Annotated in this window: 53 protein-coding genes (2 of these 53 cut by a window edge); 19 read left to right on the top strand and 34 right to left on the bottom strand. The window is 71.8% G+C overall.

Annotation, left to right across the window (positions count from 1 at the left end; all coding sequences use genetic code 11):
- The 6 genes from B0I28_RS01315 to B0I28_RS01290 all read left to right on the top strand — a co-directional run.
- Positions 1–883, top strand: the 3' portion of a protein-coding gene (locus tag B0I28_RS01315; RefSeq protein WP_106362010.1) for a DUF885 domain-containing protein. The gene continues 794 nt to the left of window position 1, outside the view; only the last 883 of its 1,677 coding nucleotides appear in the window; its start codon lies beyond the left edge, outside the window; it ends in the stop codon at positions 881–883.
- 344 nt (positions 884–1,227) lie between these two features.
- Positions 1,228–2,718: a pyridoxal phosphate-dependent decarboxylase family protein gene (locus B0I28_RS01310; protein ID WP_106362592.1), complete on the top strand. Its 1,491-nt coding sequence runs from the start codon at positions 1,228–1,230 to the stop codon at positions 2,716–2,718.
- On the top strand, positions 2,715–3,989 hold the full coding sequence (locus B0I28_RS01305) for a lysine N(6)-hydroxylase/L-ornithine N(5)-oxygenase family protein (RefSeq protein WP_106362009.1): 1,275 nt from the start codon (positions 2,715–2,717) through the stop codon (positions 3,987–3,989). The genes B0I28_RS01310 and B0I28_RS01305 overlap by 4 nt, the downstream gene beginning before the upstream one ends.
- The gene (locus B0I28_RS01300; RefSeq protein WP_106362008.1) at positions 3,986–4,573 is read left to right on the top strand and encodes a GNAT family N-acetyltransferase; all 588 of its coding nucleotides are present in this window, start codon (positions 3,986–3,988) and stop codon (positions 4,571–4,573) included. The genes B0I28_RS01305 and B0I28_RS01300 overlap by 4 nt, the downstream gene beginning before the upstream one ends.
- Positions 4,570–6,330, top strand: a complete 1,761-nt coding sequence (locus B0I28_RS01295) for an IucA/IucC family protein (RefSeq protein WP_219926490.1) — start codon at positions 4,570–4,572, stop codon at positions 6,328–6,330. The genes B0I28_RS01300 and B0I28_RS01295 overlap by 4 nt, the downstream gene beginning before the upstream one ends.
- 82 nt (positions 6,331–6,412) lie before the next feature.
- On the top strand, positions 6,413–7,180 hold the full coding sequence (locus B0I28_RS01290; protein WP_181245590.1) for an SDR family NAD(P)-dependent oxidoreductase: 768 nt from the start codon (positions 6,413–6,415) through the stop codon (positions 7,178–7,180).
- Between the two features lie 33 nt (positions 7,181–7,213).
- Here B0I28_RS01290 and B0I28_RS01285 read toward each other — a convergent pair whose 3' ends face one another.
- Both B0I28_RS01285 and B0I28_RS01280 read right to left on the bottom strand, forming a co-directional pair.
- A complete protein-coding gene (locus B0I28_RS01285; protein WP_106362006.1) occupies positions 7,214–8,620 on the bottom strand; it encodes an MFS transporter in 1,407 nt (468 codons plus the stop codon).
- Positions 8,589–9,899 carry an aminotransferase class I/II-fold pyridoxal phosphate-dependent enzyme gene (locus B0I28_RS01280; RefSeq protein ID WP_106362005.1) on the bottom strand — a complete coding sequence of 437 codons (1,311 nt, stop codon included), beginning with the start codon at positions 9,897–9,899 and terminating at the stop codon, positions 8,589–8,591. The genes B0I28_RS01285 and B0I28_RS01280 overlap by 32 nt, the downstream gene beginning before the upstream one ends.
- A 48-nt stretch (positions 9,900–9,947) precedes the next feature.
- On the opposite strand from B0I28_RS01280, the gene B0I28_RS01275 reads away from it, so the two are divergent.
- Positions 9,948–10,565: a pyridoxamine 5'-phosphate oxidase family protein gene (locus B0I28_RS01275; RefSeq protein WP_181245589.1), complete on the top strand. Its 618-nt coding sequence runs from the start codon at positions 9,948–9,950 to the stop codon at positions 10,563–10,565.
- Positions 10,566–10,744: 179 nt separating this feature from the next.
- Here B0I28_RS01275 and B0I28_RS01270 read toward each other — a convergent pair whose 3' ends face one another.
- From B0I28_RS01270 to B0I28_RS01250, 5 genes are all read right to left on the bottom strand, one after another.
- The gene (locus B0I28_RS01270; protein WP_106362003.1) at positions 10,745–11,620 is read right to left on the bottom strand and encodes a ThuA domain-containing protein; all 876 of its coding nucleotides are present in this window, start codon (positions 11,618–11,620) and stop codon (positions 10,745–10,747) included.
- A 1,716-nt stretch (positions 11,621–13,336) separates the two neighbouring features.
- Complete coding sequence (locus B0I28_RS01265) at positions 13,337–14,227, bottom strand: M23 family metallopeptidase (RefSeq protein WP_106362002.1); 891 nt, start codon at positions 14,225–14,227, stop codon at positions 13,337–13,339.
- A 117-nt stretch (positions 14,228–14,344) separates the two neighbouring features.
- Entirely contained in the window at positions 14,345–15,142 is a 798-nt protein-coding gene (locus B0I28_RS01260; protein ID WP_245888842.1) for an ABC transporter permease, read from the bottom strand.
- Positions 15,143–15,151: 9 nt separating this feature from the next.
- Positions 15,152–15,976, bottom strand: coding sequence for an ABC transporter permease (locus tag B0I28_RS01255; protein WP_106362001.1), 825 nt, complete (start codon positions 15,974–15,976; stop codon positions 15,152–15,154).
- Complete coding sequence (locus tag B0I28_RS01250) at positions 15,973–16,926, bottom strand: ABC transporter ATP-binding protein (protein WP_106362000.1); 954 nt, start codon at positions 16,924–16,926, stop codon at positions 15,973–15,975. Before B0I28_RS01250 ends, B0I28_RS01255 begins: the two co-directional genes overlap by 4 nt.
- A 228-nt stretch (positions 16,927–17,154) precedes the next feature.
- Here B0I28_RS01250 and B0I28_RS01245 point away from each other — a divergent pair, with 228 nt between their 5' ends.
- Positions 17,155–18,204 (top strand): fatty acid desaturase family protein, encoded by a 1,050-nt coding sequence (locus B0I28_RS01245; protein ID WP_106361999.1) that lies wholly within the window; start codon positions 17,155–17,157, stop codon positions 18,202–18,204.
- Positions 18,205–18,256: 52 nt separating this feature from the next.
- Here the strand turns inward: B0I28_RS01245 and B0I28_RS01240 are convergent, their stop codons facing one another.
- Complete coding sequence (locus B0I28_RS01240) at positions 18,257–18,496, bottom strand: hypothetical protein (protein ID WP_106361998.1); 240 nt, start codon at positions 18,494–18,496, stop codon at positions 18,257–18,259.
- The gene (dnaG, locus tag B0I28_RS01235; protein ID WP_106361997.1) at positions 18,496–20,361 is read right to left on the bottom strand and encodes a DNA primase; all 1,866 of its coding nucleotides are present in this window, start codon (positions 20,359–20,361) and stop codon (positions 18,496–18,498) included. Before dnaG ends, B0I28_RS01240 begins: the two co-directional genes overlap by 1 nt.
- A gap of 415 nt (positions 20,362–20,776) precedes the next feature.
- Between dnaG and B0I28_RS01230 the strand changes: the two genes are divergently transcribed.
- Both B0I28_RS01230 and dusB read left to right on the top strand, forming a co-directional pair.
- Entirely contained in the window at positions 20,777–23,395 is a 2,619-nt protein-coding gene (locus B0I28_RS01230; RefSeq protein WP_106361996.1) for a hypothetical protein, read from the top strand.
- An 84-nt stretch (positions 23,396–23,479) separates the two neighbouring features.
- Positions 23,480–24,643 (top strand): tRNA dihydrouridine synthase DusB, encoded by a 1,164-nt coding sequence (gene dusB / locus B0I28_RS01225; RefSeq protein ID WP_106361995.1) that lies wholly within the window; start codon positions 23,480–23,482, stop codon positions 24,641–24,643.
- A 97-nt stretch (positions 24,644–24,740) separates the two neighbouring features.
- On the opposite strand, the gene B0I28_RS01220 is transcribed toward dusB, so the two are convergent.
- Together B0I28_RS01220 and B0I28_RS01215 are read right to left on the bottom strand one after the other, a co-directional pair.
- Positions 24,741–24,992 (bottom strand): type B 50S ribosomal protein L31, encoded by a 252-nt coding sequence (locus B0I28_RS01220; protein WP_106361994.1) that lies wholly within the window; start codon positions 24,990–24,992, stop codon positions 24,741–24,743.
- Positions 24,989–26,245, bottom strand: coding sequence for a CobW family GTP-binding protein (locus tag B0I28_RS01215; RefSeq protein ID WP_219926489.1), 1,257 nt, complete (start codon positions 26,243–26,245; stop codon positions 24,989–24,991). The genes B0I28_RS01220 and B0I28_RS01215 overlap by 4 nt, the downstream gene beginning before the upstream one ends.
- Positions 26,246–26,309: 64 nt before the next feature.
- On the opposite strand from B0I28_RS01215, the gene rpmB reads away from it, so the two are divergent.
- From rpmB to B0I28_RS01195, 4 genes are all read left to right on the top strand, one after another.
- A complete protein-coding gene (rpmB, locus tag B0I28_RS01210; protein WP_106362589.1) occupies positions 26,310–26,546 on the top strand; it encodes a 50S ribosomal protein L28 in 237 nt (78 codons plus the stop codon).
- A 1-nt stretch (position 26,547) separates the two neighbouring features.
- On the top strand, positions 26,548–26,718 hold the full coding sequence (gene rpmG, locus B0I28_RS01205) for a 50S ribosomal protein L33 (protein ID WP_106361992.1): 171 nt from the start codon (positions 26,548–26,550) through the stop codon (positions 26,716–26,718).
- Positions 26,718–27,023 (top strand): 30S ribosomal protein S14, encoded by a 306-nt coding sequence (gene rpsN, locus B0I28_RS01200; protein WP_106361991.1) that lies wholly within the window; start codon positions 26,718–26,720, stop codon positions 27,021–27,023. The genes rpmG and rpsN overlap by 1 nt, the downstream gene beginning before the upstream one ends.
- Positions 27,024–27,212: 189 nt before the next feature.
- Positions 27,213–27,419, top strand: coding sequence for a hypothetical protein (locus B0I28_RS01195; protein ID WP_146147934.1), 207 nt, complete (start codon positions 27,213–27,215; stop codon positions 27,417–27,419).
- A 51-nt stretch (positions 27,420–27,470) separates the two neighbouring features.
- Here the strand turns inward: B0I28_RS01195 and B0I28_RS01190 are convergent, their stop codons facing one another.
- On the bottom strand, positions 27,471–28,637 hold the full coding sequence (locus tag B0I28_RS01190; protein ID WP_106361989.1) for a hypothetical protein: 1,167 nt from the start codon (positions 28,635–28,637) through the stop codon (positions 27,471–27,473).
- 60 nt (positions 28,638–28,697) lie between these two features.
- Between B0I28_RS01190 and B0I28_RS01185 the strand changes: the two genes are divergently transcribed.
- On the top strand, positions 28,698–29,597 hold the full coding sequence (locus B0I28_RS01185; RefSeq protein ID WP_106361988.1) for a 2OG-Fe(II) oxygenase family protein: 900 nt from the start codon (positions 28,698–28,700) through the stop codon (positions 29,595–29,597).
- A gap of 7 nt (positions 29,598–29,604) precedes the next feature.
- Here B0I28_RS01185 and B0I28_RS01180 read toward each other — a convergent pair whose 3' ends face one another.
- From B0I28_RS01180 to B0I28_RS01170, 3 genes are all read right to left on the bottom strand, one after another.
- A complete protein-coding gene (locus tag B0I28_RS01180) occupies positions 29,605–30,981 on the bottom strand; it encodes a glycine--tRNA ligase (RefSeq protein WP_106361987.1) in 1,377 nt (458 codons plus the stop codon).
- A 217-nt stretch (positions 30,982–31,198) separates the two neighbouring features.
- A complete protein-coding gene (locus tag B0I28_RS01175) occupies positions 31,199–34,105 on the bottom strand; it encodes a tetratricopeptide repeat protein (RefSeq protein ID WP_106361986.1) in 2,907 nt (968 codons plus the stop codon).
- Between the two features lie 32 nt (positions 34,106–34,137).
- The gene (locus tag B0I28_RS01170) at positions 34,138–35,949 is read right to left on the bottom strand and encodes an HSP90 family protein (protein ID WP_219926488.1); all 1,812 of its coding nucleotides are present in this window, start codon (positions 35,947–35,949) and stop codon (positions 34,138–34,140) included.
- 174 nt (positions 35,950–36,123) lie between these two features.
- Between B0I28_RS01170 and B0I28_RS01165 the strand changes: the two genes are divergently transcribed.
- Entirely contained in the window at positions 36,124–37,359 is a 1,236-nt protein-coding gene (locus tag B0I28_RS01165) for a hypothetical protein (RefSeq protein WP_146147933.1), read from the top strand.
- On the opposite strand, the gene B0I28_RS01160 is transcribed toward B0I28_RS01165, so the two are convergent.
- The 9 genes from B0I28_RS01160 to B0I28_RS01120 form a co-directional block, all read right to left on the bottom strand.
- Positions 37,360–38,271: a hypothetical protein gene (locus B0I28_RS01160; protein ID WP_106361984.1), complete on the bottom strand. Its 912-nt coding sequence runs from the start codon at positions 38,269–38,271 to the stop codon at positions 37,360–37,362. It abuts the gene before it with no gap.
- A complete protein-coding gene (locus B0I28_RS01155) occupies positions 38,268–38,639 on the bottom strand; it encodes an antibiotic biosynthesis monooxygenase (RefSeq protein ID WP_181245588.1) in 372 nt (123 codons plus the stop codon). The genes B0I28_RS01160 and B0I28_RS01155 overlap by 4 nt, the downstream gene beginning before the upstream one ends.
- Positions 38,640–38,649: 10 nt before the next feature.
- Positions 38,650–39,048, bottom strand: coding sequence for a Fur family transcriptional regulator (locus B0I28_RS01150; protein ID WP_106362587.1), 399 nt, complete (start codon positions 39,046–39,048; stop codon positions 38,650–38,652).
- A gap of 26 nt (positions 39,049–39,074) precedes the next feature.
- Positions 39,075–39,392, bottom strand: coding sequence for an ArsR/SmtB family transcription factor (locus tag B0I28_RS01145; protein ID WP_219926487.1), 318 nt, complete (start codon positions 39,390–39,392; stop codon positions 39,075–39,077).
- Between the two features lie 53 nt (positions 39,393–39,445).
- Positions 39,446–40,300 (bottom strand): metal ABC transporter permease, encoded by an 855-nt coding sequence (locus B0I28_RS01140; protein WP_106362586.1) that lies wholly within the window; start codon positions 40,298–40,300, stop codon positions 39,446–39,448.
- A 26-nt stretch (positions 40,301–40,326) separates the two neighbouring features.
- Positions 40,327–41,091 carry a metal ABC transporter ATP-binding protein gene (locus B0I28_RS01135; protein ID WP_106361982.1) on the bottom strand — a complete coding sequence of 255 codons (765 nt, stop codon included), beginning with the start codon at positions 41,089–41,091 and terminating at the stop codon, positions 40,327–40,329.
- A gap of 15 nt (positions 41,092–41,106) precedes the next feature.
- Positions 41,107–42,102 carry a metal ABC transporter solute-binding protein, Zn/Mn family gene (locus B0I28_RS01130; protein WP_219926486.1) on the bottom strand — a complete coding sequence of 332 codons (996 nt, stop codon included), beginning with the start codon at positions 42,100–42,102 and terminating at the stop codon, positions 41,107–41,109.
- Positions 42,103–42,253: 151 nt separating this feature from the next.
- A complete protein-coding gene (locus B0I28_RS01125; protein WP_106361980.1) occupies positions 42,254–42,976 on the bottom strand; it encodes a TIGR03943 family putative permease subunit in 723 nt (240 codons plus the stop codon).
- Positions 42,973–43,998: a permease gene (locus tag B0I28_RS01120; RefSeq protein WP_106361979.1), complete on the bottom strand. Its 1,026-nt coding sequence runs from the start codon at positions 43,996–43,998 to the stop codon at positions 42,973–42,975. The genes B0I28_RS01125 and B0I28_RS01120 overlap by 4 nt, the downstream gene beginning before the upstream one ends.
- A gap of 74 nt (positions 43,999–44,072) precedes the next feature.
- Here B0I28_RS01120 and B0I28_RS01115 point away from each other — a divergent pair, with 74 nt between their 5' ends.
- Positions 44,073–44,924: an ion transporter gene (locus tag B0I28_RS01115; protein ID WP_146147932.1), complete on the top strand. Its 852-nt coding sequence runs from the start codon at positions 44,073–44,075 to the stop codon at positions 44,922–44,924.
- A gap of 28 nt (positions 44,925–44,952) precedes the next feature.
- Here B0I28_RS01115 and B0I28_RS01110 read toward each other — a convergent pair whose 3' ends face one another.
- Both B0I28_RS01110 and recO read right to left on the bottom strand, forming a co-directional pair.
- Positions 44,953–45,738 (bottom strand): isoprenyl transferase, encoded by a 786-nt coding sequence (locus B0I28_RS01110; protein WP_106361977.1) that lies wholly within the window; start codon positions 45,736–45,738, stop codon positions 44,953–44,955.
- Positions 45,739–45,937: 199 nt separating this feature from the next.
- On the bottom strand, positions 45,938–46,693 hold the full coding sequence (gene recO, locus B0I28_RS01105; RefSeq protein ID WP_219926484.1) for a DNA repair protein RecO: 756 nt from the start codon (positions 46,691–46,693) through the stop codon (positions 45,938–45,940).
- A gap of 82 nt (positions 46,694–46,775) precedes the next feature.
- Between recO and B0I28_RS01100 the strand changes: the two genes are divergently transcribed.
- Complete coding sequence (locus B0I28_RS01100; RefSeq protein ID WP_106361975.1) at positions 46,776–47,417, top strand: MOSC domain-containing protein; 642 nt, start codon at positions 46,776–46,778, stop codon at positions 47,415–47,417.
- Here B0I28_RS01100 and B0I28_RS01095 read toward each other — a convergent pair.
- The 3 genes from B0I28_RS01095 to B0I28_RS01085 form a co-directional block, all read right to left on the bottom strand.
- On the bottom strand, positions 47,414–47,866 hold the full coding sequence (locus tag B0I28_RS01095; protein WP_106361974.1) for a hypothetical protein: 453 nt from the start codon (positions 47,864–47,866) through the stop codon (positions 47,414–47,416). The two genes, B0I28_RS01100 and B0I28_RS01095, sit on opposite strands and share 4 nt — an antisense overlap.
- A gap of 72 nt (positions 47,867–47,938) precedes the next feature.
- A complete protein-coding gene (locus B0I28_RS01090) occupies positions 47,939–48,592 on the bottom strand; it encodes an endonuclease V (protein WP_219926483.1) in 654 nt (217 codons plus the stop codon).
- Positions 48,593–48,734: 142 nt separating this feature from the next.
- The gene (locus tag B0I28_RS01085; protein WP_106361972.1) at positions 48,735–49,082 is read right to left on the bottom strand and encodes a hypothetical protein; all 348 of its coding nucleotides are present in this window, start codon (positions 49,080–49,082) and stop codon (positions 48,735–48,737) included.
- 201 nt (positions 49,083–49,283) lie between these two features.
- On the opposite strand from B0I28_RS01085, the gene B0I28_RS01080 reads away from it, so the two are divergent.
- Complete coding sequence (locus tag B0I28_RS01080) at positions 49,284–50,366, top strand: NAD-dependent epimerase/dehydratase family protein (RefSeq protein WP_106362585.1); 1,083 nt, start codon at positions 49,284–49,286, stop codon at positions 50,364–50,366.
- Between the two features lie 71 nt (positions 50,367–50,437).
- On the opposite strand, the gene B0I28_RS01075 is transcribed toward B0I28_RS01080, so the two are convergent.
- The 5 genes from B0I28_RS01075 to B0I28_RS01055 all read right to left on the bottom strand — a co-directional run.
- Positions 50,438–51,172 (bottom strand): hypothetical protein, encoded by a 735-nt coding sequence (locus tag B0I28_RS01075; protein WP_106361971.1) that lies wholly within the window; start codon positions 51,170–51,172, stop codon positions 50,438–50,440.
- Between the two features lie 78 nt (positions 51,173–51,250).
- Positions 51,251–52,399 (bottom strand): uroporphyrinogen-III synthase, encoded by a 1,149-nt coding sequence (locus B0I28_RS01070; protein WP_106361970.1) that lies wholly within the window; start codon positions 52,397–52,399, stop codon positions 51,251–51,253.
- Positions 52,399–52,740, bottom strand: a complete 342-nt coding sequence (gene nirD / locus B0I28_RS01065) for a nitrite reductase small subunit NirD (protein ID WP_245888840.1) — start codon at positions 52,738–52,740, stop codon at positions 52,399–52,401. The genes B0I28_RS01070 and nirD overlap by 1 nt, the downstream gene beginning before the upstream one ends.
- Positions 52,741–52,745: 5 nt before the next feature.
- Entirely contained in the window at positions 52,746–55,229 is a 2,484-nt protein-coding gene (gene nirB / locus B0I28_RS01060; RefSeq protein WP_106361968.1) for a nitrite reductase large subunit NirB, read from the bottom strand.
- On the bottom strand, positions 55,226–56,619 hold the 3' portion of the coding sequence (locus B0I28_RS01055) for an FAD-dependent oxidoreductase (protein WP_106361967.1). The gene runs 28 nt beyond the window's last position; the window shows 1,394 of its 1,422 coding nt (coding positions 29–1,422); the start codon falls outside the window, past its right edge; the stop codon is at positions 55,226–55,228. The genes nirB and B0I28_RS01055 overlap by 4 nt, the downstream gene beginning before the upstream one ends.

The raw sequence follows: 56,619 nt of genomic DNA, 5'->3' as shown, positions 1-56,619 counted from the left end.
AGAGGTCGAGCGGAACCGGGCCGAGTTCGCCGAGATCGGGGCCAGGGAGCTGGGGACCGGGGACGTCGCCGAGGTCGTGGAGCGGCTGCGCGGCGACACCTCGCTGCGGTACGAGACCGCCGAGCAGATCGTGGCCGACGTGACCGCGGCGCTGCGGCGGGCCGAGGACGCGCTCCCCGCGGCGTTCCTGGAGTACGACTTCGCCCCGTGCTCGGTCGAGGTGATCCCCGAGCACGCGGCCAAGGGCTCGACCCTCGCGTACTACACCGTCCCGGCCTCCGACGGCTCGCGGCCCGGCACGCACTGGGTGAACACCTATGCGCCGCAGACGCGCTCGCGCTACGAGTACGAGGCGCTCGCGTTCCACGAGAGCGTCCCCGGGCACCACCTCCAGTTCGCGCTGGGCCAGACCCTGAAGGACCTGCCGCAGTTCCGGCAGTTCGGGTACGTGACGGCGTTCGGCGAGGGCTGGGGCCTGTACACCGAGCGGCTGTGCGACGAGATCGGGCTCTACAGCGGCGATCTGGCGCGGCTCGGGATGGTCTCGTTCGACGCGTGGCGGGCCTGCCGGCTCGTGGTCGACACCGGGATGCACGCGTTCGGGTGGTCGCGGGAGCGGGCCGTGCAGTTCATGCGCGACAACACCGCCCTGTCCGAAGTGAACATCGCCAACGAGGTCGACCGGTACATCGCCTGGCCCGGCCAGGCCCTCGCGTACATGATCGGCCGCAGGCACATCCAGGGCCTGCGCTCCAGAGCCGAGCGGGAGCTGGGGGCCGCGTTCGACCTGCGGCACTTCCACGACCGCATCCTCAGCAGCGGCTCGATCCCGCTGGAGACGATGACCGGCGTCGTGGACGCCTGGATCGCCGAGTCCAGGTAGTCCCCCGACCGGTGTCGGATCGCCGACAGACAGCGACCGAGCGGTCCGAGATGATGTGAACGCGGCGGCGACTCCCCCCGGGCGCCGCCGCGACATTCTTTCCAGCCGCCCCAGGAGCGGCGGACCGGCTGAGCCGCAGCGCACCCCGTCGCTCCACAATGGAGTATGAGGCTCGCCGTCATTTCACACAAAAGCCGATTAGCGGTCGTTCGCACAGAGAACCGTGGAGAACATCACCATTCGGGATGAGGCCTTTCGCCCGACACGGGCTTAGGTTAGCCTAACCTACACGCTCCCCGGGTTCCCCATCCGCGCAGTCCCTCCGAGAAAGGTGACACTCCGTGCTGACAAGCGCCGACCTCCGTCCGGCCCCCGCGCCGCTCGACCGCACCGCACCCCCGGCCCTCCTCGGCCGCGACTCGGCGGCCGCCTACCGCGGCCTCGTCGCCGACGTCGCCGCCCGCCTGGCCGAGCGGTTCGCGGCGGTCGATCAGCCGTGGACCGGCGCCGCACCGGCGGCCCTCGCGCCCGCCGTCGCGGCCGTCGACCTCGACCGGCCCCTGGAGTCCTTCGAGGCCGCGTTCGACGAGGTCGGCGGGCTCTACCTCGACGACGCGGTCTGGTTCCACCACCCGCGCTACCTCGCCCACCTCAACTGCCCCGTGGCACTCCCGGCCGTCGCCGCCGAGACCGTCCTCGCGGCCGTGAACACCTCCTTGGACACCTGGGACCAGAGCGCGGGCGGGACCCTCATCGAGCAGCGGCTCATCGACTGGACGGCGCAGCGCGTCGGCCTCGGCCCGGACGCCGACGGGGTGTTCACCTCCGGTGGGACGCAGTCGAACCTGCACGCGCTCCTCCTCGCCCGAGACGAGGCCGTGGAGGCCGTGCTCCTCAAGCACCGCGTCGAGGCCGGGACGCCGCCGCGGAGCGTCGAGGTCCTTCCCCGCCTGCGGTTCTTCGCCTCCCCGCACTCGCACTTCTCGGTCGTCAAGGCCGCCAGGATCCTCGGCCTCGGCGAGGACGCCGTAGTGACGGTGCCCGCCGACGACTGGTTCCGCCTGAACCCCGCGGCCCTCGACGCCGCCATCGAGACCTGCCGCGAGCAGGGGAACGTGCCCGCCGCGGTCGTCGCCACCGCCGGGACCACCGACTTCGGGTCCGTCGACCCGCTCGGGCCGATCGCCGAAATCGCTGCGGCGCACGGGGTCTGGCTCCACGTCGACGCCGCGTACGGGTGCGGGCTGCTCGTGTCGCTGGAGCACCGCGGGCTCCTCGACGGTATCGGGCAGGCCGACTCGGTCACCGTCGACTACCACAAGTCGTTCTTCCAGCCCGTGAGCTCCTCCGCGCTGCTCGTCAAGGACCGGGCCGCGCTGCGGCACGTCACGCACCACGCCGACTACCTCAACCCCGTCGAGGGCGCGCTGCCGAACCAGGTCGACAAGAGCCTCCAGACCACGCGCCGCTTCGACGCGCTGAAGCTGTGGATGACGCTGCGCACCTTGGGACCCGACGCCCTCGGCGCCATGTTCGACCGCGTCTGCGCGCTCGCCGACCAGACCTGGGACTGGCTCGCCTCCGACCCGCGCTTCGAGGTCGCCGCGCCGCCCTCGCAGCTCTCGACCGTGCTGTTCCGCCTGGCGGGCGCCGACGACGAGGTGCACCGCACCGCGCGCGAGGCCCTCGCGGCCTCCGGCGAGGGCATGGTCGCCGCGACCCGCGTCGAGGGCCGCATCGCCCTCAAGCTCACCCTGCTCAACCCCGAGACGTCCCTTGAGGACGTCGTCCCGGTGCTGGAGGCGCTCGCGCGCCACGGCAAGGAGGCCAAGTGACCGTCCGCGACTTCATCGGCATCGGCCTGGGGCCGTTCAACCTCGGCCTGGCCGCGCTCACCGCCCCGCTCGACCTCGACGGTCTGTTCCTGGAGCGCAAGCCGGACGTCGACTGGCACCCCGGGATGCTCATCGAGGGCACCACCATGCAGGTGCCGTTCATGGCCGACCTCGTGACGCTCGCCGACCCGACCTCGACGTACTCGTTCCTCAACTACCTCAAGGACACCGGGCGGATCTACCCGTTCTACATCCGCGAGTCGTTCTTCCAGCTGCGCGCCGAGTTCCAGGACTACCTGCGGTGGGCCGCGAGGAGGATGGCGAACTTGGAGTTCGAGCGGGAGGTCACCGCCGTGGCCTGGGAGGACGGCGCCTACGCCGTCACCTCCGAAGGGCCCGGCGGGACGCGCACCGACCGCGCGAAGCGCCTGGTGCTCGGCACCGGCACGCCGCCGTGGGTGCCGCCCGCGTGCCGGGAGCTGGAGTCCGAGACCGTCTGCCACGCCTCGTCCTACCTTGAGAATCGCGACAAGCTCAAGGGCTGCAGGTCGATCACCGTGGTCGGCTCGGGCCAGAGCGCCGCCGAGATCTACCGGGACCTATTGGGGGGCATCGAGGAAGGCGGGTACGAGCTGAACTGGGTGACGCGTTCGCCGCGGTTCTTCCCGCTCGAATACACCAAGCTGACCCTGGAGATGACCAGCCCGGAGTACGTGGACTACTTCCACGCGCTTCCGGCGGCGAAGCGCGACGAGCTCAACCAGGCCCACAAGGGACTGTACAAGGGCATCAACGCGGAGCTGATCAACGACATCTTCGACGTGCTGTACGAGAAGCAGTTCACCATGGGGTCGGTGCCGACGCGCCTGTTCACGAACTGCACCGTGGAGAAGGCCGCCGGATGCGGCAGCGTGCGACTCGGCGTGCGCCAGCACGAGCAGGACCGGAGCTTCGAGCTGGTCACCGAGGGCCTCGTGCTCGCCACCGGCTACAGTTACCGCGTCCCCGCCTTCCTCGACCAGGTCCGGGACCGGCTGCGCTTCGACGCGACCGGCCGCCTGGAGCCCCGCCGCGACTACAGCGTCGACAAAGCGGGCGAGGGCGAGGTCTTCGTCCAGAACGCCGAACTCGCGACCCACGGCTTCACCGCCCCCGACCTGGGCATGGCCGCCCACCGCAACTCCTGGATCATCCGGTCGATGACCGGCCGGGAGGTCTACCCCATCGAGCAGCGAATCGGCTTCCAGGAGTTCGGAGCACCGACACCATGACCTTTGCGACCGCCCCCGCGACCTTCTACCACCTGCATCCGAACCTGGGCGACTTCGGGCTGCGCCCGGTCGACCCGCCGACCGACTCGCCGCTGATCCACGAGTGGGTCACGCACCCGAAGGCGCGCTACTGGATGATGCAGGACGCCGCCGTGGCCGACGTGCTCGCCGAGCACGAGTCCATTCAGGATGATCCGTACCACTTCGCGTACATGGGGCTCTACCACTACCGGGCCCGGTTCCTCGTCGAGGTCTACGACCCGGCGCACTCCGAGCTGGCGTCGGTGTACGACCCGCAGGAGGGGGACGTGGGCATGCACGTGCTCACGGCCCCGACCGAAAAGCCGATCCCCGGGTTCACGCGCGGCGTCATGACCGCGGTGATGCACCTGCTGTTCGAGGGCTTCCGCGCCGAGCGGGTCGTGGTCGAGCCCGACTCCGGCAACGAGGCCATCCACCGGCTCAACGAGTTCGCCGGCTTCCATCCGGAGAGGACGGTGGCGCTCAAGGACAAGGAGGCGCTGCTGAGCTTCTGCACCCGCATGGACTTCGAGCGGTCCGAAGCGAGAGGAGTGAACGCGTGAGCGCGATCGACCACCTGACCCCGTCCCTGTGGCAGCGGGCCACCAGGAACCTGCTGGCCAAGGCCATCGGCGAGTTCGCCCACGAGCGGCTGCTCGTGCCCGTCAAGGACGGCGCATCGTATGTGCTGCAAGCGGACGGTGAGCAGTACCGGTTCAGCGCGCGGCGGTTCAAGCTCGACCACTGGGTGGTCGACCCGGACTCGGTCGAGCGCACCGGCCCCGACGGGGCGGCGCTGGAGGCCGACGCGGCCGCGTTCTTCCTGGCGTTCAAGGGCGAACTGGGCCTGAGCGACGCGGTGCTGCCGGTCTACCTCGAAGAGGTCGCGGCCACCGTCAACCGCGGGGCGTTCCAGCTCGCGGAGGACCAGCCGACCTCGGCAGCGCTCGTCGGCGCGGGCTTCCAGGCGATCGAGGCGGCCATGACCGGCGGGCACCCGTGCTTCGTGGCCGGGTCGGGGCGCCTCGGGTTCACCGCCGAGGACTACCGGGCCTACGCGCCCGAAGCCGGTGCGGGCGTGCGGCTCATGTGGCTCGCCGCGCCGCGCGAGCACGCGATGTTCGCCTCCTCGCCGGAGCTGGACTTCCAGTGGCTCCTGGACACTCAGGTCGACGCCGACTCGCGCGAGTACTTCGCGTCGGTCCTCACCGACCGGGGACTGACCTATGAGGACGTCTACCTGATTCCGGTGCACCCGTGGCAGTGGCGCAACAAGATCTCCGTGACGTTCGCGCCCGAGATCGCCGCCGGGCGGCTCATCCCGCTCGGCGAGGGCCACGACGAGTTCCAGGCGCAGCAGTCGATCCGCACGTTCTTCGACCGCACCGACCCCGGCCGCGACTACGTCAAGACCGCGCTGTCGGTGCTGAACATGGGGTTCATGCGAGGCCTGTCGACCGAGTACATGGAGGTCACGCCCGCGATCTGCGACTGGGTGGCGGACCTCGTGCACGGCGACCCGACCCTGAAGCGCCACGGCACGACCGTGCTCCGCGAGCGCGCGGCCGTGGGCTACCGGCACCCGGCCTACACGGCCGGGGCGCCGAAGGGGTCCCCCTACCGGAAGATGCTCGCGGCCCTGTGGCGCGAGAGCCCGGTCCCCAAGCTGGGCAAGGGGGAGCGCGCCGCCACGATGGCGTCGCTGCTGCACGTCGACCGGGACGGGAAGCCGTTCGCGTCGGCGCTCATCCGCCGCTCGGGCCTGCGCCCGGCCGACTGGCTGCGCGGGTACCTCGACGCGTACCTGGTGCCGCTCGTGCACTGCCTGTACCGGTACGGGCTGGTCTTCATGCCGCACGGCGAGAACATCATCCTGGTGCTCAAGGACGGCGCCGTGGAGCGGGTGTTCCTCAAGGACATCGGCGAGGAGTGCGCGGTCCTGGAGCCGACCACCGAGGTGCCCGAGGCGATCGGGCGGATCAGGGCCGACGTGCCCGACGGGGTGCGGGCGCTGTCGATCCTCACCGACGTCGCCGACTGCTTCCTGCGGTTCCTCGCCGGGACCCTGCACGTCGACGGCGTGCTCAGCGAGGACGAGTTCTGGCGGGTCGCCGCCGAGGCGCTCAAGGACTATGAGAAGGACCACCCCGAGCTGGCCGAGGCGTTCGCGCGGTTCCCGCTGTTCGAGGACGCGTTCCCACTCTCGTGCCTGAACCGCTTGCAGCTCAAGAACAACCAGCAGATGGTGGACATCGAGAACCAGGAGGAGAGCCTGATCTACGCGGGCAGGCTCGATAACCCTCTGTCCGCTTGGCGCTGACGGCGAACCGTCCGGCCGGCGGGGCTCACCCCCGCCGGTCGGACGTGGACCGGACGAGACACGTCAGGTCAAAATGAACGGCATGCAACTCAACAGCCCAGTCCTCATCACCGGAGCGAGCCACGGCCTCGGCCAGGCCACGGCCGAACTCCTGGCCTCCCAGAGCGTCCCGCTGGCCCTGTGCGCGCGGAACCCCGCGCCGCTGCACGAGTTCGCGGCGAAGCTGCGCGCCGAGTACGACGTGCAGGTCGCCTCGCGCGCGCTCGACGTGAACGACGGGGAGCTGCTCGTCGACTTCGTGCACGAGGCGGGCCGGCGGCTCGGCGACCTCGGCGGGGTCGTGGCGAACGTCGGCGGCGCCCGCGGCCGCAGCCTCACCGACACCGAGCCGGACGACTGGGCCTACACGCTCAACGTCAACGTGGTGAACGCGATGACGGCCCTCAAGGCGGCCCTGCCGCAGCTGCGGCGCCGCGGCGGCGCGGCCGTGCTGGTCTCCTCCATCTCCGGGTCGAAGCCCTCCCCCGGGCTCGCGTACGGCGCCACGAAGGCCGCGCTCAACCACGCCGCGACGATCCTCGGCCGCGAGCTGGGCCCCACGGGCGTGCGCGTCAACGCGGTCGCGCCCGGGTCGATGCTCATCCCCGACCGCAACTGGGACCGGATGCGCGTGGCCGACCCCGGCCGCTACGAGGCGTTCCTGGAGGAGTTCCCCGCGAAGGAGCTGGTGGACCCCAAGGACGTGGCGGAGGTCATCGCGTTCCTCCTGTCGGACAAGGCGAGAGCGGTGAACGGCGCCGTCGTGCCGGTCGACGGCGGCCAGAACGCGCCCAGCGCCTACGGCTACTGAAATCCTATATCCTATAGGAAATAGGATATAGGGTTACGCGGATTCCTCGGCGGGCTTCGGGCCAGCGAAGCCGCCCAAGAGGAACGGCACGACGCACAGCGCCACGACGGCGCAGAAGACGCACAGCATCCCGTAGCCCCAGTACTCCACGATCGGGCCCGAGGCGATGCCTGCGCCCATGGCCGCCAGGCCCATCACGAGGTCCGAGAAGCCCTGCGTCGACGGGCGCTGCGCGGGGGTGACCGCGCCCGTGACGAGCGCGGCCGAGCCGACGGTCATCGCGGACCAGCCGAGGCCGAGCAGGATCAGCCCGATCGTGATGCGCACGTGGTCGTCCGAGGGCGCCGAGCCCGCGACCGCGCACGCGGCGACGAGGATCGCGGTGCCGCCCACCAGGACCGGGCGCGAGCCGCGGCGGTCCACGAGGCGGCCGACGACCGGCGCGAGGGCGTACATGCCGCCGATGTGCAGGCCGAGGATGACGCCGACGACGGTGAGGGCCTGGTCGGGGTCGGCCATGCCGTGCTTGATGTGCAGGGCCGTCATCGCCATGACGCCGACCATGACGAAGTGCCCGAGGGCCGCGGCGACGACGCCGGTGCGCACGGCCGGATTGGCCTTGGCGGTGCGGAACCCGTCGGCGATGGAGCGGCGCGGCGCGTCGGTCTCGCCGCTGATCTGGCGGGCGGTGAGCAGCGGGTCGGGGCGCAGGAACACGCCGATGACGGCGGCGGTGAGCACGCACAGGATCCCGATCGCGGCCATCGAGCCGACGTACTCGGGGCCGCCGAACCAGGCCGCCCACGCGCGCTCGGCGAGCCCGGCGACCGAGGGGCCGACGACGGAGCCGAGCGTGGTCGCCCACACGACGATCGCGAGGTGGGAGCCGCGGCGCGCCTCGGGGGCGAGATCCGCTGCGGCGTACCGGGACTGGAGTCCGGCGAAGGAGGCCGAGCCGAGCAGGAAGTAGCCGAGGACGGCGACGGGGGCGTTGTCGAGGTGGATCGCCGCGATGATGACCAGCGTGCCGGCGACGGCGCACGCGTAGCCGAAGGCGAGGCCGCCGCGGCGGCCGAAGCGCTCGGTGATGCGCACGGCCGGGACGACGACGAGCGCGGAGCCGCCGACGAAGAGGCTCTGCGCGAGGCCCGCGTAGGTCGACGAGCCCGTCATGTCCTCCACGAGGAGGGCGCCGACGGCGATGCCGATGCCCACGGCTAGGCCGCCGAGGACCTGCGTGGCGAACAGGGTGCGCAGGACCCGCTTCTGGATTCGAGTCGTGTCCGTTGGAGTGCGAGGTACAGCGTTTACTCCGGTCCGGGTGGTGGGGGGAGACGGGTGGGACGCGGTCACGGGGTGTCCTTTCTGGAGTTGTAGACCGGGCCGCTGAGGTCGGCCCGGGTCCCGGTCAGATCGGCGGCGTCGCCGGACCGGAGGCATAGGCGATCGCGTCGGCGACCGCGGGGGCGGCTTCGGGGTCGAGCCGGGAGGTGCTGATCCGGATGCCCTGGTCGCCGTGGAAGGAGAAGCCGCGGCCGGGGGCGACGGCGTACCCGGCGTCGCGCAGCGCGACGACCGCGGCCGTCTCGTCGGCGACGGGCACCCACAGGTTCAGGCCGGAGGTCCCCCACGTCGCGATGCCGCGGGCGGCGAGGGCCTCCCGCAGGGCCGTCTGGCGCTCGACGTAGACGCGGCCGGCGCGGCGGATCGTCTCCGCGACGCCGTCGTCGGTCCACGCGGCGATGACGAAGTGCTGGAGCAGCCGGGAGACCCAGCCGTGGCCGAGGGCCATGCGGCCCTGGATGCGGGCCTTGGTGTCGGCGTCGGCGGCGACGAGGGCGGTGCGCAGGTCGGGCCCGTAGGGCTTGGAGACCGAGCGCACGAACATCCACAGGTCGGCGGCGTCGGCGACGAAGTGCAGCGGCGTCTGCGACAGCTCGGCCCAGTGGTCGTCCTCGATGACGAAGACGCCCGGATGGCGGGCGATCACCTCGCGGAGCCGCCGCGCGCGTTCGGCGGAGACCGTTGCGCCCGTGGGGTTCTGGCCCCTCGACGTGAGGATGAACGCGCGGGCGCCGGAGGCGAGCGCCGCGTCGAGCTGATCCGGCAGCGGGCCCTCGCCGTCGATGGCGATCGGCGCGACCTGGTATCCGGCCGCCAGGAGCAGGTCGCGGCCGCTGGCCCAGGTGGGCTCCTCGATCGCGATCGTGTCGCCGGGTTCGAGCCGGGCGGCGAGGCCGCGCTCGAACGCGTCGAGGGCGCCGGAGGTGACGGTGAGCTCGCCGCGGACGCCGTCGGCGGCGAAGCGCTCGCGGGCGAGGTCGAGCAGGTCGGGGCAGGGGCCGCCGTCGCGGTAGTTGCCGCCGCTGATCTCGACCTTGTCCCGCAGAAGGCTCAGGTCGGGCAGGAGCGCGGGGTCGGGCTCGCCGGAGACGAGGTCGCGGACACCGGCGGGCACGGTGAGCGTGCCGACGGGCGTGAACGCGGACCGCTGGCGCACGAAGGTGCCCGCGCGGCCGCCGGTCTCGACCACGCCGCGCTCGCGCAGCCGCCGGTAGGCGGACGCGACGGTGCCGGGCGCGACGCCGAGGTCGGCGGCGAGCTTGCGGACGGGGGGCAGGGTGCGGCCGGGCGCGAGCTCGCCGGAGCGCACGCCGGCCTCGACGCTGGCGGCGATCTCGGTTGCCGCGGCACCGGTGATCTGATACTGTACCGACATAACTTCAGTATTGTATCAGTACATATGTTACGATGGGAGCCCCCCTCGATGTCCACCCTCGAATGCCCCTCCAGCGGCCGGTTCGAGCAGACCGAGCGGACGACGCCGAAGCGCTCGCGCGAGCGGGTCACCTACGAGAAGGCCGAGTCCTACCGGGTCCTCGACGAGGCGCTGTTCTGCGACCTCGCGTTCGTCGGCCCCGACGGTGCGCCCCGCATCCTGCCGACGTTCCATGTGCGCGTTGGCGACACGCTGTACGTCCACGGCTCCACCGGCGGGAGCATGGGACTGGGCGCGCGCGGGCCGTTCCCGGTCACGGTGAGCGCCACCGTGGTCGACGGGCTCGTCTTCTCCAAGAGCTGGTTCCACCACTCGATGAACTACCGGAGCGTCGTGGTGCACGCCGAGGCCCGGCTGGTGGAGGACGAGGACGTGCGCTGGAGCACGTTCAAGGCCCTGATCGACCGGTTCGCGGAGGGCCGCTCCGAGCGGTCCCGCGAGGCCAGCGAGAAGGAGAACGCGATGTCGGCGCTGCTCGCGATCCCGCTCGAAGAGGTCTCGATCAAGCAGCGCTCGGGCGGGCCCGTAGAGGAGCCCGAGGACGAGGACCTGCCCTTCGAGAACGGCGTCGCGAATGTGCGGACCCTTGTGACCGGGCGGTTGTAGACTCCGATCCGCGCGGTGCCGGGCGCGGCTCGGCCACCTGGGCCGTATGGGCGCTCCGGGGGTGTGAGCGGGTCGTGGGAACTTCTTGCTCCGAGCGGTCCGGCACCGTCGTGCAAAAGCACAGTCGCGGGGACGAGAAAAGGGCGGACCGAGAGGTCCGCCCTTTTTGCTTGCAGTGCTTAGATGCCCGCGCCCACGCTCTTGTCCGCCTCGGCTTCGGCCTCGCGCCGCGTCTCGTCCTTGTCGAGGCGCCACACGGCGATCGAGCCGCCGCCGGCGACCGCGATGACGAAGAACGCGAACGTCCACGTGTAGGGCCATTCGGGGGCCGCGTCGTCGGAGTTCTGGAGCAGCACGCCCTCCTCGCCCGCGGCCCACCAGATGGCCTGGCGGATCAGCTGGAGGAAGTCGCGGTCGCCCCAGGTCTTGCCCTCGCCGCCCGGGGAGGCGTAGAAGGCGTGGTGCGACTCGGAGCTCCAGGCGACCGGGTCGCCGGAGCCGAGCTGCGCGAGGATCGTCGACTCCGGTTGCACCGGTTCGGGATCGAAGAAGTACCAGCGCTCGTTGAGCGTCAGCTCCTCGTCGAGGCCGTCGGTGATCGGGGAGCCGGAGTTGAACGAGACGTCCTGCTCGGTGGGCGGGTCCTGCGGCGGCGCGAGCGCGGTGGCGCCGATCATCTCGCCGTAGAAGTTCCAGTCCGGCTCGCTGAGCGCGGCCGAGTTCGTGGCGACGAACCCGCCCCCGCGCGTGACGAACGACTGGAGCGACGCCTCCTGCGCCTGGTCGAGGATGTCGACCCCGGTGTTGACGAAGACGACCACGTCGACGTCGCCGAGGTCTTCCAGGTCGGCGGGCCCGCCCTCGGTGAGGGTGAAGTTCCAGCGGCGGGCCTCCATCTGGAGGCGCTCGACCGCGTAGTCCGCCACGTCCTCGGCCTCGGCCCCGGTCGTCAAGACGAGCACCTGCGGCCCCCCGGCGGCGAAAGCGGCCGAAGGGGCGAAGGCGGGCGCGCAGGCCAACGCGACGACGATGCACAGTCGCAGGAGGGTTCTCACGTCAACTCCAAGATGCCGGTCCGGTTTGCCTCATAGCGAATCACGGGGGCCCGAGGCGTCGGAAGGCAGCTCGGCCCTAAAACGCGCCCCGCCGGTGCGCGACGTGCCCCGCCCGCACATGGCTGAAGCCGCCCAGAGCCGCATGAGTGGTGTCTAGGTGGTGTTGTCCGGGCTAGGGCGGTGATGGGGTTGGGGTTCGGGCAGGCGGCGACGGAGAAGCGCGGGATTGGTCCGGGGGGCGTGGCCGGGCTGGGGCGACGACGGAGTTGAGGTTCGGCCAACCAGCGACGGGGATGGACGGGCTCGATTCGGGGTGCGTCGCCGGGGCGGGGAGGGTTCGGGTGCCGGTGGTGCGTGGGATTGGTTGGGCGTGCGCGGCTGGGTTGAGGCGGCGTTCGGGTCGGGGTTCGGGCGATCAGCGACGGCGGAGCGCGGGGTCGGTTCGGCGTGCGTTGCCGGGGCGGGGCGGGGTCGGCTCCCGGTGGCGCTGGCCTGCTCGCGGGGGCGCGGCGCCGACAGCGGGCGCGGGTGCGGCAGCGGGTGTGGCGTGGTCGTGGTGTGCATGGTGTGTCACCTCCTTCGCAGGTGCGGCCTCCCGGCCTCCTGGCATCCGGCCTCTGTCTGCGGGCGCCAGGCCTCGATGCCGGTGCCGGTGTCGTGCCGGTCCTCGGCGGTGCGGCTTCCGTGGTCTCCCTTGCCCCTCCTGTCCTCCTGTCCTCCTGTCCTTCCCCCCGGCTCCGGTCTCGGTCCCTGTTTCGGGATCGGATCAGTTCTGGGGTCCGGGGCCTCGTCCCCCGGTTCCCGGTCCCGCCATGCTCTCGCCCGGCGGGTGTTCGCTCCCGTGGGCATACTCGATGCCTGGCGGGGTTGGTGCTCCCGTGACGGGCGTGTGCTCTCGCCCGCCGCGGGGTGATGCGTCCCGGTGGGCGTGTTGGCTGCCCGTCGGGAGAGTGCGCCCGTCCGGGCAGGCTTCGCCCGTGTCAGGAGAGTGTGTCCCTGTGGGCAGGCTCGCGCCCGTGTCGGGGTGGTGCGGTGGTGGGCCGTGGCCGCAGTGGTGCGAGTTTGTGCGTGTGGGGGTGGTGTCGCGGTGCCGGGTCCTCGAATGCCCGGCCGGGTGCGACGCGGCCCCTACGCGCATGTCGCGCCTGGTGCGGCGTGTGGTTCGGCCTGTCGGTCGCTTGGTGTTCCGGTCGTGTGCCTCGTAGCGGACACCGCCCGGGGTCGAGGTGATCCCTTCCCCGGGTCCCCCGCCCGATCACCATGCCCCAGTGGGGGGTGGTTGACTGCTGCGGGTCCCGATAGCACTCCGGGGATGAGATCTGCCGTCGGCCCGACACCTTGCGTCGGCGGCGCTGCCTCGGAGATCGTCTGGTCTGCCGGTCGGCCAGAGGCTTGGCTTAGTCTGCTTGCACCGCCCGACACCTGTACGATTTCCCTGTCCCTGTGCGTACCCCAATCATCCCTCGCACCAGGCACCACTGTCATCACCCACACGCGGGGAACATCCTCACGTTCCACCCCCGGACCCCCACGGCCCCAAGGCAACCCGCCCCACCCCGGCCCACCGTCCACCCTCTCGTCGCCGCCCGCACGAACCCCAACCCCCACCCCACCCGCAAGCCGGCAGCGAGCAGTTGGGAAGCGAAAATCCCCTCCCTTTCGGGAGGGGACGATCAAAGCGCCAAACTCAGGGCGGGCGCTTCATGATGCGGCGGGTCAGCCGCAATGGCTCCAGGCGCTCGTCCAGGTGGTCGAGCCGACGGAGCCGCCCCATTTGACGCAGGTGTTGGGGGCGGACTTCTTCACCGGGCCTGCGTAGTAGGCGAAGTTGCCGGAGTCCTTGGTGGTGGTGCCGCCTTCGACCTGGAGGCTGGCGGAGACCGCGGAGGCGGTGCCGACGCTGGTGTACTTCAGGGTCACGACGCAGTTGTAGCCGTTGGAGCTGTTGTACATCAGGAAGACCGCGCCGACCGTGCCGAGAGCGTGCTGGTTGATCTGGGAGTAGCCGGAGCCGCAGACCTGGCCCGGGGTGTACGGGTTGCCGCCGGAGCAGCCGTTGGAGGAGGTGACGGCCTTCTTGGTGCCCAAGGGGACCGAGACGCCCTCGACGACGGGGCTGACGACCGAGCCGCTGGCGTTCCGCTGCTCGTAGTGCAGATGGGGAGCGGTGGATCCGCCGGTGGAGCCGACGGTGCCGATGACGGTGCCCTGCGAGACGGACATGGAGGAGCCGGGGGCCTTCACCTGCGTGGCGAGGTGGGCGTAGCGGGTCTGGGTGCCGTCGGAGTGGACGACCTTGACCCACCGGCCGTAGCTGGTGGAGCCCTCGTTGTAGAAGTAGGCGGTGCCCGCGGCGGTGGCCCGGACGGTCTCGCCGTTGATGGCGTCGGACCCGTAGGTCTGCCAGTCGATGGAGTTGCTCGGGTTGTGCCCGCCCGACCAGTTGTTCGCGTAGAACGTCTTGTTGCAGTTGAACGGGCTCTTGTGGGAGACGGCCTGCGCCGTGAAGTCGTCGGCGTTCGAGACCAGGGTCGGCGCGAAGGAGGCGGCGACCGCGGTGAAGAGCGCCGCGACGAGGAGTGCGATTCGTCGGTTTCGGTGTCTCATAAGGGGAACGTACCGAAGATTTACTCCGTTGTGAAGATCACATATGAAGAAAACTTTCTTACAAACGGGTCAGCCGCGCCCCCGCGGACGGGGACGCGGCCTGCTGCTTGACCACTGCTACTTATACAGAGCCCGTGCAAGTCGGCGCTGCGCGATCCACATGCCGCCCACCGCGAGCGCGAGGAGGTAGGCGATGTGGACGAGCATCATCGGGCCGAGCTGGCCGAGGCTGATGCCGCGGACGAGCTCGATGCCGTGGTACAGCGGCATGACGTAGACGATCGGCTGCGCGAAGGCCGGGTAGGCCTCGACGGGCGTGAAGGTGCCGCCGAACAGGAACATCGCGAAGACGACGGCGTTCATCCAGTCGAAGTCGGTCCAGTCGCGGAACAGCGTGGCGAGGGTGAGGCCGATCCCGGCGAACGCGAGCGCGATGAACACGCACGCGGGGATCGCCAGGAGCGCCCACCAGGAGTCGAGGAGTCCGAAGAGCCCCATGACGACCACGAACGCGCCGATGTAGGTGAAGCCGCGGATGAGGGCCCACCAGACCTCGCCGAGGGCGACGTCCCAGGGGCGCAGCGGGGTGTTGAGGATGCCGTCGTAGACCTTCATCCACTTGAACTTGGCGAACACGTTGATGGAGGTCTCGGCGAGGACGCCCATCATGGCGGCGTTCGCGAGGATCGCGGGCGCCACGTAGGCGGTGTAGGAGACGGTGGTGCCGTTCGGGAGCGTGATGTCCCCGACGAGGGCGCCGACGCCGAATCCGAAGGCGAACAGGAACAGCAGCGATTCGACGGCGCCGGAGAGGATGAGGATCCAGGCGCGGCGCATGGCGACCCAGTTGCGGTTGAGCAGGGCCCCGGAGTTGCGGAGGCCGGCGCGGGCGGCGCCGTAGGCGATGACGGACACGCGGGCTCCCTAGAAGTTCAGGCGTCGCTCGATGACGCGGCGGGCGGCGAACCAGCCCGTCACGGCGAGCAGCGCGAGGTAGGCGATGTGGGCGTAGGGCGGCAGTGCGGGCGCGACGTCGGCGGTGGCGGCCCGGGCGAGCTCGGTGCCGTGCCACAGGGGCGAGATCCACACGAGCGGCTGGAGGAACGCCGGCATCTGGTCGGCGGGGAAGAACACCCCGGAGAACAGGGAGATCGGCATGACGGCGAACCGGAAGATCATGTTCAGGTTCGAGTCGTTCTTGAGCGTCGAGGCCCAGGCGTGCATCCACGGGGCCATCGCGGCGGAGACGAGCGCGGCGGCGATGACGGCGAACGCGGCCCACCAGGAGGTGTAGACGCCGAAGAACGCCATGACGACCGCGACGATCGTGCAGTTCGTGAAGGGGCGGAACAGGACCGCGTAGGCGAGGTGGCCGTTGAGGATGTCCACGGGGCGCAGCGGGGTGGCCCGCTGGGCGAGGTAGCCGCCGCCCCAGTCGGCGTAGCCGCCGAAGACGGGGAAGACCATGTCGTTGCCGAGCATCATGACGGCGACGGAGCAGATGAGGCCGGGGGCGATGAACGCGGCGTAGTCGAGGCCGCCGAGGGAGGCGGGGTCGATGTAGGCGCCGACGCCGATGCCGATCGAGACCATGTAGAGGATCGGCAGGAGCACGGAGGTGAAGACGGTGCCGTGCCAGACGTGCTTGAAGAGGGCGAGCTGGAGCGTGAACGCGCGCCAGGCGCCGGTGAGGGCGGTGGGGGCCTCGCGGTCGACGGCCGTTTCCGTCGCGGCGGTTGCGGTGGTCACGCCTCGTCCTCCACGAGGGCGCGGCCGGTGAGGCGCAGGAAGACGTCTTCGAGGGTGGCGCGGCGGGCGAGGACCGACGACGGGTGGATGTCGCGGGCTTCGAGGGCGGCGTTCGTGTCGTCGGCGTCGTCGGTGTAGACGAGGATCTTGTCGGGCAGCGGCTCGATCTGGGCGCCGACGCCGTCGAGGGTGTGGGCGAGGGCGGCGAGCTCGGCGGTGTGGGCGGTGCCGAAGCGCAGCTCCACGACCTCCTTGGTGACGTGGGTGTCGATGAGCTCGCGGGGGGAGCCGGAGGCGATGATGCGGCCTTCGTCCATGACGACGAGGCGGTCGCAGAGCTGCTCGGCCTCGTCCATGTAGTGGGTGGTGAGGAGGATGGAGACGCCGCGGTGCTTGAGCTGGAAGAGGCGCTCCCAGACGAGGTGGCGGGCCTGCGGGTCGAGGCCGGTGGTGGGCTCGTCGAGGATGACCAGTTCGGGGTCGTTGATGAGGGACCTGGCGATGGCGAGGCGGCGCTGCATGCCGCCGGAGAGGTCGGAGACCTGGTCCTTGGCGCGGGCGCTGAGCTGCACGAAGTCGAGGAGCTCTTCGGCCTTCGCGCGGGCGGCCTTCTTTCTGATGCCGAAGTACCCGGCGTAGACCACGAGGTTCTCGAAGACGGTGAGCATGTCGTCGAGGGTGTTGTCCTGGGGGACGACGCCGAGGCGGGCGCGGATGGCGGCGCCTTCGGTGTGCGGGTCGCGGCCGAAGACCTCCAGGGTGCCGCCGGTGGGTTGGGAGACGCAGCCGATCATCCGCATGGTGGTGGACTTGCCGGCCCCGTTCGCGCCGAGGAAGCCGAAGGCCTCGCCGCGGCGGATCTCGAAGTCCACGCCGCGCACGGCCTCGTGCTCGCCGTAGCTCTTCCGCAGGTCGGCGGCGCTGACCAGGATCTCGTTGTCATCAGGCATGTGGTCGAGCCTAGATCCCTCATGTGACACCGTTCCACTCCTTACTCACCGTTATGAGCCTTACGCGATCCGGGGCGTTCCCTTACGTTGCGCTGGGTGAACCTGGGAGCCCGCTGTGAAAGGTAGGGCAAGCACTACCCCTATTGACGGGTCAGCGGTAGCGACTTCCAGGCCGCGGACGGGGAGGCTTGAGAGGTCGAGAACGACCCCGACAGATCGGAAGCTTCCATGACGCTCACCGCCGAGGCCCCGCAGCGGACCGGCAGCGATTTCGCGCAGCTCTCGCGTCGCATCAACGCGGCCGGGCTGATGCGCCGCCGTCCCGCGTACTACATCGTCCGCTTCGCCCTCACGGGCGCGGTGTTCATCGGCGGCTGGGTGGCGTTCGCCATGATCGGGAACACCTGGTGGCAGCTGCTGACGGGCGTGTTCCTCGCGATCGTGAGCGCGCAGGTCGCGTTCCTCGGCCACGACCTCGCGCACCGCCAGGTCATCCGCAGCCGCTCCACCTCCGAGCGGGTCGGCTGGTTCACCGGCAACCTCGCCAACGGCATGGGCTACGGCTGGTGGAACGACAAGCACAACCGCCACCACGCCAACCCCAACCACGAGGAGCTCGACCCGGACGTCGCGCCGGGCCTGTTCGTGTGGTCGAAGCGCCAGGCGGGCTTCGCGCAGGGCATCACCACCTGGTTCGGCAAGTACCAGGCGCAGCTGTTCTTCCCGATCCTCACCCTTGAGGGCCTGAACCTGAACGTCTCGGGCATCAAGTCGGTCCTCAAGCCGGGCCTGAAGAACCGCGGATTCGAGGCGCTGTTCCTCGCGATCCACTGGGCCGCGTACCTCTCGCTGGTCTTCACGTTCCTGTCCCCGGGCAAGGCGATCGTCTTCATCCTGGTGCACAAGGCCGCGTGGGGCGTGTACATGGGCTCGGTCTTCGCGCCGAACCACAAGGGCATGCCGACGTTCGTCGGCGAGACCGAGCTGGACTTCCTCCGCAAGCAGGTGCTGACCTCCCGGAACGTCAAGGGCGGCTGGTTCACCGACTTCGCGCTCGGCGGCCTGAACTACCAGATCGAGCACCACCTGTTCCCGGCGATGCCGTCGGTGCACCTGAAGTACGCGCAGCCGATCGTCGAGGAGTTCTGCATCGAGAAGGGCATCCCCTACCACGCGACGGGCCTGATCCAGTCGTGGAAGGAAGCCCTCGGCGAGCTCCACGCCCACGGCGAGCCGCTGCGCAACCCGAAGCCGCAGCCGATCAAGGCCGCGCTCTAGCAAACGAGTCTTCGAAGGCCGCTCCCGGCGACGGGGGCGACCTCGGCGCATCTCAGTCCCCGTGCGGCCCGAACATGCGCCGCCGGTCGCGCTCGCCGCGGCGGGCCGCCTCGGCGAACCGCAGCGCCAGCGCCGGGTCGGCGAGGAACGCCTCGTAGCGCTCCTGCGTGATCTCGAAGCACTCGCTTCCGCCGTCCCCCTTGGGGATCGAGAGGTAGAAGCGGCCGAAGACGGTCTCGACCCCGAGGGAGTAGCCGTGCTCGGGCGAGGTGTACGTGTCCTTGAGCTTCATCACTCGAAGGCGTTCGCGGCCTGGTCGCGCAGGGACCGCACGTGCTGCTCCAGGCCCATGAGCTGGCCGAACAGGGACATGTACTGGTCCTTGTCGGTGCTGGGGTTGATGCGCTGGAGGCGGCGCTTGAGGTCGGCGACCTCGGCTTCGACGACGGGCCGCTGGATGCGCGCGAGGATCGTGCGCACGTAGAGGGCGTCGGGCTCGCCCGCGAGCCGCAGCTCCTCCACGGCGAGTTCGGAGACGAGCGCCCCGGCGGCGATCTCGGCGCACGCGGCCTGGACGGCGGCGACCCAGTTGGGCCCGGCCGCGGCGTGCGCGGCGCCGCCCGCGGCGGCGATGGCCTCGCGCACGGCCCGGTAGTTCGGGTCGGTGTAGGGCGCGGCGTCGACGGCGTCGAAGTACGGCCCGGCGACCTGCGGCTGCTGCAACGCGACCTTGAGGACCTCGCGCTGGGCGCGCAGCTGCATCGAGTCGGCGCGCATCTCCCGGCGCGGCTGCGGCGGCGCCTCGGCGGGGGCCTGCCCGGCGGCGGCGCCCTGGACGGCGCGGCGCAGCTCGGCCTTCTCCTTGCCGAGCCGCCCGGCGTACACGCCGAGGTACTCCTCGACGAGGCCGCGGTCCTTGACGCGCGCGAGCAGCGGCGCGATGGCGCGCGTCGCGTGCAGGCGGCCCTCGGCGGTGTCGAGGTCGTGCTTGGCGATGGCCCGCTCGATCGCGAACTGCACCAGCGGCGTGTGCCGCTCGATGAGCTCGCGCACCGCGGTGTCGCCCGCGGACTGGCGCAGCTCGCACGGGTCCTGTCCCCCTGGGGTGACCGCGATGTACGTCTGCGAGACGAACCGCTGCTCCTCGTCGAAGGCCTTGAGGGCGGCCCGCTGGCCCGCCTCGTCGCCGTCGAACGTGAAGATGATCCGCCCGTCGGCGGACTCGGAGTCGAACAGGAACCGGCGCAGCACCCGGATGTGCTCGGCGCCGAACGCGGTGCCGCACGTGGCGACCGCCATCGGCACGCCCGCGAGGTGGCAGGCCATGACGTCGGTGTACCCCTCGACGATCACGACCCGGCCGGTCTTCGCGATCTCCTTGCGCGCCAGGTCGATCCCGTAGAGCACCTGCGACTTCTTGTACAGGGGCGTCTCGGGCGTGTTCAGGTACTTCGGGCCCTGGTCGTCGTCGAAGAGCTTGCGCGCCCCGAAGCCGATGACCGACCCCGACGAGTCGCGGATCGGCCACACCAGGCGCCGCCGGAACCGGTCGATGAGGCTGCCCGACCTGGACGGCTTCGCCAGGCCCGCCTGGGTCAGCTCCTCGGCGGTGAAGCCCTTGGCGCGCAGGTGCTTCGCGAGCGCGTCCCACGCGTCGGGTGCGTACCCGCAGCCGAAGGTGGCCGCCGCGTCGCGGTCGAAACCGCGTGCGGACAGGAACTGCCGGGCCGTCATCGCCTCGGGCGACAGGAGCTTCCCGGTGTAGAACTCGGCGGCGGCGGTGTGCGCGTCGAGGAGCCGCTGCTTCAGGCCCGGCTGGCCCGAGGGTCCGCGCTGGACTCGACCGTCGACGTCCTCGTAGGTGAGCTTGAGCCCGGCCTTCCCCGCGAGCCGTTCGACGGCTTCGACGAACGTGAGCCCGTCGAGCTCGGTGAGGAACGTGATCGCGTCGCCGCCCACGCCGCAGCCGAAGCAGTGGTAGACGCCGCGCGCGGGGGTGACGTTGAAGCTCGGGGAGCGCTCGTCGTGGAAGGGGCACAGGCCCTTGAGGTTTCCGCCTCCGGCGTTGCGCAGGGTGACGCGCTCGCCGATGACCTCGGCGATGTCCACCCGCTCGCGCACGAGCTGGATGTCGGCGTCCCGGATTCGCCCCGCCACTGTTCACCTCTTTCTGCCTCCACCATTCTGCCTGCCGGGTCCGACACCGCGGCGGCGGACGCGGCGGTTGTGAGGCGACGCGGCGACACGCCCGCGGCGAACGTCACGTCCCCTTCGGGCGGCCCGGAACCGCTTGGCGCCGAAGAACTTCGAGGTCGAACCCCCGCTGTACCATGTTCCTCGGTCACATCTTTCCCGACCACGCCTCACGGCCTCGCGCCCCGATCGGCTAGAGTCGCCTATCATGCCGGACCCATCGCCCGAGCAGCCGCCCTCCTGGCCTCCCACCAGCGAACCCGCGGCCACACCCACGAATCCGCCCCGAATCACCGCGCGCGGGGTGGGTCACCTGCCTTCCGCAGCGCCGGAAGAAGAGGCGTCGTCCGATCCCCGTCCGCCCGCGGGCCCGAACCTGTTGGGCGACCCCGCGCCCCGCGACGACCTCGACCCCGAGGCGCGGCGGAACGAGTGGGCGAGCGACCTCGGCGGCGCCCAGCCGCCGCGCGCCGGGGAGGTCCGCGGGACGCTCTTCGAGACCCCGGGCGCGCCTCCGAGCGCGCCCCCGCAGCAGCAGGGCGAGTGGGGCGAGTCCGCCGACTGGCCGCCCCGCTCGAACCAGGACTGGATCTCCCAGCAGTCGCACACCGGCCGCGGCCTCACCGGAGGCGGCGCCGCGTGGCCCCCGCCGGGCGTCCCCGGACAGCCCGGCCCCGCCGACCCGCAGGCGTTCCGCCCCGACCCGGGCGCCGCCCCCGCGTCCGGGCCCGGCTTCAACGCCCCCGAGCCGCAGCAGGGCGGGAGCCTGGAGTTCCCCGAGCTGCGCGCCGACCCGTACGAGGCCGACGTCTACGGCCAGACCCAGTACCGCGGCGACGCCGGCGGGCAGGACCTCTACCAGTCCGACCCGTACCAGGCCGACCGCCTCGCGGCCGAGGCCCAGGCCGCCCGCGACGCGTACCAGGCCGAGCAGCAGCAGTACCAGGCCGACCCGTTCCCGGCCGCCCCGCAGGGCGCGTACCCGGAGCAGCAGCAGTTCCAGGAGCAGGCCGCGTTCGGACAGGGCACGGTCGGGCAGGGCTCTGTCGGGCAGGGGTCGGACGCCTTCGGCCAGGCCCCGCAGGACGCCTACCAGGACCAGGCGCCCGGCGCCTTCCAGGAGCAGCCGTTCGGCGAGCCCCGGTACGGGGAGCCGCAGTACGGCGAGTCCTCGTACGGCGAGCAGCAGCCCGGAGGCTTCCCCGAAGCGCCGCAGAGCGCCTACGGCGCCGAGCGGTTCCCCGCCGACGCCCCGGAGCCCTTCGGCGAGCAGGCCGCCGCCACCGAGACCGCCCCCGCCGAGGCGGTCCCCGCGCAGCGCCGCAGCGAGGAGACCGCGGCCGAGCCGGAGCCCTCGCAGGCCCCGCCGGTCCGGGCCGCGCCGCCGACGCACCGCGGCGTCCGCTACGCCATCTACGGCATCGGCGGGCTCATCACCCTCGGCCTCATCATCGGCATCGTCCTCATGCTGGGCGCGGCCCCGCCGAGCGAGCCGTCGAACCCGGGCGACGAGTCCGACGACGGCGGCGCGAGCGAGAGCCCCGGCGCCGACGCGGCCCTGAGCGCGGAGCAGTACACCGAGCTCGCGGCCGCCGCGGGCAGCGCCGAGTGGTTCTCGTGGCGCTACGGCGAGGCCGATTCCGGCTCTGGCGCAGAGGAAGTGGCCGCGACCGGCGGCGACGCGCTCGCCACCGAGCCGCTGTTGGGCGATGCGGACCGCAGCGTCCAGGGCCAGCTCGGCTACCTCACCGACGAGTCGGGCCTCAGCGGCATCGACCACGTCACCGCCGTCGAGTCCACCGACGACCTCATCGGCCTCACGCCGCGCGCGGGCGGCCGGTTCTCCGAGGACGGCACCCCTGAACTGGAGCTCCAGGAGGGCTCGACCGCCGAGTGCATCGCCGGGCTCGGCGTGGACCTCGGGCGGCCGGTCGCGCTGGCGCGGCCGGAGCAGAGCGCCGAGGTCAGCGCGCACTCGGTGATCGCGTTCTCGTCGGGGGTCATCGCCACGGCGGGGATCTCCGGCGCGCAGGGCGGCACGTGCCTGCTCCTGCCCGACGGGCAGGTGCCCACGGACGTGGCGCTGACCGACGGGAACGAGCTGGCGCTCGTGACGACGTGGAACCCGGCGTCGCAGACCGGTGCGCTCGTGGTGATCGCCATGGGCGACAAGAGCGGCTCGTACTCGTCGAGCTGGTCGGAGTCCTACCCCGGCCTGCCGAACCCCGGGCATTTCGCGTCGGCGCAGATCCTCGGGACCGTGGCGCTGCCGTTCACGGCGCCGACCTCGGTCGACGCGTGGTCGGACTCGGCGGGCTCGCTCTCGCTGGAGCGCGGGACCGTGGAGGACGGGGCGCACCGCGACACGGTCGCGGGCTCCGGATACGCGGTCGTGGGCGACCTGAGCGCGAGCCAGGTCGCGGTCGTGGACCTCACCTCGACGCTGCAGGGCGTCGCGGCGCAGTACTACGACGGGACGGCGCTGGAGTTCGACGCCGCCGCGGGCGAGGCGATCGGGTTCGACGGCGGCGTGGCCGACGTGGCCGCCGCGGAGGCCGGTCCGGCCGTCGCGACGAGCGACGGCACGGTCCACGAGCTGGACCGGGAGCTCGCGGAGACCGCGGCGACGGAGGTCGGGGCGAACCCGACGTGCCTGGTCGTGGGCGCGCAGAGCGGCCAGTTCATCGCGACGAGCCGCGGCACCGGGACGATCAGCTGGGTCGCGGGCGGCGAGGTCGCCAAGCAGCTCGCGGACTCGCGGCTGACCGACCCGCTGTGCGCTTCGGAGACGCCCGCGCTCGGCGTGAAGGACTACGCCGGGAGCGCCGCGGTGGTCCTGGTCTCCGACTTCGAGGGCCAGAAGCTCCACGCCTACCTCGACGGCCAGGCCGCGATCCCCGGCGGCGCGACCGTCGGCGGCGACGGCTTCAGCTATGCCGGGGCGTACGACGTCGCCGGAAAGCCCTGGGCCGCTTCGGTCACGGTCGACCTCGAATAGCACTCGCACCGAAGGGGGTGACCGCGGCCGCGGTCACCCCCTTCGCGCTTTGCCGGACCCGGCCGACGCTGGGATAATCGACCGGTGACGAATCAGCTCTCGCTCGCGGGGAAGCCCGTGTCGCCTCCCGTGGTCCTGGCGCCGATGGCCGGGATCACGAACCTGCCGTTCCGCAAGCTCTGCCGCGAGCAGGGTGCGGGGATCTACGTGTGCGAGATGATCACGACCGTGGCGCTCACCGAGCGCAACCCGAAGACCATGCGGCTCATCGAGTTCGACCCCGACGAGGAGACCCGCAGCCTCCAGCTCTACGGCGTGGACCCCGAAGGGGTGCGCAAGGCCGTGCGGATGGTCGTCGAGGAGGACCTCGCCGACCACGTCGACCTGAACTTCGGCTGCCCGGTCCCGAAGGTGACCCGGCGCGGCGGCGGCTCGGCGCTGCCGTGGAAGCGGCGGCTGTTCCGCGAGATCGTGACCGCGGCCGTGGACACCGCGGCCGAGCGGGGCATCCCCGTCACGGTGAAGATGCGCAAGGGCATCGACGACGACCACCTCACCTACCGCGAGGCGGGCCTCATCGCGCAGGACGCGGGCGTCGCGTGGGTCGCCCTCCACGGCCGCACCGCGGCCGAGCGGTATTCGGGGACCGCCGACTGGGACGCCATCGCCGACCTGAAGGACCTCCTCGACGTCCCGGTGCTCGGCAACGGCGACGTCTGGGAGGCCGACGACGCCGTGCGCATGGCCGCCCAGACGGGCTGCGACGGCGTCGTCGTGGGCCGGGGCTGCCTGGGGCGGCCCTGGCTCTTCGGGGACCTTGAGGCGGCGTTCAGCGGGCGGGAAACGCGCCTCATGCCGTCGCTCGGGGAGGTCGCGAAGGTGATGCTGCGGCACGCGCAGCTGCTCGTGGAGTGGATCGCGGGCGCCGAGTCGTACGAGGCGCGGCGGAACATCGACGCGGAGGAGCACGGCTGCCGCGAGTTCCGCAAGCACGTCGCCTGGTACCTCAAGGGGTTCCCGGTCGGCGGCGAGCTGCGCCGCGAGCTGGCGATGGTCTCGACCCTGAACGAGCTGGAAGACCTGCTCGGGAAGCTCGACGCCGACGCGCCGTTCCCCGTCTCGACGATCGGCAAGCCCCGCGGGCGCACCAACTCCCCCGGCAAGGTCTCGCTGCCCGACGGGTGGCTCGACGACCGCGACGACCGGACGGTCCCGGTGGGGGCCGAGATCGACTCCTCCGGCGGCTGAACCGCATCCTGCATCCTATTTCCTACAGGAAATACGATCCCGGACACGACAGCAGGGGCCTCCCGGTGCCGGGGAGGCCCCTGCTGCGGTCGTCGGGCTACTTGCCCTTCTGGCCGTAGCGCTTGTAGAACTTGGCGACGCGGCCCTCGTCGTCCAGGACGCGGCTCTTGCCGGTCCAGAACGGGTGCGAGGCCGAGGAGATCTGGACGTCGATCACCGGGTAGGTCCGGCCGTCCTCCCACTCGACGGTCTCGGCCGAGGTGGCCGTGGACCGCGTGAGGAAGGCGAAGTCGGCGCCGCGGTCGCGGAAGACCACGTAGTCGTAGTTCGGGTGGATGCCTTGCTTCATTCCTCAATCCCTTCCTTGCCTTCGAGACAACCCTCGAACGGGTCGGCGTATTCCCGCCACGCGTCCAGGCCCGCGGCGGCCTCCTCGTCGGTGAGGAGGCACGCGTCCAGGACGGCGGCCAGCTCGTCGGCCGCGAAGTGCAGCCCGACGAACGCGAGCTGGATCTCGCGGTCGCCGTAGTCGTCGTCCCAGTGCAGGTCGGCGTTGACGCGGCGCTCGGGGCTGGACTCGCCCCACTCCGCGTCGGGGGTGGCGGCGAGCCAGCGGCCGAGGCCGCCCATGGAGACCCCGCCGCCGCCGGACTCCCAGGCCCCGATGAAGTCGGGCTGGGAGGCGAGCCACAGGTGGCCGCGGCCGCGGAGCGTGGAGCCCGCGATCTTCGGGAGCGCCGCGTGGAAGCGGCCGGGGTGGAACGGGCGGCGGGCCCGGTAGAGGGCAGCGACGACGCCGCAGTCCGGTTCGGGCTCATGGCATCCGACGCTGTAGCCCTCCAGGCCGCGGCCGTACGGCTCGGGCCCGTCGGGGTCGAAGCCGCCGCTGCGGCGCAGGCGCGCGGAGAGCCAGACGGGCTCGTCGAGGTCGACGACGAGGTGGCGGGCCCACGGGTTGAGCCGCTGGAGGAGGACTGAGACGCGGGTGTGCTCGAAGTCGGCGTCGGCGCCCGGGGCCCACATGACGACGGTGTCGGCGTACTCGATCTGGCGGGCGGCCGTGTCGGCGACCGAGCGGGTGTCGTCGTCGGCGGCCTGGAGTCCGCGGTCGGCGAGGTCCTGGTCCGAGTCGAGCGTGTCGAGGAGGGTCGCGGGGTCGCAGACGGCGACGACGGAGTCGATGCGGATCGCGTCGGTCACGGGCCTGCCGTCGATCTCGCACCAGGAGCAGGCGGCGGCGACGGTCTCGGGCTCCATGGACGGCGGAAGGACCAGGGCCAGGTCGCCGCCGGGCCGCTCGCGGGCCAGGCGGACGAGGGCCGGGAGGAGGTCTTCGCGGACGGTGCAGGAGAGGCAGCCGTGTTCGAGGGCGGTGCGCTCGTCCTCGATGACGCCTCTGCCGTCGCGGACGGTGCGGCGGACGGTGCCGTCGGCGACGAGCGAGGAGAGGTCGTAGGAGACGACGAGGAGGGCCGGGTCGGCGCGGGTGAGCAGGTCGGCGGTCGCGCGGGTCGCCTCGGGTGCGAAGCCGGTCAGGAGCGTCAGCGCGGGGCGCAGGTCGGCCTGCGGCGGTGCCGCGCCGGGCTGGGCGAGCTGGGACATGGGACCTCCGATCCAATTGAAAACGATTGTCATTATAGTAGTGCTCGACGAGAGGAGGGCGACCGTGTCCAGAACATGCGATGTGACCGGGGCCGGACCCGGGTTCGGCAACAACGTGCCGTGGTCGAAGCGGAAGACCCGCCGGCGCTGGAACGTGAACCTGCAGACGAAGCGGTACTACCTGCCCAGCGAGGGGCGGCATGTGCGGTTGCGATTGTCGACCAAGGGGATCAAGGTCGTGGACCGCGATGGCGTCGAGGCCGTCGTGCAGCGGCTGCGAGCACAGGGAAGGAAGGTCTGAGATGGCGTCCAAGAGCACCGACGTGCGGCCGAAGATCAAGCTGCGGTCGACCGCGGGCACCGGCTACACGTACGTGACCCGCAAGAACCGCCGCAACGACCCGGACCGGCTGGTCCTGAGAAAGTACGACCCGGTCGTGCGCAGGCACGTGGAGTTCAGGGAGGAGCGGTAATGGCGAAGAAGAGCGCGATCGCGAAGCAGCGGCGGCGCGAGGTCCTGGTGGACCGGTACCGGGAGCGGCGGTCGGCACTGAAGCGCCTGATCGCGGCCCCGGGGACCGACCCGGAGGAACGGGCGGCGGCCGTGCGGGCGCTCCAGCGGCTGCCGCGGGACTCCTCGCCGGTGCGGCTGCGGAGCCGGGACGCGGTGGACGGCCGTCCGCGTGGCGTGTATCGCAAGTTCCAACTGTCGCGTGTCCGACTCAGGGCGATGGCGCACCGCGGAGAATTGCCCGGAATACGGAAATCGTCCTGGTAGGAGCCTCACCTGAACGGTTGATAAGGCGACCCTGACCTGCGCCCCCGGCGATCCATTGGCATGAAACCGTTATGTGCCTGTCGCCGGGGGGCGCTAATCTGGGCGGTGCGAGTGCGCTGTGAGACTGCTCTCAAGCCCGGAACCATGCGAGCCGTTTCTGCGTTTGACTCGGATAGAGACTAAGGAGCGATGAACGCAATGGTCCAGCAATTGGAGACCGCCCCGGCCGAGGCGCCCGAACCCGTCGAACTGTCCGACGAGGTCGGGGCCGACGTGCCCGCCAGCCCCGCGTCCCTGTGGGCGTCGGAGAGCCGCGGCCACTACTCCATCACGCACACCGACCGCGCCGCGGCCCCCGCGTGGGTCGACTGCGACTGCGTCATCCACAGCGACTGAGGTTCCGGTACCGACGGGTGCGGCCGCGAGGCCGTGCCCCGGTCCGCCTCGTCAGCCCACTTCCACGAGCGAGCTGCACCGTTCGAGCGTCGTGCCGTCGGGGCGGCGGATGACCGCGCCGCCGTCGAAGTCCAGGTCCGCGTAGAGGCCGTCGGCCCAGACCGGGCAGCTCACCACCGTCTCCCGTGACTCGCCGTCCTCGGTGACGACGACCGCCATGCGCGCCTCGCCGGGCACGGTCGTCACCAGGGTGAACCCCTGGAGCAGCTCGTACCCCCACCACTGCGCCCGCACCGTCGGGTAGGCCGTGATCTCCCAGACCGCGCCGGGCGCGGGCGCGATCGTGCGCGCGTCGTCCTCGGGGAACGCGAACGGGCAGTCCGCCCGTTCAGTGTCGAGCGCGCAGGCGTCGAGGTGCGCGCGGAGCGCCCGGTCGATGAGCGCCGCGCCCTCGGCCGAGACGGTGGGCCACGGGATCGGCAGCCACTCGTCGGCGTAGTCGCCGCCGAGCGGGATGAACCGGTTCCCCAGGGTCAGCAGGACCCCCTCGGTCTCCAGTTCCATCGTGGACGGCAGCTCGGGGTAGAACTCGTAGATCCCCGGCAGCAGCACGATGTTGGTGATCCCCAAGGCCTCGTCGACCGGGACGGTGACGCCGTTGACGTCGAGGTGGTCGAACGCCGGGTACGCCTCGCTCCCGCTGAGCGCGTTCTCGATGCGGACCTCGCCGTCCTCGATGCCCACGAAGTAGCGGAACCCGATGCGGGTGCCGTCGAACGCCTCGATCTCGGCGTACACCTGCGAGACGTACCGGCCCTCGCGGGCGCTCGGCGCGCTCGCGACCTGCCCGACCTCGACGATGCTCCAGCGGGTGTCGAGCGCCTCGTCCACGAGGAAGTCCCCCGTGGCGTGCGGCTGGTCGGTGAAGGCCAGGGCCCCCCGGATGTCGCCGGCCTGCGCGGCCTCCAGGAAGGCGGTGACGACGCCCTCGGCGTCGCGCTTGCCGAACGGGGACCACTTGGCGACGGCGATCGCGCCCGCGGCGACCAGGAAGAGGACCGCGGCGAGGGCCATGGCGGCGTTCGGGAAGCGGAAGCGGCGCCGCGGTACGCCTATAGTGGTCGGAACCGGAGGGGCCTCGTCGGCGGGCGCGTCGACCGCGCCGAGGTCGATCGCGTGCTCGTCGCCCCAGCGGTCGGGTGACGCCGCTCCGGACACTCTGGCTCCTCGACTGCTACCGTGGTGCACAAAGTGTAGCGTTCTCACACGGGACCCCCGATGCCCTCGACCAGCTGGATCAGCGCCCCCGCAAGGCGACTGCGGGGGTTCGCCTCGCGCATCGTCCGCCGCACCGCGCCGATGCCGCGCCTGCCGTTCGCGGTGGCGCTCGCGGCCTGCGCGGCGGCCCTGGCGGTGGCGGTCGAGTGGCAGCCGCTCCCCGACGACGGCATCGCCGACGTGACCGAGCTGGGGACCGCGCCCGCGCTCGGCCCCGACTTCACGTCGGGGCGGCAGGTCGAGTTCGAGATCCTGGAGTACGGGTTCAGCCCCGTCGTGGACGAGCTGGGGACGCCGCGCGTGATCCTCGGCGCGGTCCTGCGCAACCCGTTCGACGCGGACATGCCCACGCCCGGGTCGCTCGACGTGTGGGCCGTGGCCGAGGACGGCACCGAGGACGACCTGGAGAGCTTCTACCCCAACCCGATCCCCGCCGACACGACGGTGCAGCTCGGGTTCGTGCTGTCGGCCGCGCTGTTCGACACGCCGATCGAGAACCTGCGGCTGACCTCCCGCGAGCCGTCGTTCCTCGCCCCCGACCCCGAGGGGCTCACCGAGGAGGAGCGGGGCTGGACGTTCGTCGCGCCGCTGCCGGAGGTGTCGGTCGTCTCGGTGGAGCCGCTGCTCAGCCCCGACGGCTACCGCGTCCACTACCGGGTCGTGAGCGCCGTCGAGCAGGAGATCCGGGTGTCCATCATCTTCCGGAACGCGGACGGGGTGCTCATCGGCGGCCTGCCCGCCGGGCAGGACCCGTTCTCGTTCGACCTCGGCTCCGCGGGCTGGCGCACCGTCGGCGAAGGCGAGTCGGTGCAGGAGCTCGACCTGCACGCGGCCTGGATACCCGAAGGGGCCGACCTCGACAGGATCGAGATCGGCCCCCGCACGATGGGCGGCGCCTAGCGCGCGGCTAGAGCCGTTCGAGGAGGTAGCGCTCGACCTGGTCGAGGGCCACGCGCTCCTGCTTCATCGAGTCGCGGTCGCGGATCGTCACGGCCTGGTCCTCCAGGGTGTCGAAGTCCACGGTGATGCAGTACGGCGTGCCGATCTCGTCGGCGCGGCGGTAGCGGCGGCCGATCGCCCCGGCGTCGTCGAAGTCGACGTTCCAGTGGCGGCGCAGGCGCGCGGCCAGGTCCTTCGCCTTCGGCGACAGGTCCTCGTTGCGGCTCAGCGGCAGCACCGCGGCCTTCACCGGCGCCAGGCGCGGGTCGAAGCGGAGCACCGTGCGCTTGTCGACGCCGCCCTTGGTGTTCGGGGCCTCGTCGACGTCGTACGCCTCCAGCAGGAACGCCAGCACCGAGCGGGTCAGGCCCGCCGCGGGCTCGATGACGTACGGCGTCCACCGCTCGCCCTTGGCCTGGTCGAAGTAGGACAGGTCGGCGCCCGAGTGCTTCGAGTGCGTCGACAGGTCGAAGTCGGTGCGGTTCGCGATGCCTTCGAGCTCGCCGAACTCGCTGCCCGCGAAGTTGAACCGGTACTCGATGTCGACGGTGCGCTTCGAGTAGTGGGACAGCTTGTCCTTCGGGTGCTCGTAGCGGCGCAGGTTCGACTCCGAGAGGCCCAGGTTCACGTACCAGTTCCACCGCTCGGTGAGCCAGTACTCGTGCCACTCCTCGTCCGTGCCCGGCTCGACGAAGAACTCCATCTCCATCTGCTCGAACTCGCGGGTGCGGAAGATGAAGTTGCCCGGCGTGATCTCGTTGCGGAAGCTCTTGCCGGTCTGCGCGATGCCGAACGGCGGCTTGCGGCGCGAGGCCGTCATCACGTTCGTGAAGTTCACGAAGATGCCCTGCGCGGTCTCCGGGCGCAGGTAGTGCGTGTTCTCCGAGTCCTCGACGGCGCCCAGGAACGTCTTCATCATGCCGTTGAACATGCGCGGCTCGGTGAAGGAGCCGCGGGCCCCGCAGTGCGGGCACGCGAGGTCGGCCAGGCCGCCCTCGGGCTCGGCGCCGTCGTGCTTCTCCTGGTACGCCTCGATGAGGTGGTCGGCGCGGAAGCGCTTGTGGCAGGACTGGCACTCGGTGAGCGGGTCGGTGAACTCCTCCAGGTGGCCCGAGGCGACCCACACCTGCGGGTTGAGGACCACGGCGGAGTCGAGGCCGACGACGTCGTCGCGCTCGCGGACCATCGCGTTCCACCACTCGCGGCGGATGTTCTCCTTCAGCTCCACACCGAGCGGGCCGTAGTCCCAAGCAGAGCGGGTGCCTCCGTAGATCTCCGAACTGGGGAAGACGAAGCCGCGGCGTTTGGACAGGCTGATGAGCGCTTCGGTGCGGTCCTGGGACACGATGATTCCTCTCGATCCGGCTGGCGGTCGGTGAGACTGCGAATAAGATTCCGCGAACAGACTGTTCGCTTTTCGGCGGATGTTCAACCCGGTTTCGATCCGGTGGTGAACGGGCGGGCGCACTGACTGTGCTGCTCGATCCAGCTCGCAAGCTTCGCCGGAGTGAGCCCGTGCCGCCAGTGCGCAAGCGTACCTCGCACGGGCGGCCCGGCCGCCGTCAGGCCCCGCCGCCCTGACCCGCGGCTCCGCCGCCGCGCAGATCCGCGAGGTGCTGCACGAACCCCTCCCGGGCCTCGGCGTGCTCGGGCGACACCAGCCAGCCCAGGGCGTCCTCCCCCGCCTCGACCGCGCCCGCGGTGTCGCCCAGCTCCGCGAGGAGCCACATCGTCTGATGCGCCGTCAGCGACGCCCGCTCCAGCAGCAGCGGCCCGTCCCGGAACACCGCCAGCGCCCGCCGCTGGAGGTCCAGCACCGGTTCGGCCTCGTCGCGGCGCAGCCCCGGCTCCCCGGCCTGCGACTCCAGGAACTGGAACGTCAGCTGCGCGTGCTGCCGGTACGTCTCCCCCAGCTCGAACCGGGCGGACTCGCGCACCGCCTCCGGGGCCTCCGGGTTGGCGCGCTCGGCGATCAGGCCCGCGGCGATGTGCGCCATCGACTGGAGGCCCTCGCCGAACGCGGCGTCGCCGGAGATCGTGCGCAGCAGCCACACGCGGGCGCGGCTCACCCGCGCCCACGAGGTGAGGTCGCCGACCTCCTCGGCGGCCTCGGCCGCGCGCGTGTACACCTCCAGGGCGTGCTCGTGCTCCCCGAGCTTCTCCAGCAGCTCCCCGGTGAGGAACAGCGTGTCGGCGTACAGCGGCGCGCGGCCCAGCTCGGGGCGGGTCTCCATGAGTGCGAGCGCGGCCAGGCCGTGCTCGACGCCGCGCCTGGTGTCGTCCTGCTTGTCGTAGGCCTCGGCGAGGTTGAAGCGGATGTTGCACGCCCGCCACGCCTCCGAGTCGGGCAGGTCGTCGAGGGCCGCTTCGAGGATCGGGACGGCCTCGGCGCGGCGGTCCATCTCCACGAGCGCGGTCCCCATGAGGTGGCGGGCGACGGCGCCGGGGACGGTCATGCCGACGGCGTCGCAGTGGACGGAGGCCGCGAGGGCGTGCTCGTAGGTGCCGGGGTGGTCGCCCTCGCGCATCCGGAACTCGGCGGCCTGGAGGTGGAGCTTCGCGGCGATGGTGCGGCTCGGCTCGTCGCCGAGGGCGGTCAGGCCCTCGCGGGTGATCGCGTACGCCTGGGCGAAGTCGCCGGTGAGGCCCACCTGGTCGGCGAGGTCGGCGCTGGCGCGGGCCACGGCCCATCCGGCGTCGGCGGCGCGCGCGACGTCGCGTTCGGCGGTGAGGAGCCAGGTCTTCGCGTCGGTGTCGTCGGTGAGGCGGGCGCGCAGGTCGAGCAGGTCGCAGCGGCGGATGAGCGCGTACCGGCGGTCGGGGAGGTCGGCGAGTTCGGCGTCGAGGGCCTCGGCGCGGGCGTCGAGGTCGGGGGCGGGGTCGCCGGTGAGGTATTCGGCACGCATGGCGAGGACCTGGCTGGTGTGCAGGCTCCGGTCGTCGATGCGGTGCTCGTCGCGCAGCCGCAGGGCGGTGGCGGCGATCTGCGCGGCAGCGGCCCGCACTTCGTCGGGGGCGGTCTCGGCGCGGTGGATGAGCAGGAACGCCTCGGCGACGAGGGCCCGGCCGGGCTGGCCGGCGGTGCCGAAGAGGGCGACGGCGCGGCGCAGGCCCGCCTCGACGGCCTCGGGGTCGTCGGCGCGGGCGGATTCGGCGTGGGCGATCTCGGCGCGGTGCTCGGCGATGAGTTCGATGCCGAGCGCGTCGGCGATGGCGCCGACTTTCAGCCAGGCCTTCCACGTGTCCGGGGAGCAGGCGTCGTACGCGGCGTAGGCGGCGTCGATGGCCGCGTCGAGCGCGGGGCCTTCGACGGGCTCGCCGGCGGCGAGGGCCACGGGCGGCTCGACGGCGCGGGGCTCCTTGAGGCCCAGGTGGACCGGCTCGTCGTAGGGGGTGGACTCGACGACGCAGTCGGACATGCGCGAGTGGTGGTCGTTGCCGTTGCGGGCGTCGAAGCGCGCGCAGATCGCGGTCCGCTCGGCTTCGGCCCAGTCGTGGAGTTCCGCGGCGGTCCATTCGCGTCCGCCGGGGCCGGGCACGGCCGCGTCGGCGTACCCGAGGGCGGCGAGCCGGCGGCAGGTGAGGACGGCGACTTCGAGGAGCCGCTGCCGTTCGCGCACTCCCAGGTCGAGGTCGAAGAAGCGGGCGTGGTCGGCGAGGATCTCGACGGCCCGGTGCTCGTTCCCGGTGAGCGCGCAGAACTCGATGTGCAGCGCGATCATGGGGACCATGTCCTCCTTGCCGCGGCACATCTGGTAGCCGCGCAGGTGGTTCGCGCGGGCCTCGGCGGGGCGGCCGAGCTCCACGAGCGGCAGGAGCGAGAGCGCGAGCCCGTAGTGCGGCTCGTGCGCGCAGGAGTGCTCGCCCGCGAGGACGGGCTCCAGCATCTCCATGGCGGCGTCGGCGGAGTCCTCCTCGGCGTAGAACACGATGGTCGCGAGGGTCGTGTACTGGCAGGCGGTGCAGTCGGACATGTCGTCCTCCTCGGCCTCGCCGAGGGCCTCGATCGCGCGCGCGACCCGGTCGTAGTCGCCGGTGTGGAACGCCAGCTGCATCTCGTAGGCGGCGGGCGCGTGCATGGAGTACCCGGCCTCGGCGTAGCGGCGGCGCATCTCCTGGAGCCAGTGCTCGATCGATTCGAGCGGCACGTCGGGCTGCTCGATCATCGAGTCGACGATCCACTTGAACGTCCAGTACAGCGACCGCGTCAGGTACGCGTCGAAGTGCTCGGGCCGGGTGTCGAAGGCGCGCAGGAGCCGCGCGAAGGGCACGAGCAGGCGCGTGGAGTCGCGGGAGAACTCGTAGGCGTCGACCAGGCCGTTGAGCGCGTAGTTGACCAGCTCGGGGTCGCCCACCGCGTCGGCGGCCTCCACGGCCCGCTCCAGTGCCGCGACCTTCGCCTCGCCGGGCTCCTCGAAGCGGGCCTCGTTGAGCAGACGCCAGATCGCGTCGGGGTCGGGAGTGGCCATCGCGGGTCCTCGGTCCTTCTCGGCGGGGGGTTCTAGTCCTTTGTAACGTGTTCCAGCAGGTTCATGAAGGACCGGTTCAGGAGCGCGGTGTCGGCGCTGCGCAGCGGCCGGTGGCTCATGAGCAGCGCCTGCCCGTACAGCGACTCGACGGCGGTCCCGGCCAGGTCGGCGTCGGCGATGCCGCTGATGCGGCGCACGGTGGGGTTGCGGTGGTTGAGGACCAGTTGCGCGCGCGGCGCGTGCTGCTTGATCGACGCGAGGATGCCGCCCCACAGGTCGTCGGCCTGCGCTTCGGCTTCGGCGCGCTGGCGCTCGCGGCGCGCTTCGCGGTCGTCGAGGAGGAGCGCGGGCACGGAGACGGGGTTGAACTCGCGGACGACGACGTCGACGTCCACGGCGTCGAGGCGGGCGCGGGCGGCGGCGAGGAACGACTGGAGCGCCAGCTCGTCGCGGGTGGCGACCGGGTCGAGGCTCGCGGAGATGACGCCGGGCTGGAGCTGCTCGATCTTGACGTCGGGGTCGATGCGCGGCAGGGCCTGCACGAGTTCGGCGTCGTAGGTGTAGCCGCCGTTGACGACGCCGATCCCTTGGGCGGCGGCGATCTGCGCGACCTGCCGGAACTCGTCGACGGTGGCGGCGAGGTAGACGGGCTCGTAGGCGCGCGCGAACTCGGGGAGGCTGGTGCGCCCGGCGGTGGTCTCGAACCGCAGCCACGGGAGCATCGCGGCGAGCAGTTCCTCGTCGTGGCGCGCAAGGGCTTTGACGCCGAGTTCGTGGACGGCGAGGAACGCCTCCAGGCGGGTCGGGTCCTCGGCGGCGAGGCGGGAGATCCACTCGCGGATCTGCGCGCCGATCGCGTCGCGGGCGACGGCCAGGGCCTCGTCGTCGTAGAGCGACTCGCGGGACGCGGTGGGCCGCAGGGAGTCCGTGTCGACGACGCAGCGGACGAAGAACGCCCACTCGGGGACCAGGTTGTCGGCGGTCTCGGTGAGCAGCATCCGCTTCAGGTGGACGCGGTGCGCGGGCCGGGCCGACGGGGACGCCGCGTGCGGGAGCACGAACGCGACCCCTTTGAGACCCGAGAGCGGCACGTCGAGGTCGATGACGTCGAGCGGCGGGAAGCCCATGACGTCCTCGCAGTAGCGGTTCAGGGCGAGGCGCCGCGCGGTCGCGTTGGGGTGCTTGCGGTCCCACAGCGGCGGCGTGTCGGTGATCCGCTCGGGGGCGCCGCCGCCGAACACGGTGACCTCCACCGGCAGCAGCGAACCGTACTCGCGGGCGAGCTGGACGACCCGGTGCGGTTTGAGCCAGTCCTCGCCGGGGCGGGCCGTCAGCTCGACGGTGGTGCCCGGCTCCGGGTGCTCGCCGTCGGGGACCTCGGTGACGGTGTAGGAGCCGTCGTCGCGCGCGGACCAGCGGACCACGGGCGCGGCAGGGTCCTTCGCGGACTTGGAGGTCACGGTGATGACCGACGCGACGGTGAAGCACGCGAGGAGCCCAATGCCGAACTGCCCCAGGAAGTCCCGGCGCGCGCCCTCGATCTCCTCGTCGCGCTTGGACGAGCCGCCGATCGTGGCGAGCAGCTTGTGGACCTCCGCGACGGTCAGTCCCACACCGGGATCGGTGATCCGCAGCCGCGCGCCGTCGGCGTCGATGCGCACCGGGGCGCCCTCGGCGGTGAAGCCCGGGTCGATCTGGCGGCGCGCGGTGACCGCGTCGACCGCGTTCTGGAGGAGTTCGCGCACGTACACCTTCGGCGAGGAGTACAGATGGTGCGAGAGCAGGTCCACCAGTCCGCGCAGGTCCACTTGGAACGTATGGGAAGTGGGCGTTGTCTCAGACACGGCGCGTCCTGCTCTGATCGGAGGTCGTTCAGCGACAGTCAGACTAGCAAACCGCCGCTCCCCCAGGGCGCGTGAAAACCCCGCTCGGAGCGGGCGGCCGCGGCGGCCCGCTTCCGGTAAGGTGGCCGCTACGCAACCGCGTACGCACCGCTCGATCGCGAGGAACCCGCCCCGATGACCTTCCCGCCCCCGCCGCCCGACCGGATGCACCTCCAGTACCAGCCCGCGCCGCCGCCACAACAGGCGGGCCCCGGCGGCGCGTACGGCCCGGTGCAGCTGCGCCCAGACCAGCCGCTCCCCGGGCAGGCCCCGCCGCCCGCGATGTCGATGGCGAAGCCCGGCACGATCACCGGCATCCAGGTCATCCTGTGGATCTTCACGGCCCTCGCCGGGATCGGCGACATCGGCTCGGCGATCGGCCTGGTCAGCTACTTCAACCCGTTCAGCCTCATCGGGCTCGCGTTCGCCGTGTACTCGACGGTCCAGGCGCTCGCCTCCGGCATCCACATCACCCGCGGCAAGCGGTGGGCGTGGATCTGGTCGCTCGTCTCCGCGATCCTCGGCCTGGCGCTCAGCTCCGTCGCGATCGTCTTCGGGATCATCTTCATCGAGACCGGGTGGGTCTCGCTGCTCGTCGGCATCGTCCTCGCCGGCCTGTACGGAACGCTCCTGGGCCTCCTGTGCTCCAAGTCCGCGCGGCAATGGATCCTCATGCACCGCATCCAAAGAGGCGAAGTGCAGCTCCCCGGCGCGCCGGGCGGCTTCGCTCCGGGCGCAGGCCCCGAGCGGCCCGCGACGCGGCCGGGGGCGGCGACGTTCGCCGCGGTCCTCGCGGGCCTGCTCGTCGCGCTGACCGCCTGGGCCGGGTTCGGCTCGATCCGGTCGCTCATCGCGATGAACAACGGCGGCTACGGCATCGAGTACATGGCCTTCGGGTACGGGACCGGACTCGTCCTCGTCACCGCCGCGGCGGGCGTCCTCGCCGCCGTGTTCGCGCTCATCACCGCGCTCGGGGTCCTGCGCGGCTCGTTCGGCGCGCGCGTGTTCACGATCGTGTGGACCTCGATCCTGGCGCTCCCCTGGGGAGCGATCGCCGTCGCGCAGACCATGGACTTCGTCAGGTACAGCGCGTACGCGCTCCCGCCGGAGAAGACCCAGTGGGTGATCGGCCTATCGCGCCAGCTCCTCATCGCCGCCCTGCTCATCGCCCTGTTCATCGCGGTGCTCACGCCCGGCGTGCGATCCTGGACGCCCGGGAAGGGCGCGGCGGCGCTCGTCGTGGTCGTGCAGGCGCCGTACGGGCCGCCGCCCCAGCAGGGGGCGTACCCGCAACAGCAGCAGTACCCGGGAGCGCCGGGACCGCAGCAGCCGCCGCAGCCGTACTCGCCGCAGCCGCCCTACAGCGGCTAGCTAATCGGTGGTGACGTCGTACCAGCCGCAGATGCTGGTGCCGATCGTCTGGTCGGCCTGCTCGACGGGGACGACGAGCGCGATCTGGGAACCGTCCGAGAGACGGACCCGCACGTCGACGTCGTTGTAGCCCAAGGGCTGGACCTCGGCGGTGGCCGCGTCCCACGACTCCCATTCGGCGATGTAGTCGTCGGCCGGGCGGTCGCGCAGGTCGGCGCAGAGCATCGCGTACGCGGCGTCCCAGTCCTCGTCGGCGAGCTCGGCGATGAAGGAGTCGGCGGTGTCGACGATCTCCTCGCTGAGGGACCGAGTGAACGTCGCCATCGCGACGACGACGGCGACGACCACGGCCGTCACGAGCAGGAAGCCGCCGCCGATGCCGAGGCTCAGCTTGAGCGCGAGGCGCCCGCCGTTGCGCTCGGTGGGCGGGGCCGCGAACGGCACCGGCACGCCGGTGGGGGGCGGCGGCGCGGACGAGGTCACCGGGGTGGGCTCGACGGCCGCGGTCGTCGGCGGGAGCGCGAGCGTGTCAGCGGTGCCCAGGTCCGCATCAGCGCTGGATGCGACCGGCGCGGGCGGTTCGGGGACGGACGGCTCGGGCTCGAACGGGATCGGGGCGGCCCCGGGCTCGGGGGCGATCTGCGCGGGCGCGGCCGGTTCGGCGACGGCCTCGACGGACGTGTGCGGCTCGACCTCGATCGGCCCGGTGTCGTGCTGCGCGGGCGCCTCGGGCTCGGGCGCTGGCTCGCGGTCGGGGACCGGCTGCGGGGGCTCGATGTGTTCGACGAGCTCGGGCGCCGGGGAGTCGTCGCGAACCCGCTCGGGGGCCGGTTCGCTCGCGGCTGCCTCGGGCCGCGGTTCAGGCTCCGGTTGCGCGTCCCCGTCGGGGCGCGCGGCGTCGCGGTCGCTCATCGGGCGGCCTCCCGGCGGGCGGTCTCGGGGTCCGCCTCGCGGTCGGAGCCGGTGCGGCGCGGCTGCTCACCAGGGGCGCACTCGGCGAGGACCTCGAACCCGGACGCCTCGGGCAGGGCCCGGGACAGCAGCGGGGTCGCCATCTTCACCTGGAAGTTCGAGAGGGACCGGCGGTAGGAGCCGACGTCGTCCCACTCGGTCCACAGCATCCACACCGCGTCGTCGGTGTCGAAGTCGTCCAGCGCACGGCCCAGGCCCCCGCGCACGTAGCCGCCGCAGGAGGCGAGCGCCGCGAGGGCGTCCCCGGCGTCGCGCGAGAAGGTCTCCGTCTCGCCTTCGGTTACGGCGAAACGATATACAACCAGCACGCTGCCTACCCTACTGTCCGGTCGCGGCACGCGAGCAGTCGGCGCAGAGGCCGTGGAGTTCGAGCGTGTGCCCCACGTCGGTGAAGCCGTGCTCGGCCGCGACCTTGTTCGCCCAGCGCTCGACCGTGGGTCCGGCGACCTCCGCGGTCTTCCCGCAGGAGCGGCACACGAGGTGGTGGTGGTGCTCCTCGGCGGAGCACAGCCGGTACAGGTGGTCGCCGCCGGGCAGGCGCATGACGTCGACGATGTCGGCCTCGGCGAACGCCTGGAGGGTGCGGTAGACCGTGGTCAGGCCGATCTTCGACCCGGCGTCGCGGAGGATCGCGTGGAGGTCCTGGGCGCTGCGGAACGCGTCGTCGTGTTCGAGCAGGTCGAGGATCGCGGTCCGCTGCTTGGTGGACCTGGCCATGTTCTCGGCCGGGGGCTTGGTCGCCACTAGTGCTCCTCCCTCGCGTGGTTGACGGCGTCGGTGACGATGTGCGCGATGTGGTCGTCGATGAGCGAGTAGGAGATCTCCCGGCCCGACCTGGTGCCGCGGACGATCCCCGCGCCGCGCAGGACCCGCAGGTGCTGCGAGACGAGCGGCTGCGTGACGCCGAGGGTCTCCACGATCTGGTGCACGTACTTGGGGCCCGCGGCCAGCTCCATGACGATCGCGATCCGCAGCGGCGCCGCCAGCGCGCGCAGCAGCTCCCCCGCCGACTCGTAGTCGGCGGGCGTGGATTCTTCGGCTAGCTCGGTCTCGGTCCGCACTCCGCAAAAATATCGCGTCGCCGGGCCCGGTGAGGTCCCAGGTGCCGCCGCGGTCATGCGTTCGCGGGGAGTTCGACTTCGAGCGGCTCGCCTTCGGGGGGCAGGTGGGCGCGGCGGGTCTGGCGCACGCGGCGGGTCAGGGCCGCGGCGACGGCGGTAACGAGGAACACGGCGACGCCGATGAGCACGATGGTCGCGCCGGGCGGCACGTCCTGGGCCGCGGAGGTGAGGACCCCGGCGCCGGAGATGAGGAACCCGGCGGCCATCGACGCGAACATGGTGGCCTTGAACGAGCGCGTGAACTGCTGGACCGTGACCACGGGGATCACCAGGAGGGCGCTGACCAGGAGGATGCCGACCGCGCGCATCGACACCGAGACCGTGACGGCGGTGGTGACGAGCAGGAGCAGGTTGAGGGCGGCGACGGGCAGGCCGGAGACGCGCGCGTACTGCTCGTCGGCGCAGATCGCGGTGAGCCAGGGCCGCAGGACCAGCATGAGCGCGGCGACGGCGGCGCCGCCGATGACGATGGTCCACACCTCGGACCATCCGGCGGTCAGGAGCGACCCGAACAGGTACTGCTGGAGGTTCGCGACGCCCTTGTCGGAGGCGATGCCGGTGAGGTAGACGCCGCCCGCGAGGCCGCCGTAGAAGAGCATCGCGAGCGCGACGTCGCCGGAGGTCTTGGACTTGGCGCGCAGCAGCTCCATGACGACGGCGGCGGCGACGGTGACCGCGAGGGTGGTCCACACGGGCGCGGCGCCGGTGAGGAAGCCGACGGCGACGCCGGTGAGCGCGACGTGGCCGAGGCCGTCGCCGATGAGCGCGAGGCGCTTCTGTACGAGGAACACGCCCACGGTGGGCGCGCACAGGCCGACGACGAGCGCGCTGAGCAGGGCGCGCTGCATGAACTCGTACTGGAAGTAGTCGAGGATCACTTGCCGCCCCAGAGGTCGTCGGTGCCGTTGTGGCCGTTGGCGTGCGGATGCACGTGTTCGTGCGCGGGGTCGGCGTGCTCGCCGACCGGGCGCGGGGGCGCGCCGTCGTGGACGACCTTCCCGTCGGCGAGGACGACGGCGCGGTCGAGGCGGTCGGTGAGCGGGCCGAGCTCGTGGGTGACGAGGAGGACCGCGCACCCGGCGTCGATCCGGTCGGCGATGACGGCGGCGAGCGCGGTCTGCGTCTCGGCGTCGACCCCTACCGTGGGCTCGTCCATGATGAGGAGGTCGGGGTCGGTGGCGAGGGCGCGGGCGATGAGGACGCGCTGCTGCTGGCCGCCCGAGAGCGTGTCGACGGAGCAGTGGGCGTGGTCGGCGAGGCCGACTTCGGCGAGGCTGCGGGCGACGGCGTCGCGGTCGGCGCGGCGGGCGGGCATGCCGAGGAGCCGGTGGGCGAGGCGGCCCTGGGAGACGACCTCGGCGGCGGTGGAGGGGACACCGGAGGCGGCGCCGGTGCGCTGGGGCACGTAGCCGATGCGCCTCCAGTCGCGGAAGCGCTTCTGCGGGGTGCCGAACAGCTCGATCGTGCCGCCCGCGAGCGGGACGAGTCCGGCGACGGCCTTGATGAGCGTGGACTTCCCGGAGCCGTTGGCGCCCATGAGGGCGACGGCCTCTCCGGGGGCGACGGCGAGGTCGGCGCCGCGGACGACGGCGCGACCGCCGTAGGAGACGGTCGCGCCGCGGACGGTGAGGACGGGCATTGGCCTAATGCTGCCTTACGCCGCGCCCAGGGCGGTCTGCAACTCGGCGAGGTTCTCGCGCATCACAGTGAAGTAGTCCTCTCCGGCGTCGACCTGCTCGTCGGTGAGCCCTTCGAGCGGGTTGAGGACGGCGGTGGTGGCGCCGGATTCGGCGGCGAGGGTGTCGGCGATGTCGGGGGACACGAGGGTCTCGAAGAAGATCGTGGTGATCCCGTTCTCCTCGACGTAGTGGGCGACGTCGGCCATGCGCTGGGAGTCGGGCTCCTGGTCGGGGCTGAGGCCGGAGATGGCGACCTGGGTGAGGCCGTAGCGGTCGGCGAGGTAGCCGAACGCGGCGTGGGAGGTGACGATGGCGTCGCCGGTGCGGTTCGCGAGGCCGTCGGTGAACTCGGCGTCGAGTTCGGTGAGGTCGGCGGTGAACGCGTCGGCGGCGGTCTTGTAGTCGTCGGCGTTGGCGTCGTCGATCCCGGCGAGGCCGTCGGCGATGGCCTGGCCGATCTGGGCGTAGCGGACCGGGTCGAGCCAGACGTGGGGGTCGGTGCCTTCGAGTGCTTCGTGCTCGTGCTCCTCGCCCTCCTCCTCGGCGTGCTCGTCCGCGGTCTCGTCGGCGTGCTCGTCCGCGTGGTCGTCTTCGAAGACCTGGGTGGAGTCGTAGCCGATGGTTTCGACGGCGGTGGACACGTCGAGGGCCTTGTCGGGGGCGTACTCCTCGATGGCGGCGTCGAGCTCGGGGATGAAGCCCTTGAGGTAGACGATGTAGTCGGCCTCTTCGATCTCGGCGATGTCGGAGGGGGAGAGTTCGAGGTCGTGGGGTTCCTGGCCGGCGGGGGTGAGGTTGGTGACGTTGACGTTGTTGCCGCCGACCTGCTCGGCGGCGTAGGCGAGGGGGTAGAACGCGGCGACGACGCCGGTGGTGCCGTCGTCGGAGCCGCCTTGGCCCCCGCACGCGGCGAGGGTGCCGGCGGCGGCGAGGCCGGCGATGGGGAGGATGAGCAAGCTGGATCGGCGCATGCTTGAACCTTGCTCCGTCATGACAATCATTGTCAACATCTAATATGACCGCTGCGCACGTCCACGACGGCCGCGACCAGCGGCGACGCCTCGCGTCCGGGGCCGCGCTGCCGCTACTCCATGACCCGGATCACGCGAAAGAGTGACGTGGCTACTGGTACTCGTTGTCGGGGGCGGGGATGCCGGTGATCGATTCGACCTCGATGTACGGGACGAGCTCGCCGTTGATCTCGTCGCGCCCCTGCCGCGGGCTGTACTCCCCCACGACCTCGACCCACTGGTCCGGCTCCAGATCCGCCGGGACGTCGCTGTTGGAAGAAGCCCAGTCGAAGCCGATCTTGACGGGCCGGGCGTCGGCCGCGCAGCAGGAGACGACCATGCGCGCGAGCTGCGGCTCGTCGCCTTCGTAGAGGATGAAGCCGCGCAGCTGGATGCGGTGGCCCTCCAGGGTCTGGCCCTCGTCGAAGATCGCGCGGGCGGCGTAGTCGAGGAGCGTGAGCGGCACCGGGTCGACGTCGTCGGGCAGCTCCGGGTAGCTCGACCGGGACTCCTCGGCGCCCACCACGGTGCCGGTCCGCTCGGCCTCGTACGACCCGAGCGCGTCGGGGGCGACCAGGAGCATCCCGACCACGGGCGCGAGCAGCAGCCACGCGACCTTCGGCTCCCCGTGGCCGTGCCCGTCGCCGGAGTCCGCGCGGTCCTTCCACGCTTGGACGCCGGTGATCGCGGCGACCGCCACGAGCAGCACTCCGGCAGGCACGATGAGCCAGAACGCGTACGGCTTCACGTAGTCGAGGTAGTCGCCCGTCCAGGCCAGCCGCAGCATCCCGCCGCCGACCAGGAGCAGGATCACCGCCTGCGCGTCGCGTCTCACAGCCAGACCACTCCCATCAGTGCGGCGGCGGCGAGCGCCGCCAGGAACGCCGCGGGGGCGAAGCGGGCCGCGAAGCGGCGGCCGAACGTCCCGGCCTGCATGGCCGCGAGCTTCACGTCGATGAACGGGCCGACCACCATGAACGCGAGCTTCGCCGTGGGCGAGAACTGCGTCAGGGACGCGGCCACGAACGCGTCCGACTCCGAGCAGATCGACACGAGCACCGCGAGGACCGCCAGCGCGAGGACGCCGAGGACGGGGCTGTCGGCGATCGGCGCGAGCCACGTCTCGGGGACGAGGGTGTTCAGGCTCGCGGCAATGGCGGCGCCGATGACGAGGTAGCCGCCCGCGTGGAGGAAGTCGTGGCGGATCGCGGCCCAGTACGCGGCCCATTTGCCGTCGTCGTGGTGGCGGTGCTCGGGCAGGCGCAGCCACTCGGTCTTCCCCAGCTTCGCCCACAGCCAGCCGATGCCGACCGCGGCCACGAGGGAGGCGCACACGCGTGCGGCGACCATCTCGGGGTTCCCCGGGAAGGCCACGAACGTGGAGACGACGACGATCGGGTTGATCGCCGGGGAGGCGAGCATGAACGTGAACGCGGCGGCGGGGGCGACGCCGCGGCGCACGAGGGCTCCGGCGACGGGCACGGAGGCGCATTCGCAGGCGGGGAGCACGGCCCCGGCGACGCCTGCGACGGGGACGGCGAGCGCGGTGCGCTTGGGGACGGCCTTGTGGAAGAACCCGGCGGGCACGAACGCGCTGATGGCTGCGGAGAGGGCGACGCCGAGGACGAGGAACGGGAACGCCTGCACGCACACGGCGACGAACCGCGCGGCCCAGGCCTGGGCGGCGGGGGCGGCGAACAGGTCGGTGAGGCCGGGCCGGGCGGTGAGGCCGAAGACGAGGAGCAGCCCGAGGGCCTCGATGGAGGTGAGCCCGCGGCGGCGGGCCCGCGGGGGGCGCTCGGCGGCGGGGGCGTCGGTGTCGGCGAGGTCGGCGCTCACCGCCTCATTGTGCGGCATGGGGACCGACGAATGCGTCACCGGGCCGCTCACCTCCGCAGTCGCCGAGTGTGCCGACTTACTACTCTTGTGCGGTGCGCGTTCCCACCCTAGGTACCGACCCCAGCCGCATCCCCGCCGCTTGCAGGGCGCTGCTGGCGAGCCCGCGGTTCCAGATGGTGTCGATGTCGGTGATCCTGGTGAACGCGGCGGCACTGGGCGCGATGACGTTCCCGCATTCGGCGGCGGTCGCGGAGTTCCTGCACTGGGTGGACCACGTGTGCCTGGGGTTCTTCACGTTCGAGGTGCTGGCGGGGCTGGCGTCGTTCGGGCGGCGGCCGCTGCGGTTCTTCAAGGACGCCTGGAACGTGTTCGACTTCGTGATCGTGGTCGCCTCGTTCATGCCGGGCCTGCGCGAGAACGTGACGATCCTGCGGATGCTGCGGCTGGCGCGGATCGTGCGGATCTTCCGGTCGCTGCCGTCCCTGCGGATCATCCTGGTCGCGGCCGGGAAGGCGCTGCCGAAGTCGGCGGGCGTGTTCGCGCTGACGGGCGTGGTCATGTACCTGTGGGCGATGGTCGGCTGGATCGCGTTCAGCGCCTCCGACCCCGAGCACTTCGGGACCGTCGGGAAGGCGCTCCTGAACCTGTTCCAGCTGGTGGCGTTCGACGACATGGGCAACGTCATGCGCAACAGCATGGAGCACAACATGTGGACGCTGCCGTACTACCTGGTGTTCATCCTGTTCGGCGCGTTCGTGCTGGTGAACCTGCTGCTCGGCGTGGTGCTGGCCTCCATGGAGGAGGCGCAGCGCCTCGACGACCTCGACGAGCAGGTGTCGGCCGACACCGCGCTCATCCTGGAGCGGATCGACAAGCTCCAGACCACGGTCGACAAGCTCCAGGCCGACCAGGAGCGCGGCCGGGGCTTCACGCCCTTCGGCTAAAGCCCGGACTGCTGCGACCCGGCTCGGCTCAGCCTGCGACCGGGTTGGGCTCGGCCCCTCCGAAGCGGCGGTCGCGGCGCGCGTAGATCTCGCAGGCGCGCCACAGGTCGCGGCGGTCGAAGTCGGGCCACAGCACGTCGAGGTAGACCATCTCGGCGTACGCGGACTGCCAGGGCAGGAAGTTGGAGGTGCGCTGCTCGCCGGAGGGGCGCAGGAACAGGTCGACGTCGGGCAGGTCCGGGTTGTACAGGTAGCGCGCGAACGTCTTCTCGGTGACGCGCTCGGGGTTGAGCCGCCCGGCCTTGACGTCCCGGGCGAGCGCCGCGGCGGCGTCGGCGATCTCGGCGCGGCCGCCGTAGTTCACGCAGAACTGGAGCGTGATCTTGTCGTTGTGCTTCGACAGCTCCTCGGCCACTTCGAGCTCCTTGATGACGCTCTTCCACAGCTTCGGGCGGCGTCCGGCCCAGCGGATGCGCACCCCCATGGCGTGCAGCTCGTCGCGGCGGCGGTGGATGACGTCGCGGTTGAAGCCCATGAGCCACCGCACCTCGTCGGGGCTGCGCCGCCAGTTCTCGGTCGAGAACGCGTACGCCGAGAGGGTCCCGATGCCCATCTCGATCGCGCCCTCGATCGTGTCGAACAGCGACGCCTCGCCCATCGTGTGGCCCTCGGTCCGCTTCAGCCCGCGCTCCTTGGCCCACCGCCCGTTCCCGTCCATCACCAGCGCCACGTGCTTCGGCACGAGGTCGCGCGGCAGCTCGGGCGGCACCGCGCCCGACGGGTGCGGCTTCGGCGGCTCATAGGTGCGGCTCACGGGACCTCCAGTTCGACGGGGAACCCCGCCTGGGCGACCGCGCCCGGCGGGGCCTCGATCGTAATCCCGCCCCGAGGCCCCCTCGCCCGCACTGCCGCTGTCGGTCCCTTCGGGCACTGTTGCAAGCGGGGGCGACAACGGACGTGCGAACCATTCGCGTTCCCGCCCGCGGCGCAGGCGGGCCGGACCCGGCGACCGCTCAGGCGCCGCCGCGGCCGTGGGGCACGTACTTGAGCGTCCGCAGGGGCCGTTCGGAGTGCCATTGGAAGTGGGCGGCGATGAGGCCCGCGGCTTCGCTGCGCTGGCGGGGGTCGGCGGCGACGGCGCTGCCCCAGTCGCCGGATTCCAAGGCGCGCATGAGTTCCAGCGAGGAAGGGGCGGGGACGGAGGCGCCGCCGGGGCGGCAGTCGCCGCAGACGGCGCCGCCCGCGGCGACGGCGAAGGCACGGTGGCGGCCGTCGGCGCCGCACACGGCGCACTGGTCGAGCGAGGGCGCCCAGCCCGCGGACTTCATGCCGCGCAGCAGGTACGAGTCCATGACGAGCACCGGCGGCAGCTCGGTCTCCGCGAGGGCGCGGAAGGCGCCGAGGGTCAGCTGGAAGACGTCGAGGTCGGGCTGGTGGTCCTCGGGCACGAGCCGCTCGGCGGCCTCGGCGATGACGCACGCGGCGGTGTACGCGGCCCAGTCGGCGCTGATCGCGCCGCCGGACAGGTGCAGACCGACCGCCTGCGTGACGGTGTGGAGCTCGGCGCGGCCCTCGATGAGCTGGAGGTCGACGTGGCTGAACGGGGCGAGGCGGGCCCCGAACTTCGAGGACGTGCGGCGCAGGCCCTTCGCCATGGCGCGGTAGCGGCCGCGGCCGCGGCCCAGCAGCGACACGATCGCGTCGGCCTCGCCGAGTTTGAAGGTGCGCAGGACCACCGCGTCGTCGCGGAACAGCTTCCGAGTGCTCACCCCCACGCCGCAAGCCTAGCCGGGGGCACCGACACCGCAAATGCGGTTGAGGCGCACGGCGGGCGCGGCTAGGCTCCGGCGCGTGAAGATCCTCTCGGTGAACATCGGCCGCCCGCGGGAGAACCCGTGGAAGGGCCTCACAGCCACCTACATCGACAAGCGGCCCGTCGACGGCCCGGTCGAGGTGACCTCGCCGGGGCCGAAGGGCGAGGGCACGGTGGGACTCGCGGGCGACCGCGTCGGCGACGTCCGGAACCACGGCGGCACCGACCAGGCCGTGTACGTCTACGGCAGCGAGGACTACGCGCACTTCGGGGCGCTCACGGGCCGCGAGTTCGCGCCCGGCGCGTTCGGGGAGAACCTGACGACCAGCGGCTACGACGTGAACGCGGCGCTCATCGGCGAGCGCTGGGCCGGGCCCGGCGGGCTCGTGCTCCAGGTGACCGGGGCGCGCATCCCGTGCGGCACGTTCCGCGGCTGGATCGACGAGCGCGGCTGGCTGAAGACGTTCACGCGCGAGGCCCGGCCGGGCCCGTACCTGCGCGTGGTCGAGCCGGGGCACGTCGAGGCCGGCGCCGTGCTCGAAGTGGTGCACCGGCCCGACCACGGGGTGACGGCCGCGATGTTCTTCCGGGCAGCGATGGGCGAGCGGGACCTCGTGGAAGTGGTCGCGTCGGTCCCGGACCTCCCGCCCGCCGAGGCGGCGTGGCTGCGGGGCGCTTAGGCCGCGACGGCTTCGGCTGGCTTGCGGAAGTACGCGTTCGCGCTGGGGCTGAACATGACGATCGTCGCGACCAGGACGGCGCCGATGTGCAGCATGCGGGCGACGAAGATCCCCATCATGAGGTCGCCGTCGCCGCCGAAGGCCTCCAGGAACGGCGTGCCGTCCATGAGGAGGCGGGCCGGCTCGACGACCAGTGACGCGAGGCCGATGACGGACAGGAGCCCGGCGAGCGCCCAGCGGGCCCAGCGGCGGCCGGTCGCGAAGACCACGATGAGGGCCATCACGGCGAGGTAGACGAGGCCGCGGACGCCGACGGCGGTCCACACGCCCGCGTCGAGCCCGGTGTCCTGTCGGATCTCGCTGACCGCGAAGACGGCCTCGATGACGCCCGCGACGACCGCGAGCGTCCACAGTAGTGCGGCGTTGGTGACGGACTGGGGTTTCTGCATGCATTCAACGGTAAGGGCGAAAGCCCACCGGCCGCGATCCGGTGGGCGGGCCGGTCGGGGGTGGGGCAGGCCCTACCGCGTCTCGGCGAGCCGCTTGCGCCCCAACTGGTCCGCGGCGCGGATCGGCTCGGGGAGCCGGTAGCGGGGGGCGAGTTCGAGGACGAGCTCGCGGGCCGAGGCGAGCGTGCGGCGGTGGCCCACGGAGACGTACACGGGCTTGACGCCGTCGCGGGTGCGCAGCGCGCAGCCGACGGTCTCCTCCCCCGCGGTGATCGGCGACCAGTCGCCGCGGGCGGGGCCGGGGCCGGCGACGGGCAGGTGCGGCGGGTTCTTCGCGACCCCGATCGCGGGCGCGTCGAGGACGACGCCGAGGTGGCAGGCGAGGCCGAAGCGGCGCGGGTGGGTGAGGCCGTAGCCGTCGCACAGGTACAGGTCGGGCTCGACGGTGAGCGCCTCGATCGCCTTGAGCAGCAGCGGGAGTTCGCGGAACGCGAGGAGCCCGGGCACGTACGGGAAGTCGGAGGTTCCGTGGACGACCGCCTCGTCGAGCACGGCGAGGTCGCTCCGGCGCAGGACGACCGCGGTGGCGACGGCGGTGTCCGAGTCCTTGTCGTAGGCGATGTCAAGGCCCGCAACGGTGTCGACGGGACGGTCGTCGTCGGCGGCGACCACGCACCCGGCGAGCTCGACCTGCATCGCGACCGCCTCGGCCTCGTTGCGAGGCATGCGCACGTGTGCTGCTATTTCCATCCCTAACCCCCACCCACCCGGGGGACCGTAGGGGCGATGGTTCCCCGGGGGTACGACAAGATCCGGCGCTCCCGGCGATCTTGTCACCCGAAAGCGGGACCGCCTCGGCCGGGTCGCGTCAGCCTTCGCCGCCCACGTCGAAGTCGAGGTCGAACGGGAAGTCGGCATCGTCGAAGGCCGCATCGTCGACATCGCCGGTCGCGGTGTCGACCGTATCCGCGGGGTCCGACGCAGCGGTCTCGAAGGTGCCGTCGGACTCGGCTTCGTAGGAGTACTCGTCGGGTCCGTCGGCGGCGAAGAGGTCGTCGGCGGCCGTACTGGTGCCGGGGGCGGATTCGAGGTCGGCGAAGAAGTCGTCGCCGAAACCGTCCCCGGCGGCGTCGGCGCCGCCTGCCGCGGCGTCCTCCGAGCCGCCTTCCGCGCCGTCTTCCACGTCGTCGGCCGCGGCGTCCCAATCGTCGGTCATGGCGCCCTCCCCGGGTCTACTCCCAGCATATTGAGCCCGCGCGCGCCCCGCCGCAAGACCGCCGCGATGCCATCCTCGAACCCGGCGCCGATCCGTCGACGAGCCCCGACTCTCGTCGCTCATGCCGCGCGCTGCTGTGAGCGGATCCGCCGTGGGCGAACGCACTTGCCCGCCGACCGGCAGGCCGCCATGCTCAAGGGCATGAGCACGCAACCGAAGCGGATCCTCGTCCTCGGCGGGACCGTCTACCTGTCACGCAAGATCGCGACCCTCGCGCTCGAACGCGGCCACCAGGTCACCGTCGCCGCCCGCGGCGCCAGCGGCAAGCCGCCCGAAGGCGCCGAGTTCGTCGCAATCGACCGCAGCGTCGAAGGCGGCGTGGAAGCCTTGCGGGGCAAGCAGTTCGACGCGGTCTTCGACGTCGCCCGCATCCCCGCCCACGTCGGGCCCGTCCTCGATGCACTCGCCGACGGCGCGGGCCACTGGTCGTTCATCTCCTCGATCTCCGCCTACGCCCAGCACGAGATCGTCACCGACGAGGTGTTCGAGCCGACCGCGCCCGACTCCACCGACCCGTCCGTGGAGGTCTACGGCGCCAGCAAGGTCGCCATCGAGAACATGGTGCGCGAGCGCCTCGGCGACCGCGCACTCGTCACCCGGCCCGGCCTCATCGTCGGCGCCGGGGACCCGGTCGACCGGCTCGGCTACTGGCCGCTGCGGTTCAGCGAGGGCGGCGAGATCCTCGCGCCGGGGCCGCAGGAGCGACCCGTGCAGTGGATCGACGTCGAGGACTACGCGAACTGGCTCCTCGACGCCGCCGAGACGGGCCTCAGCGGCACCTACGACGCGATCGGCGACCACATCGGCATGGAGGCGTTCTTCCACGGGATCGCCGACGCGCTCATCGAGCAGGGCGTCCTCACCGAGCGCCCGAACCTCACCTGGGTGTCGCAGGAGTTCATCCTCGAACAGGAGGTGACCCCTTGGGCCGGTTACGAATCGCTCGGCTTCTGGGCGCCCTCCCCCGACTACGACGGGCACGGCAGCCGCCCCTCCGCGCCCGCCGTCGCGGCCGGGCTGCACCTGTCGCCGCTGGCGACCACGATCGAGCGGTGGTGGAAGGCCAACGCGGCCGCCCCCACCCTCCGCGCGGGTCTGAGCCGCAGGCGCGAAGGCGAGCTGCTCGCGGCCTGGCACGGCACGGAGGCCGACACCGAGGCCCTGGAGCGCTACGACCGGGAGCGGACCTTCGCGGTGCCGCCGCCCACCGCGCCCCCGGGCTAGACCCGGCAAAGCCACAGGAGACGCGGAACGGCCCCGCCTCGATCGAGGCGGGGCCGTTCCCGTTGCGTCGCTTACTGGACCGGCGGCGCGGGCGGCTGCTGCCCGTACGGCGGCTGGCCCGGATCCTGCGGAGGCTGCTGCCCGTACGGGGGCTGCCCCGGCTGCTGGCCGTAAGGCGGCTGGCCCTGGTACGGGCCCGCGCTCAGGTCCTCCTTGCGGAAGAACTCGTTCGAGGCGGGCACGGCGAGCAGGATGATGATGATGAGCGAGCCCACGATGAACACGATGAGCGTGGCCCAGTCGAGGGCGCTCACCCAGCCCGGCGTCGCGTCCTCGACGGCCTGCGTCATCTCGTCCTGGTACTCGGTGCCGTTGACGTTGTAGGTGGTCTCGCCGACCTGCCCGATGAGGCCGCCGAGGCCGCAGCACGCCAGCGCGATGCCCGACAGCACCCACGAGAGGATGCGCCCGGCCCGGTTGCCCTTGTTGTTCAGGATGCCGAGGATCACGTAGAACACGGCGAAGAGGAGGTACACGCCCGCGACGACCGCGAACGTGAGCGTGATGATCGTGGAGATGTCGTCGGCGGTGATGCCTGAGTCGGCGAGCGAGGGGTCGTTCTGGATCTCGTCGCTGACGACGTCCTTGACGGCCGACTGGACCGCGAACATGGCGATGCCGGTGGCGACGAGCAGTGCCGCGGTGATGAACTGGGTCCACACCACGGCCGCGACCGACCCCGGCCTGGTCTTCGGTCCCTGCGGCAGCGGCTGCTGCGGGTACTGGGGCGCTGGCGGGTACGCCATGGCGTCCTCCGATTCAGATTGCAGGCGGTTACTCGGGCTCCCTCATCGTACAAAGGGAAGCCCTTGCTCGCACACCCCTCAGACTTCGAGGTTCAGGCGGTACCCGCGTTTGATGACGGTCTCCACACAGGACCGGAGGTGGACGGCGTCGCGCAGGCGCGTCACGGCCATCTCGACGGCGTGGCCGTCGGCGCCGCGCGGAAGGTGCCCGAGGAGCTCGGCTCTGGAGAGGACCTTCCCGTTGGCGGAGGCGAGGGCGCGGATGACGGCCATGGGCGCGGGCGGGAGCTGGTACGGCTGGTCGTCGAGGAGGACCATGTGGCCGCGCAGTTCGATGCGGTGCCCGGTGGCGAGCTGGAGGCGCCTGGAGCGCTTGGGGAGCGCGGAGGCGACGGTGCGCACGAGGGACCCGAGGCGGGCCCGCTGCGGCTGGACGGTGTCGACCCCCAAGCGGGACAAGGGGGACGCGGTGACGGGGCCGACGGCGACGGGGAGGACGCCGTTGTCCTCGGCGGGGGCGCGGAACGCCTCCAGCATGTCGGCGGCCTGGTCGCCGGCGATGCGCAGGAGCGCGTTCGCGGCGGGCGCGGAGGTGAACGTGACGGCGTCGATGCGGCGGGCGCAGATGGCGTCCACGAGGCGCTGCACGGGCGTGATGTCGGTGGGGAGGGTCCAGCGGTAGACCGGGACGGGGACGGCGGCGCCGCCTCCGGCCCGGACGGTGCGGATGAAGTCCTCGGCGGGGTCGCCGTGGAGCTGGATGGCGACCCGCTGGCCGTTGACGCCGCGTTCGCGGAGGTACTCGACGACTTCGTCGCCGGTCTCCGAGGGCGCGGTCCACTCCTCGGTGAGCCCGGCGGCGCGGACGGCGCCGAGGGCCTTGGGGCCGCGGCAGAGGATGCGGGCGCGGGCGAGGACGTCGAGCAGGTCCTCGCCCATGCCCCAGCCTTCGGCGGCTTCGAGCCAGCCGCGGAAGCCGATCCCGGTGGTGGCGACGACGAGGTCGGGGGCCTCGCGGATGAGTTCGACGGTGGCCGCGCGGAGGGCCTCGTCGTCGGGGAGCGGGACGATCCGCAGCGTCGGGGCGACGATCGTGCGGGCGCCGCGGCGCTCCAGCAGGGTCGCGAGCTCGTCGGCGCGGCGCTGCGCGGTGACGGCCACGGTGTAGCCGGTCAGGGGCGCGAGCGTCGTCTCGGCCTCGCGGACGGGGGCTCCGGCGGCGGCCATCAGGCGGCGACTTCCGCTTCGGAGCGGGCGCCCACGCGGATCACGCCGTCCTGGACTTCGACGGCGTAGACCTCCAGGGCGACGTCGGGGTCGTCGAGGCACTCGCCGGTCTTAAGGGAGAACGCCTGCTTGAGGAGGGGGCTGACGACGACGGGTTCGCCGCCGCGGTCGCCGACGAGCCCGCGGGAGAGGACGTTCGCGCCGGTGAACGGGTCGCGGTTGGCGACGGCGTGGAGGCTGTCGTCGTAGAGGCGGAACAGGGCGACCTGGGCGCCGTCGGCGAGGAGTGCGGCGACGCCGCGCCCGGGGACGAGCCGGTCGAATGCGCAGATGGGTTCCACGTGGATCACTTCCCTTGGGACGAGCGGATGACGGGCGTGCCGAGCAGGACGGGCCGGGAGCGCTCGGTGCTCCCCGCCGGGAACTTCTGGCCGCGGACCTCTTCGAACTCGATGGAGGGGTCCGGGGTCTCGGGGGCGTTGACGAAGGACACGAACCGCTGGAGCTTCTCGGGGTCGTCGATGACGCCCTTCCACTCGTCGGCGTAGTTGGCGACGTGCTTGGCCATCATGGCGTCGAGGTCGTCGCAGATCCCGAGCCTGTCGTCGACGATGACGGAGCGGAGGTAGTCGAGGCCGCCTTCGAGCCCTTCGACCCATTTGGAGGTGCGCTGGAGGCGGTCGGCGGTGGAGATGTAGAACATGAGGAACCGGTCGATGGTGCGGACCAGGGTCTCGGAGTCCACGTCGGACAGGAGGAGGTCGGCGTGGCGGGGCGTGAAGCCGCCGTTGCCGCCGACGTAGAGGTTCCAGCCGTGCTCGGTGGCGATGACGCCGAAGTCCTTGCCGCGGGCCTCGGCGCATTCGCGGGCGCACCCGGAGACGGCGGACTTGAGCTTGTGCGGGGACCGCAGGCCCCGGTAGCGCAGTTCGAGGTCGATGGCCATCTTGACGGAGTCCTGGACGCCGTAGCGGCACCAGTCGGTGCCGACGCAGGACTTGACGGTGCGCAGGGCCTTGCCGTAGGCGTGGCCCGATTCGAAGCCGGCGTCGACGAGCTTGCGCCAGATCTTGGGGAGGTCCTCGACGCGGGCGCCGAACATGTCGATGCGCTGGCCGCCGGTGATCTTGGTGTAGAGGTCGAACTCCTTGGCGACCTGGCCGATGACGATGAGCTTGTCGGGGGTGATCTCGCCGCCGGGGATGCGCGGGACGACCGAGTAGGTGCCGTTGCGCTGCATGTTGGCGAGGAAGTGGTCGTTGGTGTCCTGGAGGGCGGCCTGCTCGCCGTCGAGGATGTGGCCGTTGGAGAGCGACGCGAGGATGGAGGCGACGGCGGGCTTGCACAGGTCGCAGCCGGAGCCGGTGCCGTGGCGGGCGATGAGCTCCGAGAACGTGGTGATGCCGGTGACCTTGACGATGTCGAACAGTTCGGCGCGGGACTGCGTGAAGTGCTCGCACACGGCCTTGGAGACCTCGACGCCGCCTTCGGCGAGGAGCTGCTTGAGCATGGGGATACAGGAGCCGCAGGAGGTCCCGGCCTTGGTGCAGGACTTGATCTCGGCGACGTCGTGGCAGCCTTCGTGGATGGCGCCCATGATCTCGCCCTTGGTGACGGCGTTGCAGGAGCAGACCTGCGCGCCGTCGGGGAGGGCGCCTTCGACCTCGCCGCCGCCGAGGAGGTCGGCGAGGGTGCCGGGGACCTTCCCGCCGACGCTGGCGCGCAGCAGCGGGTAGGGCTCGGCGTCGCCGACGAGCATGCCGCCCAGCAGGGTCTGGGCGTCGTCGGAGAGGACGAGCTTCGCGTAGGTGCCGTTCGCGGGGTCGAGGTAGGTGGTGGCGAGGGGGCCGTCGAACGCGCCGAACTGGGCGACGTCGACGCCGAGGAGCTTGAGCTTCGTCGACATGTCGGCGCCGGGGAACGTGGCCTCGCCGCCCGCGAGCCGGTCGGCGACCACTTCGGCCATCGCGTAGCCGGGGGCCACCAGCCCGTAGCAGACGCCTTCGACCGCGGCGACCTCGCCGATCGCGTACACGTCCGGGTCCGAGGTCCGGAGGCCCAGGTCGGTGATGATGCCGCCGCGCTCGCCGACCTCGATGCCGCATTCACGGGCGAGCTGGTCGCGGGGGCGCACGCCCGCCGCGAAGATGATGAGGTCGGTGTCGTAGGCGACGCCCTCGCGGTTGGTGTCCATGCGCAGGCGCCCGTCGACGGCCTCGATCTTCGTGCCGCCGGTGCCGCAGTCGACGCCGATCCCGAGGGATTCGATGTGCTGCTTGAGGACCCCGCCGCCGGCCTCGTCGAGCTGGCGGGCCATGAGCCACGGCGCGAACTCGACGATCTGCACTTCGAGGCCCAGGAGCTTCAGGGCGTTCGCCGCTTCGAGGCCGAGGAGGCCGCCGCCGATGACGGTGCCGTGGCGGCGCCCGTCGGCGTGGGCCTTGATCCCTTCGAGGTCCTCGATGGTGCGGTACACGAACACGCCGGGCAGGTCCGCGCCCTCGACGGGCGGCACGAACGCGTACGAGCCGGTCGCGAACACGAGCTTGTCGTACGGGTACTCGCCCGTCGCCGAACGCACCACCTTGGCGTCCCGGTCCACTTCGGTCGCGGCCTCGCCGAGGCGCACCTCCACGCCGTCGAGGTCCGATGCCAGCGAGAGCTCCTCGGCGCTGACGCCGTCGAAGAACGCCGACAGGCGGACCCGGTCGTAGGCGGGGCGGGGCTCCTCGCACAGGACCGTGACGTCCCATGACGGGTCGCGCTGGGCGACCGCTTCAAGGAACCGGCGGCCGACCATGCCGTCGCCGATGACAACGAGTTTGCTCATGCTGACACCTCATCGAGTTGTTCCGCGGCGCTTCCGATTCCAGCGACGGTGCTGTTCAGCCACTTGCAGAGTCCTGCGACGTCCTCGGTGCAGGTACCGCAGCCGGTGGACGCCTGCGTGGCGTCGGAGAGGGCCTCGGGGGTGCGCGCGCCGTCGAAGAACGCCGTGCGCAGCTCCCGTTTCGTGACGTTGTTGCAGCGACAGACCACGACCTCGTCGGGCATGGACGCCGGGGTTTCGGGGGCCACCGACACGGATTCGCCGGGGCGGCCCATGAGGAGGGTGCGGCGGTCGTGCGGCACCGGGTCGCCGGTGTCGAACAACTGGACCACCTGGCCCACCATCGGGTTGTCGCCGAGCATGACCGCGCCCGCGAGGCGGCCCTCCTCGTCGATGACCAAGCGGGCGTAAGTGCCCCGCGCGGGGTCGGCGAACGAGACGACCTCGTCGCCTTCGACCTCGCCCATCGCGGCGAGCTCGATCCCGGAGGCCTTCAGGCGGGTCACCAGGCGCGAGCCCTCGTAGGCGGCGTCGGGGTTCAGGTCGGAGAGGAGGTCGACCACGACGTCGGCCTGCTCCCAGGCCGGGCCGACGAGCCCGTAGGCGATGCCGCGGTGCTCGGCGCAGTCGCCGACCGCGAACACGTCGGGGTGGGAGGTCCGGCACTGGTCGTCGATGACGACGCCGCGCCCGGTCTCCAGGCCCATCGCCTGCGCCAGTTCGATGTTGGGGCGGATGCCGCAGGAGACGACCAGGAGCTGCCCGGTGACCGTGCGGCCGTCGGCGAGCACGAGGGTGAGGCCGTCGTCGCCGTGGACCACGCGGGTGGTCCGCGCATCGGTGATCGACGCGACGCCGACTTCGGCGTAGGAGTCGGCGAGGACCTTGGCGCCCAAGGGGTCGAGCTGGCGGTCCATGAGGTGGCCCGCCGCGTGGACCACTGTGACGTCCATGCCGCGCTTGGCGAGTCCGCGCGCGGATTCGAGGCCGAGGAGCCCGCCGCCGAGGACGACCGCGCTCGCGCGGTTCGCGGCCTCGTCGAGGATCGACCGCGCGTCCTCGATCGTGCGGAGCACATAGGCGCCGGTGGGGAGCGGGTCGAGGCCGGGGACGGGCGGGACGAACGCCTCGGCGCCCGTGGCGAGCACGAGCTTGTCGAACGCAGTCCCGTTGACGGTCTTGGCGTCGAGGTCGACGTGCTCGACGGCCTCCCCGAGGCGCAGCTCGACGTGGTCGGGCGGCACGGGCAGGGCGATCTCGGCCTCGGTCTGCTTGCCCGCGATCATGCTGGAGAGCAGGATGCGGTTGTACGCGGCCGCCGGCTCGGCGCCGAAGACGGTGACGTCGACGCCGCGGCGGCCGAGCTCGCGGGCGATGCGGGCCCCGGCCA

This window comes from Glycomyces artemisiae (genome assembly GCF_003002955.1).
Classification (GTDB): domain Bacteria; phylum Actinomycetota; class Actinomycetes; order Mycobacteriales; family Micromonosporaceae; genus Glycomyces; species Glycomyces artemisiae.
The sequence above is the reverse complement of the archived record's forward strand: the minus strand, read 5'-3'. Positions and strand labels throughout refer to the sequence as shown.

Excerpts from the sequence above, each read along its gene's own strand:
- B0I28_RS01300 (WP_106362008.1), top strand. The coding sequence starts at position 3,986 with ATGACCTTTGCGACCGCCCCCGCGACCTTCTACCACCTGCATCCGAAC.
- B0I28_RS01290 (WP_181245590.1), top strand. The coding sequence starts at position 6,413 with ATGCAACTCAACAGCCCAGTCCTCATCACCGGAGCGAGCCACGGCCTC.
- B0I28_RS01285 (WP_106362006.1), bottom strand. The coding sequence starts at position 8,620 with ATGCCTCCGGTCCGGCGACGCCGCCGATCTGACCGGGACCCGGGCCGA.
- B0I28_RS01280 (WP_106362005.1), bottom strand. The coding sequence starts at position 9,899 with ATGTCGGTACAGTATCAGATCACCGGTGCCGCGGCAACCGAGATCGCC.
- B0I28_RS01275 (WP_181245589.1), top strand. The coding sequence starts at position 9,948 with ATGTCCACCCTCGAATGCCCCTCCAGCGGCCGGTTCGAGCAGACCGAG.
- B0I28_RS01265 (WP_106362002.1), bottom strand. The coding sequence starts at position 14,227 with ATGAGACACCGAAACCGACGAATCGCACTCCTCGTCGCGGCGCTCTTC.
- B0I28_RS01250 (WP_106362000.1), bottom strand. The coding sequence starts at position 16,926 with ATGCCTGATGACAACGAGATCCTGGTCAGCGCCGCCGACCTGCGGAAG.
- B0I28_RS01245 (WP_106361999.1), top strand. The coding sequence starts at position 17,155 with ATGACGCTCACCGCCGAGGCCCCGCAGCGGACCGGCAGCGATTTCGCG.
- B0I28_RS01240 (WP_106361998.1), bottom strand. The coding sequence starts at position 18,496 with ATGAAGCTCAAGGACACGTACACCTCGCCCGAGCACGGCTACTCCCTC.
- B0I28_RS01220 (WP_106361994.1), bottom strand. The coding sequence starts at position 24,992 with ATGAAGCAAGGCATCCACCCGAACTACGACTACGTGGTCTTCCGCGAC.
- B0I28_RS01215 (WP_219926489.1), bottom strand. The coding sequence starts at position 26,245 with ATGTCCCAGCTCGCCCAGCCCGGCGCGGCACCGCCGCAGGCCGACCTG.
- rpmG (WP_106361992.1), top strand. The coding sequence starts at position 26,548 with ATGGCGTCCAAGAGCACCGACGTGCGGCCGAAGATCAAGCTGCGGTCG.
- rpsN (WP_106361991.1), top strand. The coding sequence starts at position 26,718 with ATGGCGAAGAAGAGCGCGATCGCGAAGCAGCGGCGGCGCGAGGTCCTG.
- B0I28_RS01195 (WP_146147934.1), top strand. The coding sequence starts at position 27,213 with ATGAACGCAATGGTCCAGCAATTGGAGACCGCCCCGGCCGAGGCGCCC.
- B0I28_RS01185 (WP_106361988.1), top strand. The coding sequence starts at position 28,698 with ATGCCCTCGACCAGCTGGATCAGCGCCCCCGCAAGGCGACTGCGGGGG.
- B0I28_RS01175 (WP_106361986.1), bottom strand. The coding sequence starts at position 34,105 with ATGGCCACTCCCGACCCCGACGCGATCTGGCGTCTGCTCAACGAGGCC.
- B0I28_RS01165 (WP_146147933.1), top strand. The coding sequence starts at position 36,124 with ATGACCTTCCCGCCCCCGCCGCCCGACCGGATGCACCTCCAGTACCAG.
- B0I28_RS01160 (WP_106361984.1), bottom strand. The coding sequence starts at position 38,271 with ATGAGCGACCGCGACGCCGCGCGCCCCGACGGGGACGCGCAACCGGAG.
- B0I28_RS01150 (WP_106362587.1), bottom strand. The coding sequence starts at position 39,048 with ATGGCCAGGTCCACCAAGCAGCGGACCGCGATCCTCGACCTGCTCGAA.
- B0I28_RS01140 (WP_106362586.1), bottom strand. The coding sequence starts at position 40,300 with ATGCAGCGCGCCCTGCTCAGCGCGCTCGTCGTCGGCCTGTGCGCGCCC.
- B0I28_RS01135 (WP_106361982.1), bottom strand. The coding sequence starts at position 41,091 with ATGCCCGTCCTCACCGTCCGCGGCGCGACCGTCTCCTACGGCGGTCGC.
- B0I28_RS01130 (WP_219926486.1), bottom strand. The coding sequence starts at position 42,102 with ATGCGCCGATCCAGCTTGCTCATCCTCCCCATCGCCGGCCTCGCCGCC.
- B0I28_RS01120 (WP_106361979.1), bottom strand. The coding sequence starts at position 43,998 with ATGCCGCACAATGAGGCGGTGAGCGCCGACCTCGCCGACACCGACGCC.
- B0I28_RS01095 (WP_106361974.1), bottom strand. The coding sequence starts at position 47,866 with ATGCAGAAACCCCAGTCCGTCACCAACGCCGCACTACTGTGGACGCTC.
- B0I28_RS01090 (WP_219926483.1), bottom strand. The coding sequence starts at position 48,592 with ATGCCTCGCAACGAGGCCGAGGCGGTCGCGATGCAGGTCGAGCTCGCC.
- B0I28_RS01085 (WP_106361972.1), bottom strand. The coding sequence starts at position 49,082 with ATGACCGACGATTGGGACGCCGCGGCCGACGACGTGGAAGACGGCGCG.
- B0I28_RS01080 (WP_106362585.1), top strand. The coding sequence starts at position 49,284 with ATGAGCACGCAACCGAAGCGGATCCTCGTCCTCGGCGGGACCGTCTAC.
- B0I28_RS01075 (WP_106361971.1), bottom strand. The coding sequence starts at position 51,172 with ATGGCGTACCCGCCAGCGCCCCAGTACCCGCAGCAGCCGCTGCCGCAG.
- B0I28_RS01070 (WP_106361970.1), bottom strand. The coding sequence starts at position 52,399 with ATGGCCGCCGCCGGAGCCCCCGTCCGCGAGGCCGAGACGACGCTCGCG.
- nirB (WP_106361968.1), bottom strand. The coding sequence starts at position 55,229 with ATGAGCAAACTCGTTGTCATCGGCGACGGCATGGTCGGCCGCCGGTTC.